The following is a 57,671-nucleotide window of genomic DNA, read 5'->3' on the forward strand; positions in this document are numbered from 1 at the left end:
CTATGTCACCGCGCTGCTCGACCGCGGTCGGGAGCGGGCTGCCGCTGAGCGCCTGGAGATCGCCTTTCAGGAGGCGGATGCCGAAGCCCTTCCCTTCGCCAGCGAGACTTTCGATGTCGCGCTATCGACCTTTGGTGTCATGTTCACCCCAGACCAGGAGAAGGCGGCTGCGGAACTCATCCGGGTGGTACGCCCGGGCGGGCGCGTGGGACTCGCCAATTGGACGCCGGAAGGCTTCATCGGCCAAGTCTTCAAGACGATCGGTCGCCACCTGCCACCGCCTGCAGGCGTGAAGTCTCCGGCGCTCTGGGGCACCGAGGCGCGGCTGGGCGAGCTGTTCCCGGGTCACGGGGTGTCAGCGACGAAGCAGATGTTCAACTTCCGCTACCGCTCTCCCGACCATCTGCTGGATGTGTTCCGGACGTACTATGGCCCGATGAACCGCGCCTTTGCAGCGCTCGACACCGCGGGCCAGTCATTGCTGGAGGAGGATATCCGCCACCTGCTCACGCGCATGAACCGCGGCCGCGCGGACACGCTGATCGTGCCGAGCGAGTACCTGGAAGTCGTGATCACCCGGCGCTGACGCCGGCGCGCGCGGCATGGCCGGTAGCGAGCAAGCTGTGCTCGCGCCGGCCAAGCTGACGGGGTGGATTTCATGGATCAGATACTGGAATTGGCGAGGCCGCCGCAGGGCCTTGCGAATAGCCCCGACAGCGCAGGCCTGCGCGCCGTCTGCGCGCAGGCCGATCGCGAAGAGAGGGGCACCTCGCAAAGGCGCCCTCCACATGCGGTGCTGTCTCGCGCCTTCGCTGCAGATCGAGACGGCGACCTAGGCCTGACCGCGAGGCAGGTCGAAGCGATCGGCATTCATGACTTTGACCCATGCCGCGGCGAAGTCTTGCACGAATTTGCTGCCCGCATCGTCCGCCGCGTACACTTCCGACAGCGCGCGCAGCTGAGAGTTGGAGCCGAAGACGAGGTCGGTGCGCGTGGCGGTCCACTTCGGCTTGCCGGTGTCGCGGCAGGTGCCCACGAAGACCTCGTCCGCGTGCCCGTCAGACAGCTTCCACGCGGTCCCCATGTCCAACAGGTTGACGAAAAAGTCGTTCGTGAGCTGGCCCGGCCGGTCGGTAAGAATGCCTTCCTTCCTGCCGCCGTGATTGGCGCCGAGAACCCGCAGGCCGCCGAGCAGAACCGCCATCTCCGGCGCGCTCAGGGTGAGGAGTTGAGCCCGGTCGATCAGGAGCTCCTCGGTGGGAACGTTGAACTCGACCTGAAGATAGTTGCGGAAACCATCGGCCCTGGGCTCCAAGGGCTTGAAGTTCTCCGGATCGGTGTGGTCGGCAGACGCGTCGGTGCGGCCGGCCGTGAAGGCCACGGCGACATTGTGGCCGGCATCCCTGGCCGCCTTTTCCACCGCAGCTGAGCCGCCGAGCACGATGAGGTCGGCGATCGACACCTTCTTGCCATCCGAAGCCGTGCTGTCGAACTTCGTCTTGATCCCTTCCAGCACCTGGAGCACGCGTGCGAGCCGCTCAGGCTCGTTGACCTCCCAGTCCTTTTGCGGCGCGAGCCGGATGCGAGCGCCATTGGCGCCGCCGCGATGGTCCGACCCGCGATAGGTCGACGCCGACGCCCAGGCAGTCGCGACCAGCTCGGAAACGGACAGGCCGGAACCGAGGATCATGCCCTTGAGCTTCGCGACATCGGCATCATCGATCGCAGCGTAGTCCGCCGCTGGAATCGGATCCTGCCAAATCAGATCCTCGGTCGGAACCTCGGGGCCGAGGTAACGCGATTTCGGACCCATGTCCCGATGACAGAGCTTGAACCAAGCGCGGGCGAAGGCATCGGCGAACTGCTCCGGATGTTCGCGGAACCGCTCCGATATCGTTCGATACGTCGGGTCCACTTTGAACGCCATGTCCGCGGTCGTCATCATCGTCGGCACGCGGCGATCGGGGCTATGGGCACCCGGCGCCAGGTCCTCCGGCGCTTGGTTCACAGGCTGCCATTGCTTGGCACCGGCGGGGCTCGTCACGAGCTCATAGTCATAGTCCAACAGCATGTGGAAGTAGGCATTGTCCCACTGCGTTGGGCTGGGGGTCCACGCGCCTTCCAGCCCGCTCGTGATGGTGTGGTCGCCGACGCCGCTCTCGTGCCCGCTCTGCCAGCCGAGGCCTTGCTGTGCGATGTCGGACCCCTCCGGTTCCGCACCGACCTTCGATGCATCGCCAGCGCCGTGGCATTTGCCGAAGGTATGGCCCCCGGCGGTCAGCGCGACGGTCTCCTCGTCGTTCATCCCCATCCGAGCAAAGGTCTCGCGGATATCGCGGGCAGATTGGGCCGGATCGGGCACGCCGGCCGGGCCCTGGGGGTTGACGTAGATCAGCCCCATCTGAATCGCCGCGAGTGGGCTCTCGAGCACTTTCTCTTCGGTGATGCGGGTGTCTCCCAGCCACTCCTCCTCGGTACCCCAGTAGATGTCCTTTTCAGGTTCGAAGACATCGACGCGCCCGCCCCCGAAGCCGAACACTGGCCCGCCCATGGACTCGATGGCGACGTTGCCGGCCAGGATCATCAGGTCGGCCCAGGAGAGTTTGTGGCCGTACTTCTTCTTGATGGGCCAGAGAAGGCGGCGCGCTTTATCGAGATTGGCGTTGTCAGGCCAGCTGTTGAGCGGAGCGAACCGCTGTGAGCCCGACGATGAACCACCGCGCCCGTCGCCCGTCCGGTAGGTGCCAGCGCTGTGCCAGGCCATTCGGATGAAGAAGGGGCCGTAGTGACCATAATCGGCTGGCCACCAAGGCTGGCTGTCGGTCATCAGCGCATGAAGATCATTCTTGACCGCGGTGAAGTCGAGCGACTGGAACTCCTTGGCGTAGTCGAAATTCCTGCCCATCGGATCCCCGGTGAGACCCTTCTGGTGAAGGATGTCGAGCGAAAGCTGATTTGGCCACCAGTCTCGGTTCGTCCGGCCCAGCAGAGACCGCATCGCGGCGGGGTTCTTCGCCGGACAGCTCAGCGGACCCCCGGTGTTCGTGTCCATGATCTTGGCCTCCCTGGTTGCTTTGAGGCCAGACTATCCGCGGCGTGTGAGCGGCAAAAAGCGAATCTTAGCGATCCGGCCGCGGCGTCGGGTCGGGGCTCAATCGAACAGACCCAGCCAGGATTTTTCCGCCGGCCGCGGCCATAGCCTTGACCATGGCCGTACCCGCCGTGGTCACGCCCTGTGGTTTACCAAGAGCGTCCCGACTGCGCGCGCCCGCTGAAGCTGATCCTGTCGCCTTGACTGTGATCGACATACCCGCCCGAAACACCAAGGCCGAGACAGCCAACCGGTGCGCTTGCCTCGTGCGCAACAATTGCCAGGTCACGCCGTTGTTCCAAAGCAAAGCAGGAGGATCCCCATGCAGAGGCGCGAGCTGATTAATACCGGGACCGACAAGCGCTACGTCCGCCGGGACCCTAAGGGGCAGTTCAAGGAATCCGACGATGTCGGCAAGTCGTTGTCGCAGGACGTGAAGAAGGCGGCGAAGACCAAGGTCAAGTCCGGTCAGGGTGACAAGGGCGATCATCGGCGGTGACGCCTGTCGGCGGGCAGGGTTCCCCCTCACCTCATGCAAGGGAACTTCAGCCGGCCGGCCTGCTCCGCTGCGGGCGGCACCGAGATGCGGATGTCGATGAACACGATGTCCGCGGCGCCTGCCTGCGCCCACGGGGCACACTCTCCGCACGCATAGCCGGCGGACCGCTCGGTTCGTCTCTTGGCACCAAGCCTGTGCTGGACATGCGGGCCTCGGTAGGTGGACGCGGCGCGGTCTGTCGATTGCAGACAAGTCTCTCGCCGCTTCGGTGCTCAGTCGCCCGCGAGATGCGCGACCGACCGGGACATCCGAAGGGGTGAGCCTGATTGCTCTCACGCCGGGCGGCACGCCACCTCCGGCCCCCGGCCGGTTGGGTGCAGCGCGTTTGGGCGGAACAAGGAACGCGTGTGCGTGCTCCTCCGCGCCATTCGCGGGCGCACGCTGCCTGCGTCATGTCGCAGGCAGCCGGACAGGTGAGGCCTCAAGTGACACGCTCGAGCCCCGCTGGCGGCGCGCCGAGCGAGAGCATCGAGCGCACGTCGAATGAAAATAGCAATGTTCTCGGGAGAGCCGTTTTGCTGACTGTCGACGCTCTCGATCGAAAGCACCTGGGAGAGGCTGCTGGCATCGTCGCGGTCGCTTCCGATAACGGGAATCATGACGAATTGCTGGTCTGGAGCGCGGTCACCCTGCGCGCGTCGCGTGACGCCACCGGCACTCCTCGTTCCCGGCCTCTCCTGCGCGTTCATGTGGCTTCTTTGAGCGCGAATGCCCTGCGCCCGCTGATTGACAAGATCGCCTGGCTGGGTGGCGCCGCTGGGATCACTGACATTCTCTGAGCAAGGCGCTGTCGCGCTGCTCAGGCTCCGGAGGAGACGTGCCGGCGTCCGCGCACCCTTCATCTACAGCGCTCGCATCTGGCCGTCTGCGCTCCACGATCCGTAGATGCACGAGCACCGGTAGGCGGCTGCAGGCCGTCCTCGTCGGTCGAAAATGGCGTACGCCTCAGCCGCGGCGCACCCCTTCTGCAGTCGCGTGCGACGAAGCGCGATGTTTACCGCCGGCTGCCCTTCGATCCGCCACGCTCCACCCCCGGCGGAACGCAGGCGACGCGACTGAAGCGAGCGTAGAAATTTGCGTCCACAACGGCGGCGTCCGGCGCCTCGCGCGACGACATGTTCAGCCTCACTCTATGCTCCCCCTCGACATCAATCCCGAGGCGGGCGAGCACGCAACCGACAGCCGCTCGTACGCGGCCGGAGACGGTGTGATCGGCCTCCTCGAATCGTTGGATGCTCTCCGCGGACACGCCGGCCATGGATGACAGGGCTTGCGGCGTCAGTCCCAGCAATGCTCGTGCCTGACGGCACTGCTCGGCCGAGATGTACTCGCCGAGTTTTGCACCGGGCCCGCGTATGGGTGGATCGTCCTGATCTGGCATACGCCTCTCAGAGAGCTCGCGACGGCGCGCGCGGTTGCGCCAAGGTTCGGCGCGATAATGCGCAGTCGCGGTTTCCAGACTCTTACCAAACGCTTGCATTTGCACGGCATTTCGGACCGGGGTAACGCCGCCGCGGGCTTCAGCATTTCGCAAGCTTCCGCCGGATAAAAGCAGCGATTGCTGCGGTTCGCACCGCCCTTGTAGAGGGGGGGGTTCATTGGTCGGTTTCCGGATGGTCGTTACTGACGTTGACACAGCCGTGACGCTTCGCGTCTGGGTAGAAGAAGATGGTGCGCAGGTCGGTGAAGTCTTCGCACCTTCCCAGGTCGTGCCAGGTGCCGTTGTCAAACTGACCGCGCCAGAGCCCATGCCGGCGAGCCGAGCAGCCCGGACCGCCTTCGAAGTCGCGGCATCGCGCGGGCTGGAGCTCGTCGTCGCCGACCCGGACGACATCTGGGACGGCATCCCGACCGCTCCATCCGACCGCGCTGATGAGCCCTCGCGTTGATCGCGGGCGCGGCGCAACGCACGACATCGATCGAGTGGCCAACCGCTCATGACAAGGCGTTCCGCACCTCCGACTGGCCCCGCGGGACCGCACGACTGCGGCGGTGGGCATCTACCGCAGACTGATCTGGTAGGAACCAGATCTCGGTGGTCACAGGCGTGCCCTGCCGGACAGGCTGCTGCAACGAGGTGAACCGGGTCTTCGCCGCCTATCCTGCATTGAGGGCACCCGAAAAGCTGCCGGCACACCTTCTCGCATTTGCGCATGACCCGTCGCGGCCCAGAGAGCCGGACGGGTGGCGCCGACACGCAGGCTTCGATTGGCGAGCGGGCAGACGGAGAGCGGCGTCCCGGCGGCCCCATCGGCGCGACCTGCATCCTGCTGCCTGGCCCGAACGGCACTCGTGTCCGTGACTTTACCGAGTTCCGCGCCCATTTCAGGCTGAAGCGCGAGGAGCGTCCCGTAGGCAGACCTGCGTGCGGATTCGCTCGTCGAAATGCCGGAGCCATGAGCGTGTCCGATCACCTGTCCCGAGGACGAGACGCTGAGCGGCCTCGGCTTCCGCCAGAGGTCCCCGCTCAGAGCGCGGGTCCCCACGTCGAGCTCAACGATGAAGGCGTCATCGTGCGCGCGCCGCCCGAGGCCCTCGATCGCGACGGCAATCACCTCACCAGGCTGCGCAGTCTGCATCCGGAACTTCGAAGTCTCGTGCGCGAACTCTCGACCGCGCTGGGCGAAGGCAACCGCCCCTACTCCGTCCTGGGAGAGCGCGCTGCTGCATACGCCGCACAGATGGACAGGAACCTCGGTGAGATCGATTTCGGGCGCCTGTACCTCGCCGGCGTGCGGCTGGAGAATGCAAGCCACGAGACACAGCGCCTGATCGCGGGCGGCGAGCTCCCGCACATGGATGCCTCGCTCGGCGAGAAGCTTGCATCGGTCATCGCGTTGCACGGCGTATTCATCCTAGGCACCGCCGAGGGCCTCTCCGCGAAGCTTGCCGAAGAGCGTTACCAGCGCCGGCCGGACGAGGAGCGGCAGTACCGCTCCACGGCAGTTGCACTCGCGAAGCAGCTGCAGAGTCGCCCGGACCTGGTCGAGCGCGATGTCGCGAGCGAGGTGATCCAATCGGCGTCTGAGATTGGGGCAGGCCGCATTGCCGAACGCAGCACCATCGCCGGTCACGCGACGCTCAGAAATGTCGTGATCAGCCTGGCGGCCGGTGCCATTGGAAGCGCAATTCTCAGCAACCCCGCGCTCCTGCTCGCCGCCGGCGGCGGCGTTGCGGCATGGTTCGGCGGCCTTGCCGTCAACGAGTCTCTCAAAAAGTCCGGGTTCTTCCGCGACCTCACGGATCGCGGTGGTTCGGCCATCGACGTGGCGACCCGATTTGCGCATGAGCGGACGGCGATGGCGTTCAAGGCAGGGCTGGACCGCCACGCGGCGTTCATCGCCAATCATGAGCAGGTCTTGACGCGCCTCTCCGCCTGGTGGGCGGACATGAAGTTCCTCAGCGGGATGCTCGACTGGTTTCGCGTTCATCGGTCCGCGCAGAGTGCGCGGACGGCCGCGGCTTCTGAGGGCAGCGATGCGTCCCGGATCTTTGGCTCACGGATGGTGATCGAGCTATCGCTGGGGCAGCTGGCCAACCATCTCCGTGACGCAGCGGAGGCGCGCCGGGAAGCACGCCTGCCCCTCGGCGTGCTTGACGAGCAGCTACAGTTCCCTCCCGGCGGGACGAAGGCGCTCTTGGCGCTGGGCGTGCCGTTCGAAGGGATGTCGGTCGAAGTGGTGGGCGGTGATACCGCCGCGATCCGCATTTTGGACCGCGGATAACAGAAGGCCGGTGCCAGATGTGAAGCGGGAGGCCACCCGCTTATGCTCAGCGCCGCTTCTGAGATCGCTCGCGACGTTGCCTGGCACGCCGTCGGGAGTGTCGGCAGCGCGAGGGCTCGGCTGTGCGACAGCACCGCCCTATGCCGTGGAGAGGTCGAGCGACACGGCCGCTCATGCGATCGGAAGCGGGTCCCGCGCCACCCGCGCTGGGCACGCTGAGACTCAGGGGAGGAGGTCAGAGGGAACCTTGCCACCGTTTTCGGCAAGCTTTCGCATGACCTGCCCGTGCAGCCAGAGGTTCATGCCGGCGCTGTCATTCGGATTGCCGGAGTAGTGCAATTCCTTCGCCAGCGTCTGGCGCGCCGCGAGACTGCTATCGAGCCCGAGCAGCTTCATCAGATCGACGATAGAGCGCCGCCAATCCAGGTTGCGCCCGTCTTTTGCGGCCATTCCAACGAGAGCCGCTTCAACGTCAATAGGTGCACCGGCCGCTGCCGCCGCGGCGGAGGGTGCGACGGGCGTCGTGTCGATAGGGGGAATCGGCGCCGGCGCCGCCGTTGCCCCGGCCGCGGCGGCACTCGAAGCGTTAGGGTCAGGAGCACCGGGGTGCGGCGCGGGCTCCGGTGACGGGTCCTGCCCGAATACCTTCGCCATGATCAATCGGAAGATGCTCATGCTGCGGCCCCGTCCGACGATATTTATGGTTCATGCTGGCCACCGGCTCGCCTGGGGCAGCGCGCCGCTCGGTCGCGGCGCGCCGGTCAGAGCTACCGCTTCAGCGCATCGCGCGCGTCTTCCCTGGTGTCGCCGATGCCCTTTTGGATCTTGCCCTCAGCCTTATCCATCTTTCCTTCGGCCTGCATCTTGTCGCTGCCGACGGCGCCGCCAACCCCGTCCTTCACCGCACCCTTCGCCTGTTTGGCTGCGCCCGTGACCTGGTCCTTGTTCATAACGACACTCCTTCTTGGCGTGCCGGTATTGGCCTGCCGTTGGGAGCAAAACATCCGGCCGCGTCGGTGGTTGCCCGCGGCGCGCAACAGCGGTGTCTGTCCACAACTACACCTCAAGGTATGCAGGCTGGTGATGCGCATCTGCTGCTAGCGTACTGCCCCCCCCCGCATCGCCCGGAAACCGGTGGAACGCGGTATACGTTCACTCACTGCTCGGCTGCCGCTTTCGGGAGCTGATCGCAGGGATTAGAAAACATATGTCGAGCTTTACATTGTCCGCGGCGGCAGCAGCGCTGGTCGGCGCCCTGACGATTGCAGGAAGCGCAGCCGCGCAGCAGGCAGCACCGCCGAATGTGGCGCCGCGCGACGCGCCTACTCAGACGCAAACCGGCACGACGGCGCCTGTGCCGCCCCCGGGGGGGCCAAGCGTGCCTCCGACGATTCAGGGCTTGGGGACTACTCAGCCGCCGTCGACGGGGAACACGACGCCAGGGAGCGCGCCGACCTCAGGCAGCCCGGCGGAGAGAGATACAAGCCAGTCCCCGAGCCAAACCACGCCGCGATAGCTGCCTCCATCGCCCCGAGCGCCAGGTGACCCGGTACACCGTGTCCGCGGCTCGGGTCTCGGGCTGCATCGCACAGGCTCCTGAGAGGACCCGTACCGCAGCCTGGGCCGTCTTCAAACAAGCGGCCGCCCGTGCGGGGTCGTGGGCGGCCCCGGTGCCCACGCGGGCCGCCCGCGGCGCATACGCCACGTCGGCCTAGAGGCACGGCTTGGCCGATCTAGCGATCCCGGAAGACACCAGTGGCTGGAAACGGGCGCGTATGTCCGTAAGGAGGGACGACCGGGTCGTGAGACCGAGATCGCCACGTCGTTCTATCGACGATAAATGCCAGACACGCCGGGACTTCAGCGCGGGTCGGACCGGTGAGCGTGTCGCGATTGGCGTCGCAGCGTGATGATGACGTAGGCCCTGCGAGGCGTGCGGATGCGTCAGCCGCGGCGTCGATCGCGGGCTGAGCACCGAGCCGGGCGAGGGCGGCGAAATCCTGGTGACCTTGGCGCGGGCGACCGGACCGAGATCGGCTTGGGATCGTCCAAAGGCACGCGGATTCGGCTCTCCGTTTCACTGCGCGCCGGCGGGTGACGCGGCGCCGCGAAACTTCGTCCCACCATCCCGCGCATCGCCGACGACACCGTGGAACCTTCGACGACTTGCGCGCGGAGGCGCCACGCCAATGCTCGAAAACCTGTCTCGCCGGCGAAGAGGTGCGGGTCGGGATGGTGTTGGGCCGCCAACCGCAAGCACGGGCCATCGGCCGCATCTCGCACGGGATCGAGGCGGATGTCCCGGATGACGCTGAATTGGCCGGGTGCCCGCGATCCCGAGCGTGTACGGTCTCCGACGTAACGAGTCGATGATTTTAGATTTCGGCGCGCGAACATTAGCCTCCCGACTCTACCTTTGGGAGTACCGAGGCATGCCTCTACCGTGCCGGATGTGATGAACTTGCTCACGGATCCGCAAACCCGGATGAGGAAGGCATATGTCGCAACGGCGCTCCGACTCAATTCCGCAACAACTTCGAGTACGACAGCATGCGGGACCGAATCGCGATCATGGGGGTGTTTGCGCATCACCGCTGGCGCTTTTACGCGCAGAAGACATCGATCGTGAATACGGGCTCGATGGTCCGGTCCGCCGCAGCCTTCGTGGCGGTCGACTAGGGCCGAAGCCTCGGACTAGCGGATGTTCGCCAGGTGCCCAGCCACGCTGAGATGCCGCCTCTGCTCGGCTTACCGCTGATCCGGGCCGGCAAGCCGAGCCGCATGAAACTGCCAAGCTCATGCTTCGTTGTTCGGCCGCTGCTGGGAGCAGCACCGACTTGGCCCGCCGCGCATGGTTCCCCGCGTGGCGGGCACCTTTTCGACACCTCAGACGGCTCACCGCATCCGCTCGAGCAAGCGCCAGCTGCCCGCGCGGAAAGCGACGGCCGTGACGATGGCTTTGATCGGCTTTGCCGCGGGGGCAGCACCCCGAGCAGCATCACCCCAACCGAGATCCGCCCACAACGAGTATGACGCTATCAACCCGGAGACGGTCTAATGGACGTTCGCCCTTTCCGCAGTGAAGCCGATTACGATTGGGCGCTGGCCGAGGTTAAGCAGGATTTCGACCGTGAGCCTGCGCCGGGGACGCCGGAGGCTGACCGGTTCGACGTGCTCTCCGCCCTGTTCCAAGCCTACGAGGCGAAGCGCTGGGTGATTGACGCCGCCGATCCCATTGACGCCGTGCGCGGCTACATGGAGCAGGCCGGCCGCTCAGAGAACGAGCTAGCCGCGCTATTCGGCTCCCGCTCGCGAGCGACCGAAGTATTGCATCGAAAGCGCCGGCTGACGCTGGATGAGGTTTTCAAACTCAACCGCGAGTGGCGCATCCCGGCTGACGTGCTAGTGCAGCCCTACCATCTGCTGGGCCCCAATGTCTGGATCTCGCCGGCAACCGCGCAAGACGATCAGCTTGTGGAGAGAGCCCAGTCGGAGCTGAGTGGCGGTCAGCCGGCGAAGAAAGCCGCTGTACCCAGGGAGTCCGCCAACGCTCCGTTGCGGCGCGGAAAAAAGCCGGCAACCGCAACCAAGCGCGGCGCGGTTCGCCAGGACTGATGCGCGTCCACGCTTCCGCGGCAGCGATGGCTTGCCTGCCGGGACGCCGTTCCTGGCCCCTTGAAGGTCAACACGGAAGTGGGTGCGCCGAACCTTTCTGTGCCGCCGCGGAGGCCGGGAGGCGCCGCTTCATAAGGCGGTGCGCCTGGCTGCGACACCGTCCGCCCAGTCGCAGCAGCCGTTCCTGATTGGGTCGCCACCGTCATCGGCGCCGCAATCGGAGGCGTCGCAATCCAATACTTCGCGGAACTTTACTCCAAGGAAATGCCGATCTGGCGGATCAGCGTGCCCCATTTGTCGATCTCGCTGCCGATGAAAGCCGCGTATTCCTGCGGCGAGCCGCCGGCCATGACGTAGCCGCTCGCGGCAAAGCGCTCTTGGATCTGCGGGGACGCCATGGCTTCCAGCGCGGCGCCGTTCAGGCGCGCTACGATCTCGGCTGGGAGGCCCGCGGGACCGGAAAGACCTAGCCAGCCGATCGCGGAGAAGCCAGGAAAGCCGGATTCAGCGATGGTCGGTGCGTCGGCATAGAGCGGACTGCGCTGCTCGCTTGTCACCGCCACGACGCGCAGCTTTCCCGCACGCACATGCGGCAGCGCGATGTCGACATTGATGATCGCGACCGGCACCTGCCCGGCGAGAAGGTCGGTTATGGCGGGCGCGGCGCCGCGATAGGGCACGTGCAGAAGCTCGATACCCGCAGCATGCTGCAGCATCGCCATGGCGAGGTGGCCGGAGGAGCCGGATCCGGGGCTCGCGAATGTCACTGAGCCTGGCGCTGCCTTCGCCATGGCGATGAAATCGGCAACGCTTCGCGCCGGGAAGTCCAGTCCCGCGACGATCGCGTTGGGCAGCGAGGCTAGGCGCACGACATGGGTGAAGCCGCTGCGCGAATCATAGGGCATCTGGCGGTAGAGCCCGTGATTCATCGCGTTCTGGCCGTTGCCGGACGCCAGCAGCGTATACCCGTCCGGCGCCGCGCGGTTGACCGAGGAGGCGCCGATATTGCCATTCGCTCCAGCCCGGTTGTCGATGACGAAAGGCTGGCCCAGGCTCCGGCTCAACGACTGCCCGAACATGCGGGTGATGACGTCGTTGCTCCCGCCGGGCGGGAAAGGAACGACGACAGTGACTGGGCGCTCAGGCCAGGTCACGGCAGAGGCTGGCCGGGGCAACCCGGATGCGGCGCCGGCCGTGAGCAAGGACAGTGTCGTGCGGCGCGTCAGCCTAGACATGAATGCTTGCCTCCCCTTGTTGTCGCTAAGGATCCGCGGCGCCAACTCGCCCCGATCCAGAGCGCCACGCGCTGTTTCCCACAAACTACGGCAGAATGGGTAAAGGCCACATCAGCCGTCCGGGCGGATGCAGGGTCTCGTTGATTTTCGGGTGGGATGAACCGCCGGCCCGCCAGCGCCGCACCTTGTCCGTCTGGTGGCCGGCAGGCCACCAAACCATAGCTTGCCCGGGTGAAGTCCTACCCGCAGCAGACATCCCTCTCGACAGCCGTTAGCTGGCCTGCAGTCTCGGGCGGATCTCCCCGGCGATGGTCCCCTCGCGCTGGAGGAGGACGTCTGATCGCTGGCGACTGCTAGCACGGCGCCTGGAAGAACTTCTCGACCGGCTTGTTCATCGCGGAGCAAATGCGACGCCTCGGCCGCCCCTGCTTTCAGCTCCGCGGCAATCGCGACGCCGATCGGCTCTACCCACTTAGCCCATCCTGCGAAGCCAGCGGCGGGCGATGGTGAAGGCCTCGGGGTTCAAGCCGAACCTGCTGTGCTCCTCGCCGCTTCAACGTGACCTTAGCCGCGGGTGGAGCGCCAAGGAGTGGCGCAATCGGCCGCATAGGCCAGCGCAGCGGCCCGCGTTGCGGCAACCTGCGCCGAGCGCGCAACGTTACCCCCGGCCATCTCCAAGGCTGTGCCGGTGCCGACGCTCGACCAACTCCTGGTGTTCTCCATCCTCGGCATCGCCCTCGCCCTCTTCGTCTGGGACAGGTTCCGCTACGACCTCGTCGCGCTGCTGGCGCTGGTGGCCGCACTCGCCTGCGGCGTCGTGCCGGTGGCGGATGCCTTCAAGGGCTTCAGCGACCAGGTCGTCGTCATCGTCGCCTCCGCGCTCGTCATCAGCGCCGGCATCGGGAAATCCGGGCTGATCGGCCGCGCCGTCCGCCATGCGGAACCCTGGCTCACCAGCACCGGCGCGCGGGTCGCGGCGCTGACCGCCGGCGTGACCGTGCTCTCGGCGCTGATGAAGAACATCGGCGCGCTGGCGATCTTCCTGCCCATGGCCGTCCAGGTCGCCCGCCGCAGCGATACGCCGGTCGCCGCGCTGCTCATGCCCATGGCCTTCGGCTCGCTGGTCGGCGGCCTCGTCACCCTGGTCGGCACCTCGCCCAATATCCTGGTCTCCCGCGTGCGGCAGGAGATCACCGGCGAACCCTTCGCGATGTTCGATTTCGCGCCGGTCGGCCTCGCCATCGCCGCCGCTGCTCTCCTGTTCCTCGCCTTCGGCTGGCGCCTGCTGCCGCGCGACCGGCAAGGCCAGCCGAGCGCCGCCGAAGCCTTCGAAGTCGGGCCCTACATGTCCGAAGCGCGGGTGCCCGAAGGCAGCCCGATGGCCGGCAAGACCGTGGCGGAGCTGGAAGCGCTGGCGGAAGGCGAGATCGTCGCCGTCGCGCTGCTGCGCGAAGGCGGGCGTCGCTACGCGCCGAGCGGGGCCTGGCGGCTCTTCGCGGGGGACACCCTCATCCTTCAAGGCGACCCGCATCGCCTGACCGATCTCGTCGCGGAAGCGAAGCTCGAACTGGCCGGCGCCAACCAAGGCCCGGCCAAGGACCTGCCGACCGAGGAGGTCGGCCTGGTCGAAGCGGTGGTGATGCCCGAATCCGCCCTGGTCGGCCGCACCGCCAGCGAGCTGCGCCTGCGCGAAGCGCATGGGCTGAACCTGCTGGCCGTGGCGCGGCGCGGGGAGAGGATCGGCGCCCGGCTGCGCCAGGTGCGCATCCGGGCGGGCGACGTGCTCGCGCTCCAAGGTCCGGCCGGGTCGATGACGGAAGCGCTGCGCGCGCTGGAATGCCTGCCGCTGGTCGATCGCGGCACCGGCCTCGGCCAGAAGCGGCGGGACATCCTGCCGCTGGTGCTGCTCGCGGCGACCATGGCGCTGGTCGGCTTCGGCATCCTGCCAGTCGCACCCGCCTTCTTCGGCGCCGCGGTGCTCACCGTGCTCTGCGGCGTGCTGACCCTCCAGGAAGCCTATGAGGCGATCGATGCCCCGATCCTGGTGCTGCTCGCCTGCCTGATCCCGGTCAGCGACGCGGTCGCCGGCACCGGCGGCGCGCAGCTCATCGCCGGCGGCCTGGCACAGGTGGCGGGCCAGCTTCCGGCAGCCGGCGCCCTGGCGCTGGTGATCGTCGTCGCCATGGCGCTGACGCCCTTCCTCAACAACGCCGCGACGGCGCTGATCATGGCGCCGATCGCCGCCGACCTCGCGGTGCGGATCGGGCTGAAGCCCGATCCCTTCCTGATGGCGGTCGCGATCGGCTGCGCCTGCGATTTCCTCACGCCGATCGGGCACCAGTGCAACACGCTGGTGCTGGGTCCCGGCGGCTACCGCTTCGGCGACTACTGGCGCCTCGGCCTGCCGCTCTCGGTCATCGTGGTCGCGGTCGCGACCCTCATGATCCCGATCGTCTGGCCGCTCCGCTAGCTGCTGCCGCCCTCGACGATGGCGCGGATTTGGAAGGCAGAACACTCATGCGGCCACTATGAAAAGTCGGCCGGGGCTTGGGCGCGCCCCGCTTCAGTCAGGAGGGGCGTCTGGCTCGACCCGCGCCCAGTCGGCTTGCGAGCACCGCGCCCGCGGGGCCGCTACCCACAGTGACGACGTCGAAAGTGCTGTTCAAAGTTGGCCCGGGGCCATGACAATCGTCCGCCTCTCGAGGTCACCAGCCTGAAATTCGCGGCGATCAAGCGTTGAAGGCACCGCGAAGGAACCGCGCGGTGCGATCGAGCGCGGCGCGGCTGCTTTCGAGATGTGCCACGTCGAGCTGGAAGACGTGATGCATGCCTTCCCAAACCTCGCAACGGACACGAACGCCGGCTTGCGCGGCGCGCTTGGCGAATTGCCGAGCGTCGTCGAGCAGGCGCTCGTCGGTCCCGACCTGGATCAGGAGCGGCGGCAATCCCCGGAACTCCCCGAAGAGCGGCGACGCAAGCGGATCGGTCGGGCCGACGTTCCCCAGGTACTTTCGAGCGCAATCCTGCAGGTAGTCATGGGTGATCAGCGGGTCTGTCACTGCCGAATCTGTCATTGACGCGCCCGTGAAGGCTAGGTCGGCCCAGGGCGAGAAAACCACCCCGGCGATCGGCGCCGGACCTACGGTGCGCCTGCCAAGTTCCGCGAGGGTGACCAGCGTCAGGCCGCCGCCCGCTGAATCGCCGACGACTGCGATCTGGTTGCAGCGCTGATTGACCAACCACCGCCACGCGGTGAGAGCGGCCACGGGCGCTGCCGGCAGCGACGCTTCCGGGGCCAGCGGATAGTCAATGGCGAGGGCCGGCACCTGTGTGCGGCTGACGATCTGACTGACGAAGCCGCGATAGGCCCGGGCAGACCCGAGCCCATATCCGCCGCCATGGATGTAGAGGATCGCCTGAGCCGGATGGGCGTGTGTGGGCCGCACCCACCATCCCCGGACGCCATCCTCCTCGACCGCATCGAGCGTCACCTCTGTCGCCAGAGGCGTTGCGGCGATGAACGCGTCGTAGATCACCCGAGGCTCTCCGCTCGCCGATTTCCAAAAGCTGGCAAAGCGTTCGCGCAGTGCGGCTTCGCGTGCGCGCTCATCGGCCGTGATCCTGATGACCTCGGTTTCGGCTGGGTCAGTGTTGAGGTCTTCGAAAAGCGACATGGCTGTTCTCCGCTCCGGGCCGCGCGATCAGGCGCGGTGCGTTCTTTGCCAGGGAGCTCGCACAGCCGTTTGGCAAGCTCCGCCTCGGCTCGGCGCTCGGACCGTGCGCGGCGAGACTTCCATGGCCCAGCGCTGCCTCAGCCGAAGCGGCGCTCCGCTTAGCCGGCCAGCGTTTGCCGAACCTCGCCCGCCGTTGACATCACCAGTGGCCATGCTTGGGGTCTGCAGCGCATGCGTGCGCGCCCCATCCTCCGGCCGTTCCTCGTGGGTAGCGCCGCTAGCGAGCGCCAGCCAGTACAGGTCGCTCGGCCTCAGGGCGACGCTATGGCCGAGCGTGTCGCGGTCCACGAAAGCGCCCTCCGAATCCTCGAATATCGCCGTGACGGCCGAGATGGAGGTGTGGAGATGCGGCTCGAAGAGCGGAGCTGTAATCACGCAGTGGTCCACCATCAACAACGGATGCGGCCTCCGCCGAAAATCGTCTCGGGGAAATCTCTTGCGGATAAGAACCACCGTGCTTTGCGCGGTGCGGGCGCACAATACGTCAAGCTCTGCATGGCGGAAGGCCTGATTTCCTCATCTCTACTGCCGCGTGCGTCGCTCGGAACCACGGGTGACGCCTCGCTTGCTGACAATGTATTGGCCGAGAGCAAAGCTCGAAAAGGTGGCAGTTCCCGGACGCAGCGTTCGGGCTGTTGGACAAGCTGCGAAGAGCCACCGACCGCGCAGGCCGTCCCGTGCGACTAAAGGCGGAGCTGGGGGCGAGCCGGCTGATAACTACATCAAGACGGTCTTCGGGAATTCCGCCGCCAGATGATCGAGGAAGGCGCGCACGGAGGGGAGCAGGCCCTGCCGGTAAGGAATGAGCGCGGTGAGCGTGGAATCGCCGGCGAGCCAGTCCGGGAGCACGCGCCGCAGGGCGCCAGACCTGACCGCCGCGCGGCAGATGTAGCCCGGCAGCGCGACCACCCCGAGGCCTTTGATCGCCGATTGCTGCAGTCCAATCATGTCGTCGCTGAGCAGCCTCGGGATAAGCGGCATAACGACTTCATCCCGCGCCTGGCGCGCGTGGCGAAGCCGCCAGACTGGAGCAATGCCGGTCCGCATCATGAAAAGCGAGGGATGGCTTTGCAGGTCCTGAGGACTCTCAGGCGTGCCGTGGGCTTCTAGATACGCCGATCCAGCGAAGAGATACCAAGGCGCTGGCGCCAGAGTCCGCTGGACGAGGTTCGAATCGGGGAGCGGATCCGAATGCGCGCGAACGGCAAGGTCGTAATTCTCGCCGACGATATCGACCGTGCGATCGGTCGCATGCGCGACGATGTTCACCTTCGGGTACTGGACGAGAAAATCGGCGATGATGTCGGACATAGCAAACTGCATCGTCGCTACGCCGGAGGTGCATCGCACCGTGCCGATCGGATCCGTTAGCCGGTGACGGATCGTCGTCTCCGCTCGCTCGGCCTCGCGCAGCATCGCCACGGCATGGCTATAGAAGTCTTCGCCTGCATCCGTCATCCCGAAGCGGCGTGATGTCCGGTTGAGCAGCCGGACGCCGAGGTTGTTCTCGAGCTCCTGGATGCGGTGGCTGAGCGTCGATTTCGAGATGCGCAGGCTGCGGCCCGCGGCCGTGAAACCTCCGCGGTCGACCACCTGCACGAAATAGAAGAAATCATTCAGATCCAGCATGCGCGATCCCATCGTCCAATCCGTCGGACGCTGAGTTGCCGTTTTGCGGGCTTTTTGCACCGGCAGTCCAGCGGCTAATCCTCCGTCGCGTCGAAGAACGGGCGCGCGCCGACCGCTCAAGTGGGAAGGGAACCGCGGAAAGAAGACGGTCAAGTCCGATCCGCCGGGGCCCTGGCGCGGCTGCTGAATACTTCTCCTCCCGCTCTTCTCGGCCGAACGCAATTCCATTCCACAGGAGGTCGCAATGGCCAACCGCGCCTATGAACCGCTCACCACTGCCAACACCGCGGTCGTTCTCGTCGACCATCAGATCGGCCTGATGACCGGGGTCCGGGACTATTCGACCGGAGAGCTGAAGCACAACGTGGTGGCGCTCGCCAAAGCGGCCAAAGCACTCGATCTGCCGATCGTCGTCACCACAACGGCGCGCGACAGCATGTGGGGCCCGACGTTCCCCGAGCTCGTCGACGCCCTCCCCGGCATCGAGATCATCGATCGTTCGACGGTGAACGCCTATGACGATGCGCGTGTCGCGAACGCTATCGAGGCGACCAGCCGCAAGAAGCTGATCTTCGCCGGCATCTCGCTCGAGGTCTGCGCCGCCTTCCCAGCCATGACCGCCGCGGCACGTGGGCTAGACGCGTATGTGGCAGTCGACGCATCGGGCACATTCAGCGAGACCAAGCGCCAGGTCGGGCTGCTGCGTATGCAGCAGGCCGGCGTCATCCTGTCCGACTACGCGACACTGATGGTCGAAATGCTCAAGGACAACGGGCGGCCGGAGGCCGGCGCCGTTTACGACGCGCTTGACATGCCCTGGGCCACGCTCGTCGGCCAGATCGCCAGGGCGCACGGCAAGTAAGCGGCCATTGATCGGCTCGGCCCTGCGGCCGGAGGGCCGAGCTGAGTGACCTTTCGTCTCTGGCTGGATGACAATGCGGCAGAGTGCGCGCAGGTGCTTCGTCCGTGAAGGGGTGACCATGCTTAAAGCCAGGGGACTGCAAGCTTTGCCACGCGTGCCGGCATCCTTCTTCGCGATGGTGCTCGGGCTCGCCGGGCTCGCCAGCGACTGGCGGGGGGCGCACGAAGTCTGGGCGCTCCCGGCGGCAATTGGGGAAGCGCTTTACGCCGTCGCGTTTCTCACCTGGCTCGCCGTCGCAATTCTTTATGCGCTCAAATGGGCTGCCGTTCCGGCGCTGGCAAAGGAGGAGGCCGGACACGCCGTCCAATGCTGCTTCATTGGCCTGGGCGGCGTCGCGACGCTGCTCATAGCCCAGGGAGCGCTGCCATATTCCCGCACGGCCGCCGTCGCGCTGTTCCTGCTCGGCGCCGGATTTACGGTTGCTTTCGGCCTGTGGCGCACGGGCATCCTTTGGCGCGGTGATCGTGATCCAGCCAGCAATACCCCCGTTCTGTATCTGCCGACGGTCGCTGGCGGGTTCGTGACGGGCACCGTAGCCACCGCACTCGGCTGGCGGCATTGGGGGGAGCTGGCGTTTGGGGCGGGCTTCTTCGCCTGGCTGGCGATCGAATCCGTCTTGCTGCACCGGCTCTACACGGCATCGCCCTTGGCACCGCCGCTCCGGCCCACGCTGGGCATTCAGCTCGCACCGCCTGCGGTCGGCGCGGTGTGCTACGTTTCGATCAGCGGCGGCCCTGCCGATGTGTTTGCGCACATGCTCATCGGCTACGCGCTGCTTCAGGGGCTGCTGCTGGCGCGCATGGGCCGCTGGATCGCCGAGCAGCCTTTCGGGCCATCCTATTGGGCCTTCACCTTCGGCGCGACGGCACTGGCCGGCGCGGCGATTCGGCTGTCGACCGACAGCCAGGCGAATGCGCTTGCGTCTATCGCCCCCTCTCTGTTCGCTCTCGCGAACCTCATCGTTCTCGGCGTCGCCGCGGGCACCATACGGCTCCTCCTGCTGGGTAGGCTGCTGCCGCCGGCGCCATCGGCCGACCCTGGAGCCGCAGCATCCCCCTGACTTCAAGGTAAGCCAGACCATACAGTCGCGGGCCTGACCAAGGCCGACCTGGTCACGGTTTGGCTGCGCCCTGGGCAGCGCCAGACCTCCTCCTGGATCTCCTGGCAGAGGCGCTGCTGATCGGCGAGTCAGGTGCCTCGAACCAGGCGTTGCGCACCGTCTGCAGCCGCGCGGTTTTCCCAGCCGCTTCAGCTCGCCTGGCCGTTGCGGCGCATCGGCTGGTGAAAGCGCACGCGCAGCTGGTGGACGCTGGATGGACGGCCGAAGCGGCGTGCTGGGCCCATGCCGTCGCAAGGCTTTCCAGCTCACCGAAGTCGCGCGGGCAGGCCGCTCAGGAGGCGGTGACCGACCTGTAGCGGCGGGTGCTGGTGCGCCAGGGGAGACTTGGCAGGCTGAAAGGACCCCTGCCGGTCAGGTGCAGAGGCTCATAGCCGCTTGCATGACGGCGGCGACTGCATAGGGCTGACGAGCAGGGGCAGCAGCGAGGCCGGCTTTTCAGACTCTGCGTCAGGCCTGCACACGTTGCCCTACGCTCATGCTTATCAGCCGGATTTTTTCTGAGGACCCTTCAATTCAGTGGTACGGACGGCATTCGACCGTCCGAAAGTAGTAGGGAATTGCGATGGCAACCAGTGCGGCGCCCGCAGACATTGTGACGTACGAACTTGCAGCAGACATTCGGAATTTTCTGCGGAGTCGCCCCACGCCCATAGAAGCCGAAGTGGGATTGGCCGACATTCTCCGCCATCTCGCCTCCCATCGTTTCTCCGCTGTCTTAAACAGTGACATTGCCGCTGCGATTTGCTTCGGAGAGGACGCGGGATGGTGGGAGATCATTGTGGCCGAGCGCTGCCTCGTATGGACTGCATTGGGCGCACGCGACGACGCCTAGTGGCCGTCCTCGGAATCGCCCGCGGGCACCCGATCGCGCGAGCGCCTTTCAGGCGGCCAGTAGCGGTGCCGCGAGCGTCCGCGGGCCATGCCCCTGTAAGGGAGATGCCTGAAAGCTGTGGGCACGCGTCGAACGCCGGGTAGGCGCTTGGCCGTCGGGCTCTTGCCGCCCAAGCGAAAAGTCAAGTACGGCGGCGCCATCCCGGCGGCAAGCCCTTGCGGTTTGTATACGAGGGACCATGTCTGGACACAGACTAGAAGTACGAACTGTCAGGGGTTGAGTTGCACGGAGAAGCTGCGCTTCGCGAGTGCCGTGCCTTTCTCCACCGTCTTCGAAAGCGAACAACTGAATCTCGCGCCTTCGACACAGAGCTTCTGTCGACAGCGGCGGAACGCCTCGCTACCTCGTGGCATCTTCTGCACACGACGCGTCCGGTGTCCCCTGCTGATCCATGGCTCCAGCACAACCCTCTCCGCACAGCGCAAGCCATGCTCCTTGGCGCGCTGCTGCGGACAGCAGAGGGTGCTGGCGGGACGCCTGAGGAAGGCCGCTGGGAAATGCAAGCGGTGCCTTCCAGACCTTCCACAGTAGGCATAGACGCGGACGCTGCGCAGATGCGGCTTTAGGCCGGGCTCATGGGAGGTGCAGCGGTATTGCGTCGGGGTGTGCGGGAAGTCCGGCCGTCGTGGTGCGCGGCCAAGTCCGCGGCAATCCCGGCGTCGGTGGGACGGATGCGGCGCATCGGTGCGTTCCACCACCAGCCCTGGAGAACGCCTTGATTGATGCCCGCCATCACCTCCGGGCCGGAGAATTCCGGCAGCCCCCTCAGGACGTCGTCGAGCTCCACATTCTCGCCCGGGACCGCTCCAACGGTTCCCAGATGATTCCGAATTCGGATTGCCACGTCCGACGCCGAGTTGCGGGATGCCACAGGTAAGCCCTGCATGACACGTTCCTCTGGCGGAAGCTGAACGAGCTGCCCTTGCTGGCGAGGTGCCATCTTCCGCGTGTTTCGCCGCGCAACCAACGGTCGCGCGACCAGCAAGTTGCGTCGGCGTCGGCGACTGCGCTCGGATTGAAGCATGCGGGCGGAGGGACGGCGTTTCGGCACGAGCAACTTGGCCGGCGAGTATGCGGTCGTCTCCCCGTGCGCGCCGACGTGGCTATTTGGGGTCGCACAAAAGCTCGTTGAGACGTTTGGCACCGCGTTTCGAGATGCGGTGGACGGCGCTTCTCGCCCCGCCATTTTACTGAGGGATGCGATAGTCGGCTCGGGCAATGGTGCGCCGCCCTGGCGCTGCAGCGCGGGGTGCGGTGGTCGGATCTGAGAGGATCATCGGGCGCCGGCGATGCGGATTTGCTCGGAACGGAGCGCCCTGAGGCCGCCCGCGGCTTGGTGGTCATTTTGCAATCTCGGCGCAGGCCCGAATGGCGCGCTCCTCACGCGCTGCCGGAGCTGGCGGCGCGGCCCGGCGCGCACAAGGCGCTCCCCCGATAATCCACCGTTTGTTTGGTGTCGCGCCAGAAGCAGTTCCAGGATATCGGCGCCGGTCACGCATGTGGGCGGCCGGGCATAGATTAGGCGCGCATGCCGCAGTCATCGGTTCCACATAGCCCCCGAGCGCGAGCGCAGCGCATCAGTGCGAGGGGCGTGACGTGACACCGCGCGCCGCGAGCGCCATGCGCAGGCAGGCCATGCCGCAGACATGTTCGGCCCAGCGCGCTTAATCCGCCGGCGTCGCACCACCTGCCTCCGCAACGCCGGATCGGCGGCGCCGGTGACGAAGGCGCCGACCAGCTCCGGGCTTCCGGTTGCGCGAAACAGGGCGGCGACGGGCTTATCGCCCTGGCAGGCTACGGTCGGCACGGCAGCGGGTGAGCGGTAGCGACTCGCCGGCCAGGATTCGGGTGACGCGGCGGGTGACGCGGTCGGCCTCCAGGGTCACGCAGGCGCAGCCGTAGCCGTATGATCCGTTGGTGGCGACCCAGCCCGCCGCCGTCATGTCGCGCATGCCCTCCATGCCTTCCGGGGGCTCCATGCCCTGGCTCAAAAGCACCCATTGGCCGTCACGGTCGGTCAGCCAGTGGTTGCCGGGGGTCGGATTGTCGTACCAGCCGCAGCGCCGCTCGGCGGCCTCCGCTGCTGCGGTCAGCAGGAGCAGGGGCAGGGTGAGCCGCAGGGCATGGATCACGATGGTCGCTCCTCAGGATCGGCCTATAGCATCGCCATATCGCCGAGGTGGCGCAGCGTACCGGCATCGGCGGCGCGCATAACGAATCCCATGGTTCCGCCGAAGCACTCGGGGGGGCATCGCTTCAGCGGCAGGCACGCGCCCGGGAGAATAGCGCGTGGCTTGCGGCAGGTGTGGAAAGTCGGCGTGACAACCTTGACCGATCCCGGGCCGGGCAGAGGCGAGTGGCGCTGCGATGATCGAGAAACATCGCAGAGCAGTCTCTCCGGCTCAGTGGTCTTCCGCGCCGCGCGATTGGATCAGAGCTGATCGCCGGAGGCGAAATCGCCCGCGCCGTGAATCTGGCCGCCAACGCAAAGCACTGGAGCGTCGTGGCGCCGGAGGCGGAGCCGTTTCCGCCAACCTAGCGCGGCCTCGAGGACCGTCCGGCGCCCTCGTTCCCCCGCAAGCAGTTCTTGCCGGCGCCGGCGGCCGGCGGATTCAGGAAGCGCTCGTCTGTCGAGCTGCCGCTTCGGTCCCGGCAGGTCCGGGCGATGGGTGACAGGACCGCCGACCCCGATGGGCATGCCCGCTGCCTTCATCGGCAGCTTCGGCACAGCCAACTCTGGCTGGCCGATGAGCTGGGCCCTGCTGCATCGCACGAACCCGCAGCCGGTGGTCGCCGCGGCGACGATACTCATCGGCATCGCGAATGAGACCACTGACCGGGTGGGCGCGTGGCGGTGGCAAGCGCCGCGCCGCTATGCCGCACGGAGCTAGCGTGTCCCAGACGACAGGGGATGACGTCGGATCGCACCTCCCAAACCGGATTGCAGTCATCGCTCTGGCCGGCCTCGGGCGCGCGCGCGGCAACCTCCCGACGCCCCCGGTGTTCCTGGGCTGCCCAATGCGAGCCCGCCCCCATGCAGCTCTTCAAGTGTCAGAACTGCGCTCAGGTGCTCTATTTCGAGAACACCCGCTGCGAGAGATGCGCGTGCGCGCTCGGCTATCTGCCCGAGCGCGGCGCGCTGAGCGCCGTCGAGCCTGACGGCGAGACCTGGCGGGCCATGGCCGATCCGGGTGCCTCCTACCGCTTTTGCGTCAATTGGGAGAAGCGCGCCTGCAACTGGATGGTCGAGGCGGGCGCGATCGAGTGCCTCTGCCTTGCTTGCCGGCATAATCGGGTGATCCCCGACCTTTCCGATCCCGAGCGCCTCGCCCTCTGGCGGAAGGTGGAGGAGGCGAAGCGTCGGCTGTTCTATTCCCTGCTCAAGCTACGACTTCCGACGCCATCGCCCGACAGCGGTGATGCAGAGCCTCTTGTCTTTGACATTCTGGCGGACCCGCCCGATCGCAGTGCGCCCAAAGTGATGACGGGGCACGACAATGGGGTGATCACCTTCTCACTGACGGAGGCCGGCGACGCCGAGCGGGAACGAGTCCGAACGGCGATGGGAGAGCCATACCGGACCCTGCTCGGCCATTTCCGCCATGAGGTTGGCCATTACTACTGGGATCGGCTGATCCGCGATCGAGGTCGGCTCGATGAGTTTCGACATCTGTTCGGCGACGAGCGAGCAGACTACGGCGAGGCGCTTCAGCGCCACCACCAGACGGGGCCGACGGCGGACTGGCAGGATCGGTTCGTCAGCGCCTATGCGACGATGCATCCGTGGGAGGACTGGGCGGAGAGCTGGGCGCACTACCTGCACATCGTCGATACGCTGGAGATGGCCGGCGCCTTCGGAGTGCGGATCAGCCCGGAGGTCGCCGAAGCGCCTGCGATGGAGACGGAGGTCGACTTTGATCCGCACCGGGCGCGCGGCTTTCAGACATTGATCGATGCCTGGCTGCCGCTGACATATGCGGTGAACTGCCTGAACCGTTCCATGGGGCAGCCGGACCTTTATCCGTTCGTGCTTCCTCCAGCGGCGATAGCAAAGCTCGAATACATTCACACCGTGGTCCGCGAGCAGCGATGAGCGTGGCCAGAGGCACCCGTCCGGGCACAGCCGTCGGGGCGACGGCGCCGGCATGTTTGTCGCCCGCGTCGGGGACACGTGTCCTGAGGTTCCCCAGGCCTGCACTGGTGGTCGCCCCTTCATGTCGGAGCTCGATGCAATGAATGTCACACCCGTGCTGAAGCAGGCTGTCCGCGAGGGCAGCCCGCATCCCCTGGGCGCCACGTGGGATGGCGGGGGAACGAACTTCGCCTTGTTCTCGGCCAATGCCACAAAGGTGGAAGTCTGCCTGTTCGACGGCGGCGGGAAGACCGAGATCGGGCGCTTCACCCTGCCGGAGTATACGGACGAGGTGTTCCACGGCTATGTGCCGGAAGTCGGCCCTGGCGCTTACTACGGCTTCCGCGTCCACGGACCCTATGAGCCGGACCAGGGCCATCGCTTCAATCCGAACAAGCTGCTGCTCGATCCCTACGCCCGCGCCCACGCCGGTGGGATCACGTGGGATCCGGCTGTCTTCGGTTATACGATCGGCGCAGAGGGCGACGACCTCAGCTTCGACGAGCGTGACAGCGCACCTTTCATGCCGAAGTGCGTCGTGGTCGACCCGGAATTCGACTGGAAGGGAGAGCCCAGCCGGGCCGCCATTCCCTGGCCACGCACGGTCTTCTATGAGACCCACGTCAAGGGCTTCACCAAGCTGCATCCTGGGGTGCCGGAGCCACTGCGCGGCACCTATGCGGGCCTCGGCACCAAGGCTGTGATCGACCACATCAAGTCGATCGGTGTCACCTCGGTGGAGCTGCTGCCGATCCACACCTTCCTCGATGATGACTACCTGCTCGAGAAGGGCCTCCGCAATTACTGGGGGTACAATTCCATCGGCTTCTTCGCCCCCGATCCCCGCTACGCGGCTGACGTGCCGAACAGCCTGCGGGAGTTCAAGGAGATGGTGGCGCGCTTCCACGATGCCGGGCTCGAGGTGATCCTCGACGTGGTGTACAACCACACGGCCGAGGGCAACGAGCGCGGCGCCACGCTCAGCTTCAAGGGCATCGACAACGCCAGCTACTACCGCCTGCTGCCGGAGCAGAAGCGCTACTACATCAACGACACCGGCACCGGAAACACGGTGAACCTCTCCCACCCGCGCGTCATACAGATGGTGACCGACAGCCTGCGTTACTGGGTGAGCGAGATGCATGTCGATGGCTTCCGCTTCGACCTCGGCACCATTCTGGCGCGCGAGCCGGACGGCTTTGACACGCAGTCCGGCTTCCTCAAGGCCTGCCAGCAGGATCCGCTGCTGCGGATCGTGAAGCTGGTGGCGGAGCCATGGGATTGCGGACCGGGCGGCTACCAGGTGGGCGGATTTCCCCCGGGCTGGGCGGAGTGGAATGACACCTTCCGGGATACGACGCGGGCCTTTTGGAAAGGCGATGCACTGCCGTCCGAGCTGGCGCCGCGGCTCACCGGCTCGGGCGACAAGTTCAACCATCGTGGCCGCAAGCCCTGGGCGAGCGTGAACTTCATCACGGCGCATGACGGCTTCACGCTGAATGACACCGTCACCTACAACGACAAGCACAACGAGGCCAATGGCGAGGGCAACAAGGACGGCCATTCCGACAACCGGTCCTGGAATTGCGGGTTCGAGGGTCCGACCGACGACCCCACGATCAACGCACTTCGCGAGCGGCAGATCCGCAACATGCTCTCGACTCTGCTTTTGGCCCAGGGCACGCCGATGTTGCTGGCTGGCGATGAATTTGGCCGCACGCAGAACGGCAACAACAACGCCTATTGCCAGGACAACGAGATCAGCTGGTTCAACTGGGACATTGGCGCGAAGGGCCAGGCGCTGATCCGCTTCGTGCAGAAGCTTACCGCACTGCGTCAGGAATATGCCGTGCTCCGCCGGTCGCGCTTCTTCACCGGCGAGCACAATGCCGACCTCGATGTGAAAGACGTCACCTGGATGAGCGCCGACGGCACCGAGCTGTCGCAGGATGCATGGAACGATGGGGCGATGCGCTGCTTCGGCATGATGGTGGATGGCCGGGCTCAGGCGACCGGGATCGTCCGCCGTGGGATGGATGCGACGCTGCTGCTGGTGGTGAACGCCCATCATGATGGGGTCGAGGTAAAGCTGCCGCCCTCCCCCGGCGGTACAGGCTGGGTGCTCCGGCTCGATACCAATGACCCAGCAGCGGATGGCGCAGCATTCGAGTTCGGCGGCTCCTATGTGGCGACCGGGCGGTCGCTGTTGCTCTTCGCCCTCACTCCGGGCAGCAGCTGACCCGCGCGCCTGCGGGCGCGCCCTCGCCTCCGACTTCGGCTTGCCAGGAATGTGCCGCTGCCGGCCGCGCTTCGCGGTGGTCGGTTCCTGGCGCTCCGCAGGGCGCTCAAGATGTGCCCTGCGGACATTGGCCGAAGGAGCTCGGGGCATTCCGCCTCTGGTGTGGGCCGCGCCATGGTGCGACATGCGGTGGCGCGCCTTATTGCTTGCGCGCTATGTGGCCGACGAGACTGTGGTCAGCCCTTATCGCTATACGGTGAGCAACTTGAGCAATACAGCCCCTCACCTCCCTGTTCTTCCGATTGACCTCGGAAAATACTGAGGACGACGTGCAACGTCCTGCGCCGCCGGCTGTTTGGCGTCTGCCTCCCAGCTCCACAGGTCTCCCGTGCCACCTTCCGCTGACTCCACCGCTAACTCGGGCGTCGACCACCACAGAGCTGCTGAGGCATGGCCGGCCGGGCTGGAGGAGATTGCGAAGGCCGCGCTGCCAGAGTTTTTGCTGCGTCAGCGCTGGTACCCGGCCAAGGACGCTGGGCACCCGGCGGTCACCCTCTCGGCCCTCATCCCCTTCGCGGTTCCCGGTGATGTCCCGGCTGCCATCGCCGTCTGGCGCGCGACCCCGCCCGATCGGGAGCCGATCGCGCTGTTCGTGCCACTCGCCGTGGTGTCGGCGGATGATGCTGCGTCGACGCAGGTGATCGCCCGCGTGCCGGCCGACGGTGGGCAGATCGCCGGCGAGCTGCGGCTGGTTGAAGCCTTTTCCGTGGATGCATTTGTCCGTGCGTGGATCGAGGCAGGGCTAAGCGGCAGCGGGGATGCCGCCGGCCCGGTACGGCTGCGCGCCGGGCGAACGGAGCGTCTCGCGCGCGCCCGACTGGATGCGCCGGGCGGCTGGGCCGTTCGCCGCGGGAGCGCGGAGCAATCGAACACCTCGATCCGGATCGGTGAGACTGCGATCCTGAAGGTGATTCGCAAGCTGGAGCAAGGCGTTCATCCGGAGTTGGAGGTCGGACGCTTTCTCACCACAGAGGCCGGATTTTCCGCCACACCGGACACGCTCGGCTGGGTGGAGCTTGACGGCTCCGCCGGCGCCGGGCCCCTCACCCTGTCGGTCCTGCAGTCCTTTGTTCCCAATGAGGGCGATGGCTGGGCCTGGCTCGTCGAGCGCCTTGGCCGCGCGATGGCCATGGATGGTGATGGCGGAGGCATGCTGCGGGAGGCGACCGCGTGGCTTGAGCGGCTTGGCCGGAGGACGGCCGAGATGCACCGCGCGTTCTGCGTTGAGACCACTGACCCGGCCTTTCAGCCGGAGCCGGTGCAAGCGGCGGACGTCGGCGGCTGGATCGCGGCCGCGGCGGCGATGGCCGGTCGTGCCCTCGACGGCCTCGCCGCGGGAAGGTCGCAGCTCGCTGGAGAGGTGCGGCACCTCGCCGACGCTCTGCTGGGGCGCCGAGATGAGGTCCTGGAGCGCTTGCACGCAACGCTGCGTGACGTGCCGGCATTTTCGAAGACGCGGCATCACGGGGACTACCACCTTGGTCAGGTCCTGGTCACCGACGGCGACGCCGTGATCGTCGACTTCGAGGGGGAGCCGCTGCGGCCCTTGGCGGAGCGGCGCGCCAAGCACGCCGCGTTGCGCGACGTGTCCGGCATGCTGCGCTCCATCGCCTACGCCGCCGCGGCGGCTGGTCGCGCATTGCCGGCGCATCAGCGCGTGGCAGCTGAGTCGCGTCTCGCGGCCTGGGAGGCTGCGGCGGTGCGAGCGTATCTCGAGGCATACCTCGCGGTGGCGCGCAGCGCTGCCAGTTGTCCCGACGACCGCGCGCAGGCCGAACGAGTGGTTCGCTTTTTCATGCTGGAGAAGGCGCTTTATGAGATTGCCTACGAGCTTGCCAACCGGCCGGACTGGGTCGGCATCCCGCTGCGCGGCGTTCTCGCCTTGCTCGATGGCGACACGGTGGTGATGACGACACGTGCGCACCGCATGCCCTTCGGCGCCGAGATCCTGCCGGACGGATGCGTGCGGTTCCGGCTCTGGGCACCACCTCATGCAGAGATCGGCCTGGAGCTCGACGGCGCGGATCCGGTGCGCATGCAGCCAGCCGGCGAAGGCTGGCACGAGCTGGTGACGAGGCAGGCGCGCGCGGGCACGCGCTACCGGTTTGTTTTGCCGGGCGGGCTGCGCGTCCCTGATCCCGCCTCGCGTTATCAGCCGGAAGATGTGCATGGCCCCAGTGAGGTGGTGGATCCGGCCACGCACGTCTGGCGCGACACGAGCTGGACGGGGAGACCGTGGGAAGAGGCGGTCGTCTACGAGCTGCATGTCGGCGCCTTCACCGCAGAGGGGACCTTTGCCGCGGTCATCAGCAAACTCGATCATCTGGTCGCGCTCGGCGTCACCGCCATTCAGCTGATGCCGGTCTCCGATTTTCCAGGACGGCGGAACTGGGGCTACGACGGCGTGCTCCCCTATGCGCCGGATGGAAGCTATGGGCGGCCGGACGACCTCAAGGCGCTGGTTGGAGCCGCTCATGCCCGCGGTCTGATGGTCTTGCTCGACGTCGTCTACAACCACTTCGGACCAGAGGGCGCCTACCTTCACGCGATCGCGCCGCAGAGTTTCACCGATCGGCACAAGACCCCCTGGGGGGCCGCGATCAACACGGACGCCGTCGGCGCCGGCCCGGTCCGGGAGTATCTCGTCCACAATGCGCTTTACTGGATCGAGGAGTTCCATCTCGACGGTCTACGGCTGGATGCGGTGCATGCCATCCTCGATGATGGCCCGAAGCACCTGCTGGAGGAATTGGCAGAGCGCGTTCGGGCATCCGCACCTGGGCGGCAGGTTCATCTGATCCTGGAAAATGAGGAGAACGAGGCGCATCGCCTGGTCCGCGCGTATGGTCATCCGCGGTGGTATACTGCGCAGTGGAACGACGATGTTCACCACGTGCTGCACACCGCAGCGAGTGGCGAAACGCAGGGCTACTATGCCGACTATCACGGCGATACGGAGAAGCTCGGCCGGGCGCTCGGTGAGGGATTTGCCTTTCAGGGCGAGCTGATGCCGTTCCGGGGCCATCCGCGCGGAGAACCGAGTGCCCATCTTCCGCCAAGTGCCTTCGTCGCCTTCATCCAAAACCACGACCAGGTCGGCAATCGCGCCTTCGGCGACCGGCTGACCGCCTTCGCGGCGGCGGAGGCGGTGCGGGCAGTCGCAGCGGTGTACCTGCTGCTGCCGCAAGTCCCGATGCTGTTCATGGGTGAGGAATGGGCTGCGGCACAGCCCTTCCCATTCTTCTGCGACTTCGGACCGGACTTGGCCGAGGCCGTTCGCAAAGGGCGGCGCGAAGAATTCGCGCGGTTCCCGGAGTTCCATGACCCCGCGACCCGAGAGCACATCCCGGATCCGACCGCACCGGAAACGTTCGTCGCAGCCAAGCTCCGCTGGGACGACATCCAGCAACCTGGGCATGGTGACTGGCTCGCCTGGTACCGCGCAATACTCGCCATGCGGCAAGCGGAGCTTGTCCCGCTCATCGCGCGTATCGGCTGCGGCGGCCGCCACGAGGTGGTTGGCGATTCAGCGGTCGTCCTGCGTTGGCCGCTGAATGATGGTGCCTCGGCGCTGGTGCTTGCTGCCAACCTGTCGAACATGTCGGTGCAAGGCTTCCCCCCGGCCGCCGGCCACATCCTTTGGTGCGAGGGCAAGGTGGCCGAAGGCGGCGCATTCGGTCCTTGGACTGTTCGCTGGTCCGTCGAGGGAGTTCCGGCGGAATGAGCGGGGAGAGGTCGGCCAGTCCGGCTTTGGAGCGACTTGCTGATCGCATGGGCATTGAGCTCGAGTTTCGCGACGCCCGCGGCGCGATTGTCCGCGCCAGTCGAGAGACGCAGCGCCGCCTCCTGGCAGCGATGGGCGTGGATGCGGCCGATGAGGGGGCCGCGACGGCCGCGCTCGAGGTCCTGGACCGTGCGGAATGGGAGCGCCCGCTCCCACCGGTCGTTGTGCTGCGTTCGCAGGACGATCCGCCGTCCGTCGAATTGACGTTGGCCGCGGGGACCGGGGAGATCTCCTGGCACGTACAGCTGGAGGATGTTGGCGAGCGGTCAGGCAGGGCCGAATTCGCAAAGCTGGCCCTGGTGTCCCAGTTCAGCCTTGGCGGCAAGGACGTGCAGCGCCGTCGGTTGGTGCTGGAACCCGCCCTCCCCTGCGGCTACCACACGCTGACGGTGATGCCGGGCGCGGCAACGACCGGTCTGATCGTGACGCCGGGCCGATGCTGGCTGCCGCCCGGGTTGGCCCAGGGCCGACGGATCTGGGGCATTTCCGCGCAACTGTATCTGCTCCGCTCGGCCACCGATTGGGGGATCGGAGACTTCAGCGACCTGCGCAGCCTGGTGGCGCTGGCGTCGAGCCATGGGGCCGGCGTGATCGGGCTGAACCCGCTCCACGCCATGTTCCCCGACGACCCCGAGCATGCCAGTCCGTACTCGCCCGCCAGCCGCCTTCTGCTGAACGTCCTCAATATCGACGTACCGGCGCTTTCGAAGCTGATCGGCTGTGAAAAGGCGCGCGCGCTGACCACCTCAGGCGCCTTCCAGGCGCGCGTCGAGAGGTGCCGCGCCAGCGAGTTGGTGGACTATGCCGAGGTTACGTCGCTCAAGTGGAGCGCGCTGGAGGCGATGTTCGAGGCCTGGCGCCAGGCGCCTGATCAGGCCGGCACAGCAGCCTTCGAGACGTTCCGGCGAGAGCGCGGCGCGGTGTTGGAACGGCACTGCCTTTTTCTGGCGCTGCGGGAACACTTTGTTGGGCAGGATCCCGCCGCTGCCGATTGGCGCCGCTGGCCGGAGCAGTACCGCGATCCGACATCGCCTGCCGTGACTGAGTTCGCGGCGCGACATCAGCGACGCCTGGATTTCCTCGCTTGGATGCAATGGGCGGCCGATACCCAGCTCGGCGCGGCCGCGGCGGCCGCGGCCGAAGGCGGCATGATGGTCGGCCTCTATCGAGACCTCGCGGTTGGCGCTGACCGCGGCGGCGCCGAGACCTGGGTCAATGCAGCCGCCGTCGTCTCCGGCGCGCAGGTAGGGGCACCGCCCGACATCTACAACCCGGCCGGCCAGGACTGGGGGCTGCCTCCGTTCCACCCGCGCGCGCTTCGTGAGGAGGGCTATCGCAGCTTCATCGAGCTCGTGCGGTCCAACATGCGCCACGCCGGCGGCTTGCGCATCGATCATGTCATGGCCCTGCAGCATCTCTACTGGATCCCGCGCGGGGAGAAGCCGACGGCCGGTGCTTATGTCCGCTACCCGCTCGATGACTTGGTCGGGATCCTCGCGCTGGAGAGCCAGCGGCAGCGGTGCCTGGTCGTCGGAGAGGATCTCGGGACTGTGCCAGACGGCTTCCGCGAGCGCATGGCGGCCGCCAACGTCTTGTCCTACCGGGTGCTGTTCTTTGAGCAAGACCGCGAGACCGGGGCCTTCCTTCCGCCGGACGCCTACCCAGCACTGGCCCTGGCCGTCGCGGGCAGTCACGACCTGCCCACCCTTCGGGGTTGGTGGGAAGCACGGGACATCGCGCTGAAGGAGCGGCTCGGCTTGTACCCGGATTCAGGAGAAGCCACCCGGCAGCGCGAGGACAGGGATCGCGATCGCACGCACCTCGTCAAGGCATTGCGCCGTGCGGGCTTGCTGCCCGAGGGTGCGGAGCCGGATGTCCCTGCCCTGGCCCGCGCGGCCCATGCCTACCTTGCACGCAGCTCTTCGATGCTCGCCCTGGCACAGCTCGACGACCTCACGGATGAGGTCGATCAGGTGAACGTGCCATCCACCTCGGAGGAGCATCCCAACTGGCGACGGCGGCTTTCTCTGACGCTGGAGGAACTGCCGACGCGATCTCCTTTCATCGAGATCGCCGCGATCTTACGAGCGGAGCGTGGCACCGCACATCCCGAGGAAGCGATCGACCATGGCTGAGGCCGGCGTACCACCGGTGCCGGGCGCGACGTACCGGCTGCAATTCCACAAGGGGTTCGGCTTCCGCGACGCCGCCGCACTCGCACCCTATCTCGCGCGGCTCGGGGTGAGCCACGTCTATGCCTCCCCTTATTTGGCAGCCCGGCCTGGCAGCACCCACGGCTACGATATCGTCGACCATGGAAGGCTGAACCCGGAGCTCGGCGCCGAGACGGACTTTCGCGCCATGGTCGCGGCCTTCCGGGAGAACGGGCTCGGCCAGGTGCTCGACTTCGTGCCGAACCATATGGGCGTTGGTGGAGCGGACAATCCGTGGTGGCTGGACGTGCTCGAATGGGGACCGGATTCGGCGTACGCGGGATGGTTCGACATCGACTGGCAGTCCGACCGGCGCTATTTGCGTGGAAAGGTGCTGATCCCTTTCCTCGGGGACCAATACGGCGCTGTGCTGCAGGCTGGGCAGCTCGCCTTGCGTTTCGACCCGGAGGCTGGCGGCTTCGCGATCTGGGCCTATGGCACGCACAAGCTGCCGATCTGCCCGCTTCATTATCAACGCGTGCTGGGCGATCTGCATCCGGACCTGGAGAGGCTCGGCGACACCTTTTCCGGCCTGCCGCACTGGCGCCCACGCATCGCACAGCACGCGCGCGAGCTGCAGTCTCATCTTGTTGGACTCGCGCGTGACCGTGAGGACGTCCGCGATGCGGTGGAGGCGGCTGTCGCGCGACTGAATGGTGAGCCGGGAAAGGGCGAGACCTGGCGCGAGCTGGACTCTCTGATCCAGGACCAGCATTGGCGCGCTGCGCATTTTCGGGTCGCCGCCGACGACATCAATTACCGCCGGTTCTTCAATATCAACGAGCTCGCCGGCTTGCGGATGGAGCTCCCGGAGCTGTTCGACCGCGCGCACCAGCTGGTCTTCTCGCTGATGCAGGAGGGCGCCCTGGATGGCTTGCGCATCGACCATGTCGATGGGCTGCTCGACCCGAAGGGATACCTGCTGCGCCTGCGGGAGCAGGCACCGCGGCCCTTCTATTTGGTCGTCGAGAAGATCCTGTCGCGGCATGAGGGCCTGCGGGACGACTGGCCGGTCCAGGGCACGACCGGCTATGAATTTGCCAACCTTCTTCTGGGGCTGTTGGTTGACCCCGCTGGAGAGCCCGGCTTCACCCGCACCTACGCCGAATTCACGCGTCGCCACCAGGACTTCGCGCATGGCGTGCGCGACAGCAAGCTGCGCATTATGCGGAGCGAGATGGCGAGCGAGCTGAACACGCTGGCTGGCGAAGCTGCGGAGGTGGCGCGGCAGAACCCATCCACGGCGGATTTCACACACAACATTCTGCAGCAGGGGCTGAAGGAGATTGTCGCCTGCTTTCCCGTCTATCGAACCTACGTGGATCTACTGGGCGCACCGACGGAGGATGACCGGCGGGATATCGATTGGGCAGTAGCGCAGGCACGACGCAACCGAGCTGATCTGGACCCGAGCGTCTTCGATTTCCTGCACCGCCTCCTGACGACCGATCTGGTCGCGCAGCCCCGCAGCGGCTTCAGCCGCCACGCCGTGACCCGCTTCGCCATGCGCCTCCAGCAGTATAGCGGGCCGGTGATGGCCAAAGGTCTCGAGGATACAGCGTTTTACCGATACAATCGCTTCGTTGCCTTGAACGAGGTCGGCGGCCACCCCGATCATTTCGCCGTACCGATCGCAGCGTTCCATGCTGCAAATGCCGAGCGCGCCAGACGCTGGCCACACGCGATGCTGACCACCTCCACACACGACACGAAGCGGGGCGAGGACACGCGAGCGCGGTTGGCGGTGCTGTCGGAGTTGCCGGACGAGTGGGCCCGGCAAGTCGATCACTGGAGCCGCATCTTGCGGGCGCGCTGTGGCGACGTGGAGGGTGATGCGCCACCAGACCGCGACGATGAGTACCTCTTTTACCAGCTCCTCATTGGCGCCTGGCCGATGGAACTGACAGGGATCGCAAGGCTCGACCCCCAGGCGGTCGGCGCGTTCTCGGAGCGCCTGCAAGGTGCGATGGTGAAGTCCCTGCGCGAAGCAAAGCGACACTCCACCTGGGCGACGCCGAACCGAGCCTACGAGGCCTCGACCATGAGCTTCGTTCGCGCTGCACTGGACACAGCCGGAGGTAACGCGTTCTTCGGCCAGTTTCTTCCCTTCCAGAAGCGCGTGGCTCGGCTCGGCGTTCGCAACAGCCTGGTACAAACGGTGCTGAAGCTGACCGTGCCGGGCATGCCGGACACCTACCAGGGTGCGGAGCTGTGGGACTTCAATCTCGTCGATCCAGATAATCGCCGGCCCGTCGACTATGCCGTGCGGGAGCACCTGCTGACCGAGGTCACCGCAGCGCTGCAAGCCGACCCAGGGCCAACAGCTCGCGCCATGATGGAGAACTGGCGCGACGGCCGCATCAAGCTCGCCGTGACCAGTGCCTTGCTCGCCTACAGGCGCGCGCACCCCGGCTTATTCGCGAATGGGTCGTACGAGCCGCTCGCGGCGATCGGCCCCAAAGCGGATCACCTCTGTGCCTTCACGCGCAGGCATGAGGGTGACGCTCTTCTTGTGGTGGCGGCGCGCTTCCCAGCCCAGCATGACGCCAATCCGACGTGGGAGGGCACTGCGATCGCCTGGCCGTCTGTTGCTGATACTGGCGCGGGCTGGGTGGATCTGCTGAGCAAGAAGGTCGTTTGGCGTCTGGCCGAAACCTTCAGCCCGGACGCGCTACTCTCAGATCTTCCAGTCGCGGTCCTTGTCCCGAACGACGCGGCTCGTTCGTGATCCTCGCGCGGCGCGCCACTCTCTCAGTGCGCCTGCGTTTCCCGCTCCTACATGGGACACGGTCGGAGACTCGATCCAGAGGTGCTGACCGCGTCCCGCCGCAATGGCCCCGGGCCGTGGGCTGCTCGCGCCCGGCCGCGGGGTCGGCCAGGCTGGATCAATCGGCCAAAACCATCGGCGACCGGAGGTCGAAATCGGCGCCGGATGGGCGCCTCGGCATTCCGCGGTTGGTCTTCTCCTCAGCGGGGTGCCGCGGTCATCATCGTTCCAGGCATCCCGCTGGTCCCGACCCGGACATCATCATCGAACCCAGGGTGCCTCATCCTCATCGAGCGGCTCCGGCGGCGCCTCGGGCTCGTGCCTCCTCGCTCCATCGTTCGTCTGGGCGCGTGGCTTCCGCGGCGAAGCGCTTTGGTCTGATCGCACGGCCGCTGGGGATCGCCCGGCCATGATGCGCTTCCGATACTCCGAAAGAACGAAGATCTGGGCCATGGATCTCCTCGTGTTGAGCCGGCCGCTCAGGGCAGTTGCCAGTTGCGAACGTGGCGGCACCCGAGTGGTTGCGGGTCGACTCGCGGCGGCCGCCAGCGGAAAGCGCCCGCGGCGAGGCAGGCACCGGGCGCGCTCGCTCGATCACCGCCGCGCCCTCGGACCATCCTGGCAACCGGGCGATCGGCTGTCGGGCAGGCCCGCGCGATGTTGGCGTCGCTCCGCCTCTTCTCCCCGGCTCCTTGATGGGCAGGATCCGACGACCGGCCACAACGGCGCGACAGAGGCGGCTTCACCGGAAGCCCGGCTTCAGCACCGTACCGCGCAAGCTGGGCAGCCTCAGAAGGCCGGAGACCAGGTGCTCCGGGCCCGATCCGACGCTGCCGGCGCCCGCCGCGCTCAGCTGCGGGATGTGTGGCGGCGGGGGCGAGCCGCAACTGTCCACCCATGCTCCACGTTTCCGTGGGCGTTCCAAGATGGATGAAGCGGCCCATGGGTAAGGTTCTGCTGCTCCTGCTTCTCCCATTCCTCGTCGCCTGTGCCGACAGGGGCACGGAGTTCGACGCGCGGATGGCGAACTACGTCGGCCGGTCAGAGGGTGAGCTGGTCGCGGGCCTCGGTGTTCCGCATCGGGCGCAGGAAGTCGAGGGACGCCGCTTTCTGGATTATGAGCTGGACAGTACAAGCGGGCCCTCGATAACCCCCTCCCTCGGCTTTGGATTGGGCTTCGGCAGCGGGTTTGCCATCGGCATCGGAAGCGGGGTCATCTTTGGGCACCGGGCCGCGGATTGCAGCGTGACCTTCGAATTGCAGCAGGGCCGGGTGCAGTCCTTTGCTCGTCGCGGGAGCGGCTGCGCCTAGCCCAAACCGGCTTGAACGGCCTGACCCGGCTGGTCATCGCGCCGCTCCCGATTCGGGGGAAAGTCAGGCGAGGGCAAGCGCTCGGTGGCGAACCGCGCCGCGTTGCTTATCGCGCCTCGCTCGGGATGGCAGCGCTGGCACGACGCTGATCAAACCACACCCTTCCCTCGTTGCCGCAGGAGGGGATCGGCCTCAGGGCGGGATAGCGTCGGTCGATGCCGCCCCAGGCTTGCCGCGGGCAGACCTTCTGACGGGCAGACCTTCTGAAGTGCTGGCGGTTTCAAAGCCGGTGAATGCGTCTTCCTTCACTCCCTTCCAGGCTCTCGATGAGCTCCCGAATTTCCGCAGCCTCGGCACTCGGCTCGTCGGGCGATGTCACGTCGGCTTCGAGCACAGCCGCAAGATGGCGCGCGACAAGCAGCAGCAGGGTCCGTTCTTTCTCGGTCATGGCCGCCTCCACCAATCGCCCAGGAAAAAGCTCTCGGCTGCCCGCGGTTTCGCGCCCACCAGTCACCTTGCCGACATGGCGCGCGCCTAGCACCACCTTCGAATGGAAGCCCTTGCGCCTGTACTCCGGTGCGGTGGAGACGCGGTGGAGGAGGCTGGCAATTGTCGCCGGCGCTGGCACGACCGGCCTCATGAGCGCGGGCCTCACCGGGATCCAACCCGCATGGAGGCAGCCAGCTCTCGCCACTGCGCGGGCCAGTCCGATCTGCCTGCGGCTTTCATCGCCTGCGCATGACCCTCGAGTGCTGCGGCGCTGACCGCCCGGCTAGGCTGATGTCGGTCATCCGAAGCCCCGCAGGTGGCGACCGGCGCTCTCAGCCTGGCCGCTGCGTCGGCTTCGTCGACATGCGGGCGCGCGGTACCAGGCTGACCTACGCCTGGGTACGCTGATTGTCCTACTCGCCCGGCGACTGCGACGCTCCCCCGGCCTGACCCGCAGAGGAACACGCGCTTGCTTGGCTGGTGATGCGGGTACCGGGAAGCCGGGCTACGTCGTCGCGTCCCGGCGATGCGAAGGCATGCCGCCCCGCGCGCCCAGCGCGGAGGCGCATGCCCACCCCGCCCAACGCTCTCCCGGCTTTCGGTACGTCAGGGGGGCGCAGCAAACTGCACTAACCCGGCGTCCCGAGTAGTCGTTGGAATTGGCGGCAGACGGCGCCGTAGCACTCGCAAGCCGCGGCCTCGAGTCCCTCGCGATCCGTAATGGCGATATGCCCATGCCCGTAGCGGATGAGCCCGGCCCTTTGGAACATCCGAGCCGCGACGGTAACGCCGGGGCGATGGACGCAGAGCATCATCGCCAGGAACTCCTGCGTCATCGGGAAGTCATCGCTGCCTGCCCTGTCATGCGCCATCAGCAGCCACCGCGCCAAGCGCTGATCCAACGCATGATTGCCGTTGCAGGCCGCCGTCTGTGTCACCTGCTGCTGGAAGGCGAGGGCGTAGCGGAGCAGAATGCGCCGCATCGCTTCGCTCTGCTCCAAGGCGCGCTGGAAAGCGCCAGAGCTCAGCCGCAGCATGGTGCCCTTTGCCTGAATCATCGCCTCGACTGTGCTGACTTCGCCGCCGAGCAGAAGTTCAAGGCCGACCATTCCCTCCGAGCCGATGATGCCGACCTCAGCTGACCGCCCCTCGGCGAGTATGGCGACCATCGAGACCCACCCAGATTCCGGAAAGTAGGCAGCCGTGATCCGCTTGTCCGGCGCGATGAGAACCTTGCGGATCTCGCAGTCGAGCGGCTCCAGTTCCGGCCAGATTCGAGCGAGATCCTCGGCCGGCAGAGATGCGAGCAGCCGGTTGCGTGGCGCTGGAATAGCGGATTGCTGCGGCATGGACGGGCTCCAAGCGGCCGGTGGCGGCGGGAGCACACGTCTCTCTCGGCCGCCCGCGCCGAAGGATCTTTGCGGACGGTCTGCAAGAAATTGGAGCGCTCCACCTCCCATACAACCGCTGCTCACTCCGCCATCGATCGGGAGCACATCAAGTTCCCGCCCGCTCCGTATGGGACCCGACCGATTCCCACCGCGGTGGCTGTTACAACACCCCCCGAGGAGCGCGAGGAGTGCAGGTGTGTCATCAACAATGACGATGCGGCCCGGGCGAGCTGATGACGAGACAACTGGTGTCGGCCGCGGAGATCCGTTGGTGCGATCTCCGTCACAACTCGCTGCGGAGAACCGTGCTCTCAAGGCTGAGGTCGATCATCTGCGGCGGGTGCTGGACAGCGCAACCGATTACGCGATCGTCGTGCTCGATCTCAAGGGGCGGATCACCGGTTGGAACGCCGGCGCCCGCGCAATCTTCGGCTACGGGCACACCGAGGTCCTGGGCCGGTCTGGCGATATCTTCCTGACTGCTGAGGACCGCAGCGCGGGCGTGTTCGTGGCCGAGTTGTGCCGCGCCATGGAGAAGGGCCGCGCCGCGAACGAGCGCTGGCACATCCGGCGCGATGGCAGCCGGTTCTGGGCCAGCGGGCAGGTGACGCCGCTGCTGGACTCGGACACGAGCCCGCAGGGCTTTCTGATCATCTTACGCGACAACACGACGGTCCGAGCGGATGAGGAGCGCAGGGCATTCCTGATGGCCGAGATGGGCCATCGTGTGCGCAACGTCCTGGCCACGGTGCAAGCGGTCGCTGCCCAGACCCTTGGCAACGCCGATGTGTCCGGTGCGGTGCAGGACACGCTTGAGAAGCGCCTGTGCGCGATGGCGCGTTCGCACGATATGCTCGTTCGTGGCGGCTGGGACGGTGCGCCGCTGCCGGAGATCGTACAAGGCGCCCTGTCACCTTACGGCGGCTCCGGGCACGTGGAGGCGAGCGGTCCTCCAGTGCATCTTGCCGCAGGCATGGTCGAGATCCTCAGCCTTGCCCTGCACGAACTGGCCACCAACGCCGCCAAGCACGGTGCCTTGTCGGCACCGGAGGGAAGCGTGTCGGTGTGCTGGACCCTGCGTCGAACCGGCCGTGACACGCGGCTGGTGGAAATCGACTGGCTCGAACGCGGCGGGCCGCCAGTTGTGCGACCCGCACGCCGCGGCTTCGGGATGCAGCTGCTGCAACACGCCCTCGGCCAGGGTTTTGGCGGCACGGTCGAGCTCGATTTCTGCCGCGACGGCCTGAGGTGCCGCATCTGCCTTCCGGTGGGCACCGAGGAGGAGACCGGTTCGTCGGCCGCGCAGCGGACTGGGCCGGCCGGCCTGCATCCGCGAACGCCCCATGCCGCGCGCCCCAATGATCGTCCGTGGGACCCGACGCCTTCGCCCAGCGACTGATTGGGGGGGGGCCGGAGGCCAATTCTCACGGTTTGGCCCGCCTCAGCCGGGAGACGAGCAGGCGGAGGGCACGCGAGTGAGCGCGATTGAGCTCTGCCCTGCCGGTGGCCCGACGACGACAGCCGTTTCCGCGCTCCCCTTAACCGGGGCCGGGAAACCTGCGCCAGCTGCCGTCTGTTGAATGCGCGTGGAGCGCGACATGATGCTTCGTGCCGCGGCGCGTGGTGTATCGGTCCTTCGAGCCTGCTCACGGCCTGCGCGAGAGTATTTCCGCCCGATCGATGGCCTGCGCCGGGCGCCCCGCTCGCCAGCCATGCGGCCCATCGGGCCGATTCCCAATCACCCCGGCGGACGCAATCACCGGCGCCGCAGGCCGTTGGCTTCAATCCTACCTAGACTGACGGGATCCGAGCGCTTGACCCGGAACAGCAGCGCTCCGCGTGCAGACGAAGACGGCGCCTTCCTCGGCGCCTGCGAGCGCTGGGTCGCTGTACTACATTGAACAGATGACGCGCCATCTGGCCGCTTATCTCCTGCTGTACGGCGCCCTGTACTGCGGCTGGGGCGTGCTGAGCCCATTCCTGCCCGCGGTTCTCGCATGGCAAGGGGCGTCCCCCGGCGAGATCGGCTTATTGCTCGCTGCGGGTATGGTGGCGCGGCTTGCGTCGATACCAGCCGCCGGTCTGGTCGCCGACCGCCACAACGCAACTCGGCAGGTGCTGGCAGGTCTGCTCGCGGCTGCGGCGATGCTCGGCATCGGCTTTGTCTTCGCCCAAGGCGCTGGGGCGCTTCTCCTTGTTACGATTCTGCACGCGATGGCCACCGGGCCGCTGGGGCCCTTGCCAGACGCGCTCGCCGTATCGGCCGCTCGAGAGGGCGTGCGGAGGAGCTTCGACTATGGCTGGGTCCGCGGTGCGGGCGCGCTGAGCTTTGTCGCGGGCAATGTGCTGGCCGGGCTGGCAGTGACCGAAGCGGGATTTCCGCACATCGTGCTCTGGATCAACGCGGGGCTTTTTGCCGTCACCGCAGGTGTCGTTTTCCTGCTTCCCCATACGGACGGCGGTGACCGCTCGCCTCAAGACAGGGCGCCGGCGACTGCGTCGGGGACGGCCATTGTCGCACGTCTGGGCGCGCTTCTGGGCCTGCCGAGCTTCCGATGGCTGCTCATTGCCGCCGGCCTGATCTCGTGCAGCCATGCCTTCTATGCTGGATTCGCGACGCTACGATGGCAGGCTGCCGGCATCGCGCCGGGAACCATCGGCTTCCTCTGGGCGATTGCCGTCGGTTCTGAAGTGCTGGTGTTTCTCGTCATCGGCCGACGGCTCCTCACCCTGCTTGGGCCTGCCGGCGTGACGGCGCTAGCGGCAGGCGCCGGTGTGCTCCGGTGGACGATCATGGCAGTGACAACCTGGCAGCCGGCGATGATGCTCGTGCAGCCGCTGCACGGCCTTACCTTCGCGGCGCAGCACCTCGCGGCCATGGCGATCATCGCCCGGGTCGTGCCCAGCCACCTCGCCGCGACCGCCCAAACCCTCTATGCCGCGCTGGGCGTTGGCGTCCTGAGCGCAGCGGTCACTCTTGCCTCCGGAGCACTCTATGAACGCTATGGCGGGCAAGGCTTTTGGCCAATGGCAGTGCTTTGCGCAGCCGCGGTCCCCGCTGCCTTCGTGTTGCGGACGGGTCTGCGCAGACACGGAGCCACTAACCCATCGCTGTGAGTCCGGAAGCGGGCGTCGGGCGGTCCACCGGCTGGAGCGGTCAGCACCCGGCCATCTGCCGTCCGATCCATTGCCCGATGATGCGAGCCGCGACGCCTGCCGGCGGCCTGGACGTCGAGACCGATCCCGGCCGGTGGGCCCACTCGGCCCGAAGCGCCGCCGATGCGACCGATCACGGCATCCTCGTGCTCGCGGTGCGTTGTCGCGGGCCACTCGTCTGGGCGGCGACCAACCCGCATCCGATGCGAGCCGAGCTGCTCCGGTGGTGAGCACAAGTGGCGGCGAAGCTTCAGCGTCGGCGGCCATTTTGAGCGCGCGCCCAACTCTCATGCGAGAGTGGCGCCTGGCCGGTCGGAATGACTCCGCGCCCTGGTCACTCGCTCAACCTCGTTCGCAGCTTACCCAATAAACAGTGGCCTCGCGAGCGCCCCCGCCCTGGCGATATCGGACGCCGGCGATGGCCTCCGGAGAAGGCGCGGCGCCGGTAGATCACGTGAGCGCTCTGCATTCGAGCGCGCCGCGCACCTCACCAAGCTTGCTTGCTAGTGATCGCTCCACGGGCAACAAGGGTCGGCGATGACACGTTCTCCGATCGGCTTCGGGCATCCCGCCCTGCCGCTGGGAAGACCACCATGAGAGACGCAATCCAGGAGATCCTCGTCGAGGAGCTGCGCGACGCCTATAGCGCTGAAAAGCAGGCGCTCCGCTTCATGCAGAAGGTCAGCAAGAAGATCAGCACGCCGGCCTTGGCGGAAGGTACACGGATGCATATCGAGCAGACGCAGAGCCAGATCGAGCGCCTCGAACAAGCCCTCGAAGCCCTCGACGAGAGGCCTGGCCGCAAGGTGTGCGAAGCGATGCGTGGCCTGATCGAGGAGGCCCAGCACACCGTGGACGAGCAGGACAAAGGTCCGCTCATGGATCTCGTGCTCGTCGCAGGCATGCAGAAGATCGAGCACTACGAGATCTCAGCCTACGGAACGGGCGTGGCCCTGGCCACGGCGCTCGGTCAAACAGAGGTTGCGGACCTCCTGTCGCAGACGCTCGAGGAAGAGAAGCTCATGGATTCGGAGCTGACCGAAGTCACGCAGGAGGCGATCATGCCTGAGGCGATGTCGGACGGGGACGAAGACGAGGAAGGCGAAGACACCGCCGAAGATGCCGAGGTCGAAGCCGAGCCCCAAGACGCTGGCAAGAGCGGAAGCGGAAAGCGCGGCGGCGCCTCTCGCGAGAAAGGCCGCGCCGGCAAACGCTAGGTGCTGATCCTGCGGCCGCCGAAGCTCTCCGCGCGAAGCCATCGGCTTTCGTGCGGCGGGCTCGGCGTAGGGTCGCGTGCGGGCGACTCATCCAAATCGCCGCGGCCGACCCCTGGCGATCTGCTTCCGGAGCCACCGTGACGCCAACCTATGACTTCGACGGCGGCCTGGAATGGTGGCGCCATGCGGCCATCTACCAGGTCCTGCCCAGCTCGTTCCAGGACTCGAACGGCGACGGGATTGGCGACCTGCCCGGCATCCTGTCCCGGCTGGATCACATCGCGGCGCTTGGCGTCACCGCGATCTGGCTGTCGCCGATCTATCCTTCGCCCATGCGCGACGGCGGCTACGACATCTCCGACTTCATCGGTGTCGATCCGTCCTTCGGAACGCTGCAGGATTTCGACCGCCTGCTCGCTGCCCTGCATGCGCGCGGCATCAAGCTGATCCTGGACTTCGTGCCCAACCACAGCTCCGACCGTCATCCCTGGTTCATCGAAAGCCGCGCCTCGCGCGGCAGCCAGAAGAGGGACTGGTACGTCTGGGCGGATCCCCGCCCGGATGGAGCGCCGCCGAACAACTGGCTGAGCCGCTTCGGCGGCAGCGCCTGGGAGTTCGATGCCGGAACCCACCAATACTATTACCACGCCTTCCTGAAGGAACAGCCGGATCTCAACTGGCGCAACCCGGCGCTGCGGGAGGCGATGGCAGAGGTGCTGCGATTCTGGATGCGCCGCGGCGTCGATGGGTTCCGGGTCGATGCCAGCGGCGTGCTGATCGAGGATGCGCTGCTTCGGGACGATCCGCCGAACCCGACCGCGAGTGAGCGGACGCCGCCACCGGAGCGGCAGAAGCGCGTCTTCACGGATTCCCGGCCGGAGGCGATCGCCTGCCTGGCCGGGTTGCGCGCCGTGACGGAGGACTTCCCGGATCGCCTGCTGGCCGGCGAAGCCGATACCACCACCGATCGGGCGGCACGCTTCTACGGCACACCGGACCGGCCTTGCCTGCAGCTACCGCTGAATTTCGGCCTGCTCGACACGCCATGGAACGCACGCTCCGTGGCCGCCGCCATGGACCAGTACCTGAACATGGTCCCGAGCCACGGCTGGCCCTGCTGGGCGCTCGGCGGGCATGACAAGATCCGGGTTGCGGAGCGTGTGGGATCCGCGCAGGCCCGTGTGGCCGTCATGCTGCACATGACCTTGCCGGGGACCGTCTTCTTCTACGCCGGTGACGAAATTGGCATGCACCAGATGCCGGTGCCGCCCGAGCGCATCCGCGACCCTTTCGAGAAGCTCGTCCCCGGCTATGGGTTAGGCCGCGACCCCGAGCGCACGCCCATGCGGTGGTGCCCCGAGCCCAAGGCGGGCTTCACGACCGGCGAGCCCTGGCTGCCGATCGGGCCGGAGGTCGGCGCGCTGAATGTCGCAACCCAAGCCGAGGATCCACGCTCCATGCTCGCGCTCTACCGCCACCTGATCGCGCTTCGTCGGGAACAGCCGGCATTGCGGGGCGCGCGCCTGGAGCCGCTGCGCGGTGAAGACGAGGTGGTCGCGTTCCGGCGTGAGTCGGAGGGCGGCGCTGTCCTGGTCGCACTGAACCTTGGCGGCTCCAGGCAGAGCTTCGCGTTTGCCGGGGAGAGCCGCGTGCTGCTGTCGACGCGGCTCGATCGCGTTGATGAGCGCAGCTCCGGCAGGATGGAGCTGCGCCCTGACGAGGGGGTTGTGCTCGGACTGGATTGAGGCCGCCGGGTCCGAGCCGCGCTCAGCGCGGCATCAGTTGCAGCACGAGCCCCTCGCGCGGGCGCAGTTGCAGCACCTCCCCTGTGCTTTCCCTGATCCGGTCAAGCCCCGTCGAGAGCAGCAGATCTGCGCCGGCGGCATCAGGCGGGAGGGCCAGGCGCTTCACGGTCTGCCCGAAATTCAGCGCCACCAACAGATCCCTCTGCTGGCCGCAGCTTCTGCGAAAGGCGAAGATATCATCCTCCGTGCGCAGCGGCAGGTATCGCCCGCGATGGAGGGCGGGATATGCGCGCCGAAGCGCGATCAATTGGCGGCACAGGGTCAGGATTGAGTTCGGATCCGCCGCCAATGCCGCGACATTGCGTGTCGCGTGATCGGGGTTGAGAGGCAGCCAGGGCTTGCCCAAGGTGAAGCCTGCGTTCTCCGACTCATCCCAGGGCATCGGCGTGCGCGCAGGGTCCCGGCCGAGGCCCAGGCCGGGCTCGTTCTTCTCCCAGGGATCCTGCACCTGCTCCGGCGCGATCGGCACATTTTCGAGCCCCAGCTCGTCCCCGTAGTAGAGCGTCGGCGTGCCGCGCAGCGTCAGCAGCAGCATCGCCGCGACGCGCGCCTGCGCGGCGCCCACACGTGTGGCGATGCGTTTCTGGTCGTGATTCCCGAGGACCCAGTTCGGCCAGCCCCCCTGCGGCAGCGCGGCTTCATAGTCATCGACGATGCGGGCGATGTCGCGCGCGTTCCAGGCAGCGAAGATGAGTTGGAAGTTGAAAGGGAGATGGGCGCCCGCCATGTCGCGGCCGTAATAGGCCACCAGCCGCTCGATCGGCAGATAGATCTCGCCGATCAGCACACGGCTGGAATAGCGGTCCAGGACCGCCCGCATTTCCGCAACCACGGAATGGATCTCGGGGCGGTCGCAGGAATATCGCTGCAGCAGCCGGTCTATGCCCGCGTGCCCCGGTAGCCAGGCGGGATTGGGCGGGTTGTCACGGAACTGGTCGTCCTTAATCAGGTGCCAGAGGACGTCGACGCGGAAGCCGTCCACGCCCCGATCCAGCCAGAAGCGAAGCGCGTCATACATCGCTTCGCGGACCGCCGGGTTGCGCCAGTTCAGGTCCGGCTGCTCCTTCAGGAACGCGTGGTAGTAGTACTGACCGGTTGCGGGGTCATACTCCCAGGCGCTGCCGCCAAAATTCGCCAGCCAGTTGTTCGGCGGTCCACCATCCAGCGCCGGATCGCGCCAGATGTACCAGTCCCGCTTCGCATTGTGGCGCGAGCTCCGGCTCTCCATGAACCAGGGATGGTGGTCGGACGTGTGGTTCGGCACGAAGTCCAGGATTACCTTCAGCCCGCGGCCATGCGCGTCGGCCAGCAGATGGTCGAAATCCTCCATTCGGCCGAAGATCGGATCCACCCCGCGGTAATCCGTGATGTCGTAGCCGAAATCCGCCATCGGCGAAGGGTAGATCGGCGAGATCCACAGCGCATCGACGCCGAGCCAGCAGAGATGGTCGAGCCGCTGCCGGATCCCTTTGAGGTCGCCGACGCCATCCCCATCACTGTCCTGAAAGGAACGGGGATAAACCTGATAGATCGTGCCGTGCTGCCACCACGCGGTGTCACTCATCGGACGCTCCCTGAAGGCCCGGCATCCGAACGCGCGGATGCCGCGGAGGCTTCCTCTTCTGCGTCAAAGTCCCTTGCCTGGATGCTGCTGGCGCCAGCCTAGGCCGGGATGCGTGCGACGCAGCGGTACTCGGGAACAAGTGGACTCGCGCGGTCAAGCTCCGCCGCCAATTGTGGTCGCGGCTGCGACCGCATCTCTAAACTCGGCGCACCCTCCTCATACGCGATAGGAAGCCAGGCTTTCCCACTACTTGGGCAGGCAGCAACACCGAGGTGAAGCGACGAAAAACGTCTACGGGGCGGGACGCCGGTTATTGGCGCCCGCATCACGCGAAGGTGGTGCAGCGCCCGGCCGACCCTGCGCATTTTCCCAGTGAGTTCAACGCGGAGGACGACTTGCAGCATGACGCGCACAGCAAAAGACCCGGAGAATAGCGGGCTCTCGTTTGATTTTCATAATGAACTTGTCGCTAACCTTCCCCGCCTCAAAGTTCAAGCGATCGCACTGACAAGGAACCGCGCCGACGCAGATGACTTGGTCCAGGCGGCGGTCACAAACGCGCTCGCGCATCAGCACACCTTCCAGCCGGGCACGCACTTCTCCGCATGGATATACCGGATCCTCCGCAACCGGTTTCTTTCCGATCGTCGGGCTTACCGCGAGACAGTGGAGCTCGAAGATGCCCCCGGCTCAGCCTTGGCGAGAGCTGCGAGCCAAGAAGAGAGCTTCGCCTGTTCGGAACTGCGTCGACAGCTCGCCAGGCTACCAGCCGACCAACGGGCGGCGCTCGTTATGGTGGGAGTGCAGGGCATGTCCTACGCCGAGATCGCCGAGGCGACTGGTTGCGCGGAAGGAACCGTGAAATGTCGGGTATTCCGGGCGCGCCGGCAGTTGGAGGTCTGGATGCTTGGCAAAGAGGAGTGCCGCCGATCTGCCGTCAGAAATCCTCGCCATCGCCCAGGGGAGGCCGTTCTGGAGGAGCGTACCTAGGCGCGCGTCGGGCGCCTCCGCAGCCGCCGGCTGCCGAAGCCGACTGGAATGCCGCCACGCGTCGGATGCGCCCCGCTGCGCGGAGGCGTGCTGGCCCGCTTGCAGAGGCCCCGCTGCGCGCCTGCCCGGGTCGTGCTGGGCACCGGGAGCTGCCGCTCCTCCGGGCTGCCACACGACAGCGCAGGACCGGCTTCGCTGCCCGGTGCGCCGACGCTGAACGGCACGAGTGCCGCTGTGCATCGGCGTGGGCCGGCCGCCCGCTGACGCCCGATGTCGGCGCGTGCTGTCAGAAGGCGCGGTGCTTCCTCCTGACCGTGCCGCAGTGCGGGCCAGCGTCCGCGCTGGGAGAACAGCTCCTGCTGGCAGCCGCGCGCGCCTCGGGGCGCCCGCGCCCGCCCGCTGGCGTGCGGCATTAAGCCAATTCGCCTAGGGGCCCTGGGAGGCGGTAACTTTGACCCGATCCTCTTCGGCAGATGCCATGGAAAGAACCGCCTGCAAGCCGAAGACGCCAGCGGCGAGACTGGCGCAAACCAGCAACGTTGGCAGGAAGTCGCGCATCGTTCTCTCTCTTGGCCCGGGGGGAGGCGCGAGGGAAACGAACCAAAGACTGCGAGGTTTCGGATGGCGGATCACCCATTGTGCTGCATTGCGGTCCTGCAGTCGTTTTCGATGCGTCTGGGCTCAGGTGACCGTCGGCTCGCAACCCGCGCGTGCAACCTCGTACGCATGCCACGACAGCGGCCGCGCGTTAGCGGTCGGAAAAGCAAACCGAACACTGCCGGCGTGGCTCAGCCCCGGCCAAGCAGGACCGCGGCTCTCACCGAGGTCTGGAACTGGCCCAGCATTCGCCGGCAGCTCGGGCTCTCTCGCGAGTGCCCGATGGCGATCGTTCGATCACCGGCGGCGTTTCCGAAATCTGCGCGCAGGGAGCTCCCCCTCAACCCACGGCGGCGGCACGCACAGGGCACGAACAAGGGTCGCTACCACCGCCCGTCTGTGCGGCAGGTGGGCCCTGCGGCTATGCGGGGCCAGCCTCGCGGCTCATGGCCGGCACTGCATTTATCCGTGTCATCGATGTTGGTACTGTGGGCAGAATCGAACCACGAGGCTTCCTGTGTCACAGACGGCCAAGACGGCCTATGCCGTCGAGACGATCCCGAACGCCAAGGTCAAAAATTCCCTATGGCAAAAACGCGAGCCTTGCTCGGCATGAGCCGTGCGTTCTCTGCGGATCCGCATCTCGGATGTTCGCAAACGGCGACAACAGAGCCGTGGATTGCGAGGGTTGCGGCCGATATTTAATCGCCACCTCCGCAAGCGACATGGTGGACGAGCGCCGTGCCGAGGGCACATGGACGAAGCCCGACAGTGCGTTCGTTAGCGGGTTCATCCGCTACCATCGGGCGGCTGGCCAGGATGCCGACTGGGTTTTGGTGACGATAGCTACTTTTGAGCACCTTCGAGTGCCGCGCGCCGCGGCGACAGTTCACCCAGCCATCGGCCGACCTGGTTCCCGCGGCACCTCGCTTTCGAATTAGCGCCGGCGCCGAGCAGTGGGGTTGGCCGCGCACGTGAGGAGGGGACCGGCCGCCAAGAATGGCACGCCCGAGAGATGCCGGCTTCAGGGGGTCAGTTATATCCGGCTATGCTCGTCGACTGTCGGCGCTAGCGTGTTGTATTGACGCTGCTACCGCGACGGGATTGGCCGCCCACGCCCGAAGACCTTTGACTCGCCGCCCAGGCCCCCGTGCCCGATGGGCAATAAGTTCGGTACTTATCCGGAGCGATCAGTTGCGCCAGACTACGTCCGCGCAAGGCGCATACCGGCAACTCGCGGGGATCCGATGCAATCACTCATCGCAGTTTGCGCTGCCAGCTTCGTCCTGTTTTCGGTGGCAGCGCGTGCGCAGGACCCAGCCTGCCAACACCTGCGGTCGACGCTCGGCATCTATGAGACAGCAGATCCGCGCGAGAGAATCCTGGAGATTTACGACGGGAACGCAGCGCAGGTACGGAATCTCGTGATGGGATTCGGCAACCCGCCTGCGCCCGATGGTAGCCTGTACGGCATGGTCGTCGGCGTGCGCTCTGTCGAGTGCCCTGCAGGCCAGAGCTCCTTTCGCACTGACGTTGCGCGCTTTGTTCTCGACCAAGGCGGCCAAGTGCGCCGGCTGCCGGGCCTACAGCTCCCTCAGGACGCGCGCCTGGTCGCCGTCAACGGACCGGAAAGCACTTCGGCGTGGCGCATCGTTCCGGGCTTTATGTCAGGTCGCGCCAATGTCGCGATGGCGTACTTTGTCCAACAAGGAGCTGCCAACGAAGCGCTCCTCGGGTTCGTGAACAACGATCCCCAGAGTGCCGTGACTTGCGACCGATTTTCAGAAGGCATCCAGCCAGTTCCTTGTCAGCATAAATGGCAGGATCACGCAGTGATCCTGACTCCGCATCTCGCTGATTGTCTGAGCAGGGGCGGACCGCCTTTAGCCCGATGCTGCGGAGAGCTGGCGTAGGAACCCGAAACAGGGTTGGGGATTCGGCGTTAGGCGAGAGGCCGCCGCATGGCCACTCCGAAGATGCTCGATCGCCGTTCGGACGAGGCCCATGCCACGGACTACGATCTCGCCCTTACGAACCCATCTGCGCCTGCTGGATGCAGCTGATAGGGGCTGCGACTGCGGCACTAGCGGCATGTCGTCCTGCGCCTGGATCCGATCGCAATCCCGATTTTGCCAGGCGCGGTCATGAGCAATATCGCGCGTGCCGGCGCTGGCTGCCGAAAAGCTCTCTGCAAGGACCTGCAGAGCCTCGCCTCGACAATCCAGCCCGCCTCGCATCATGGGCTTTGCCGTGGCCGCTGCGATGACTCGTTGCGGGCGGCCGCCGTCCACCCGCCGTCCACCTTGCGCGGCGGTCGCTGTCCCGCCGCTTGGTGAGATCTGCGCAGACGAACGCCTGAACTTGACGTCGCCCGAGCGCGGGACTCTCGACGGAAATCGCCTGGCTCTGCTCTGCCCAGACGGCGGCCGCTTGGAAGCCATCGCGAGACCAACGTTTTTGGGTGAGCCCTGCTGCCCTGCTGCTGCTCGACCGTGGGTCAGCGCTTGATGCTCGCCGCCAGCGCGGCGAGTGTCTCATTCAGTTGCGCGACGTTGATCGGCTTTGCCACCACCGGCACGTGCCGGAAAGTGTCCGGCAGAGCTTCCGGGCCGTAACCGGTGACGAAGGCGAATGGGATGTGCCGTTGCGCAAGAGAGGCGGCAACATCATCGACGCGATGGCCGCCAAGGTTAGCGTCAACGAGGGCCGCGTCGATCTCCTCACTGCCGATCAGAGCGATAGCCGCAGCAGCTGTCGCAGCCGGGCCAATGACGATGCAGCCAAGCCCGCTGAGTCGCGCCTCGAGATCCATTGCAATCACCAGCTCGTCGTCGACGACGAGAATGCGCCTGCCTTCCAGATTCGGAACCGTGTGCGGCGGGGCTGCCAAGCGCCTGCCGTTCGAGGGCGGAAGCCGGAGCGCCGGCGGTGACGGGTCATCCCGCAGCTGCAGCTGGAGATCGCAGGCGAGACCGCCGGGGCGGAACTCGATGGTGGCGCGGCCGCCAAACGCCTGTGTTGTCCGCTCGATGAGCGTCGTGCCGAAGCCGCGTGCCTGCGGGGGTCGCATATTGGGCACGCCGCTTTCACGCCAGTGGATGACGACCTCACGCTCCCTATCGGGCATGTGGGCCCAGGTAATATTCAGCCGTCCGTTGGGAGTCGACAGCGCACCATATTTCCGCGCGTTGGTGGCGAGCTCGTGCAGTACCAGCCCGATCTGGACCACCGCCTGCGGGTCAAGGTCAACCCGGGGACCGTCCGCATAAATGCGCGCACCCCCAGCGAGTATGACCTGCTCGTGGACCAAATCCGCGAGCGTCGTCCCGCGCATTTGGCCCAACATTAGAAGATCGTGGGCGCGTGCGAGCGCTTCGACCCGACCGGTGAAGCTTTCGGCGAATTCCTCGGGCGAGGACGTCTTCAACAGCGATTGGCTGGCAAGCGCCGTCACGATTGCCAGAGTGTTCTTCACCCGGTGATTGAGTTCATCGAACAGGAGCCGCTGCAGCGCCTCACTGCGTTTGCGCTCCGTAACATCGCGGGCGACCTTCGAAGCACCCACAATTCGCCCGTGGCGGTCGCGCAGCGGCGAGACCGTCAGTGAGATGTCGACGCGCTGGCCGCCCTTCGTCATACGGACCGTGTCGTAATGCGATATGCGCTCGCCCCGCTTCAGCTTCGCCAGGATCTGCTGTTCCTCCGAATGTAATTCGGGTGGAATGATTTTCAGGATCGACTGGCCAACCATCTCCTCGGGCTCATAACCGAAGACCCTGGTCGCCGCAGCGTTCCAGGAGGTGATGACACCGTCCAAGTTCTTGCTGATGATGACGTCATCGGAGGACGCCACGATGGCTGCCAGCCGAGCAGCCTCGATATCGCCCTGTCCCGAGTGGGGGACGTCGATCAGCAGGTTGACAGTACCGATCACTCGGCCGTTTTCGTCGCGCAGCAAGCTCGGGTGCGGCACTGCGGAGAAGCGCGAACCATCCCTCCGCTGCGCATAAAGCTCAACCGTCGGCGGCAGCTCCCCATCCCGCAACAGGCGAGCGGTCGGCCACTCCTCCGGGGCGAGCGGAACGCCATTCGGCATGAAGAGGCGCATAGGGCCGGCTGAGAGGGGCTCGCCGCAAGGCGGCCGGCACTGCCAAAGCTCCGCCGCAGCGTCATTGTAGAATGCGAGGCGATTCTCCGAATCAGTCATGTATGCGGGGACAGAGAGAGCTGCGAGCAAATCGGTGCCCGGGATCATCGGATGCATTCTTCCCGCCCTTGCCGGGTTGGCGCAGACAACGCGTTCTGCGGCCGCCGCTCGCACGCTGTGCCCGAGCAAGTGTGCGCTGCCCCGACAAGCAATTTGCGTTGTCGCGTCATACGCCTTCGGGCCGCCGCATCTGTAACCGACGTGGAGTGCAGGCGCCGCCGCCAGCTGTCCCAGAGGGGCGCGCGACCACCGAACCGCAGGCGGAGCACGCCCTCGTCGTTACAGCACTGAAGTTGTTGCGCGGGACGAAGACGAACAAACGGTCATTACCTTCATTCTGCACTCGGCAGCGGACGATCCTGAGCGGGGGCCCAGAGCCCAGCGTGGCCGATGACCTAATATTCCTACCAATGATACGATCCAAGGAGCGGGCACCGAACCGAAGGGGCAAATGTCGGGCACGGGTTACTCACCCGGTGTGGTTCTGCAGGAACGGCAATTTCGCTCGGGAGTTGCCCTACTCAAACCCTGCTCTGCCTGGACGCACCAGCACGGCGCCCTGCGGTCCGGAGGAGACGAGATTTCAGAGTGGAGTTTGGGGCCGGTGCCGGGCGCCGTCCGGAGACGTTTGTGCCGGCGGCGTCGCCGGGCCCTCTGCCGGCTTTGCGGACCCAAGGCCTGTACCCGGACGTCGTCAAGGCCCAAGCGGTCGCGATGGGGCTCCCCTCACCGCCCAAGGACCGGCGGCGCGCCGGCGTCACCTCCGGTTTTGCGTGGGCACGTGGTGAACTGTCAGCTGCGGCGTGTCCCCTCTCTCCCAGGCGTTTGCGCCGCGAGCAGGCGTGGGGACAGGGATGTCGGCCCTGGCACGCCGGTTATCCGACGTGGAGACACGAAGGTTCCGGTCGCGCTCCGCGATCAGCGCCGGGTCTAGCTGCCCATCGCGTGTGTAGCCCATCATCAGTTGGGGAATGCCGAACGGCAGAGTGTCACCTCTGTCGATCTGCCACGTGTGCCACGTTTTGCCGTAGGTGGTCGCAAGTGACCGCATCGCCACGGTTTCGACCGCATCAGGAATGCCTGGCATTGCGAGCAGACCGGAGGTCGTCTCATAAGCGTGGCTGTGCCAGAGCTGCCTCTCGTCGTCAGGGAGCTGCTCAAATAGACGTTCCGAGATGATGTATTCAATGCCAATCAAGCGCGCTTGCTCGTTGTTTGCGTCGAAAATTATGCATTGATGAAAGTCTTCAGTGAGGTGAGTACAGAAGTGATGTGCTTCTACAGGCCTACCCATGTCGTCCGCATAGAAGTGGAAGCCGTTAAGGTACAAATTCATAGCGTTCAAGGGCGCCTTGCCTTGGAGAAAGGCCGCACCGGCCTCGAGCGCTCTGCTTCGCGCCGACTGCGGATCTCCAGCCGCAGCCGGCCCGGCGGGATGAGGGTGTGGCTGTGGCGCTTGCGCATGAGCGGCACCGCATGCACAGACCGTCGCCGCAGTTGTCAGCAGAAGCGACGTACCCAAGCTGCGCCGGTGCAACTTCGACTGAAGCCGGTTCATCTCAATACTCCATGCGGGCGACGTGCTGACCCGGGGGTGTTCTGGTCGGCGTGAGACCACGTCGCTTCAGACGGCAATGCCGACAGGAGGCCTGAGGTTGCGGTCGGGTCGGCGCGTCGGCCAGGACTCGAGCAGTACTCGCCTTCCCTCAAAACGACCTACCATCAGCTGCTGCTTGCGACCAGGCGGGAGCCATATTGCTGGTCAGGAGCCGGCGCCGCGCAACTCTCTCGGCGAGCGGTAATCCGGTTGGCTGACAGGCAGCCGCCGCGCGCCTCAGTGGGCTGGGTGCCGCCGTTTAGCTCCGTTCGCAGGCGACCACGCGAGGCGCCCTAGAGACGCTGCATCGCGCGCGGTGCTGCGCTGAAGCTTCCTATCCCCGGGGTGCGCCAGAGCGCGCGAAGTTCCACTTCGGCCGGAGCGGATTGATCCATGTTAAAGCGCGGCGCTTCGGTGTGGGAAATCATCCGAGAATGCGCGGCCTCAACGTCGCTGCTGAATTGTATCCAGGAGGAGGATACGCTGTCAGCGGTTGCTTCAACCCGCATGGGTGGGTGAGTCGATATGGCCTTCGATGATGACCCGCGCGGCAGACTTTCGCTCGGTGGGTTGAAACGCTCCAGACGTCGCCGGCCTGGCCCCCAGGTCGCGCTGCCGATTGATGACGATGCAGAAGCCCGTCGCGGCGCTCCCTGGGAACGGCGCGAGGACGAGGACAGGCCGCTACCACACGGGAGCGCGGTGGATGAAGACCACGATCTATAGGTGATCGCGCAACCGGCCCGGCCGACGCAGGCGTCTGCCGTCGGCGACCTCAATCCCGGAGGTGGAATGCCGGCAGTGCCCGAACCTCTTCCCGGCTCATTTGGAGCTGAAAGCGTCGCTGTGTGCCATCGTACCGCAGCTGTGAGAAGGGTACCGCCACGTGCTTCTCGGTGAAGCCGAGCCGTCCCTCCAGCTCGATGACCGCGGTTTCCACCCGGCCTTCGGCGTCGAGGATCAAGTCCTCGATTTCACCGATCTCGACATTGTCGGAGCTGTAGACGTCGCGCTCCAGCAGCGCTTTGACACGCCGCTGATCCGCCACTGGTGAGGCCGGGCTCGCCGTTCTGGCCGCAGTCGATTGCGCAAGTGCTGCCGGGACCGCGGCAGTGACGATGACGGTGCAGGCGAGCCCACCGGCCAGGATTTCTCGGCGCGTGCGCATGGAGGAACCACTCCCATTCTGATGCACAATCTGCCCGGCCACTGGCGGCCGGGCGCTGTCGAGACCGTCGTCTGGCGACCGAAGAGAAGCTCTAAGCCGCTTTGCGGTTCACTTTGCTCTCGGCGATTGCTGTGAGCTTCTTGTCGGTTGCCTTCTCCTCGTCGAGATTGGCCGCAAGCAGGCCGGCGCAGTCCTCTCGTCCCAGCTGCTTAGCGAATGCGACCAAGGTGCCGTAGCGCGTAATTTCGTAGTGCTCGACGGCCTGGGCGGCCGCGAGCATTGCGGCGTCACAGACTTCCGGATCGTCGGTATCGCCCATGATTTCACTGGCCTCGTCGAGGATGCCGTCCATGGCTGCACACGTCGTGCCCTTGATCTCTTGACCGTGCTGTTTGAACACTTGCTCCAGCCGCCCGATTTGATTCTGTGTCTCCGTGAGATGGTGCTGGAAGGCGGCCTTGAGCTCCGGATCAGTCGCCTTTTCGCTCATATCGGGCAGGTTTTTCGCGATCTGTTTTTCGGCATAGTAGATGTCCTGAAGCATGTGGACGAACAGATCATCGAAGGTCTTGATCGGCTTTGAGAAGAGACCCATTGCGTTGTCCTCCTGCGGTCGCGTGCGTGCGTGGGCGTGCCCCGCCGGCACTTGACCAGCGCCGGAGGTGGAGCTGCGGCGAGAACGCGCGTCGCGGCCGCCAAGTTGCTGGCGCGTGAGACCCGGGAATGATGCCAGTCTTTGCCGCGGCTGCCGGAGGGAACGCCCGGGGCGAGGCGCCGCGTCAGAGCTGGAGCGCGTTGCGCGCGGCGCGACGGCCCGAGAGGAAGCGGTCCAGAGGCCGGCCTCCCGCGATCGAGGCGCGCCGGAGTAACCACCGGTCTGCCCTTGGCAAGGCCCTCCATGGCCGGCGCAGCACGGCATCCCGCGGATCGGGCCGCCAGATGATCGGATCCGCGCCGAGCAGGCCGCCCGCTTCCTGCATCGCCCCGTCCAGGTTCTCCCAAAGATAGGGATGCGCGGGGGTAAAGCCGCACACCCGGAGGAGGTGTCCCCTAACCTCCCAGCCGAACAGGATTTCCCGAAGAGAGGGCAGGCGCATCTCGCCTTCCTCCGGGCCGCATTCCACTGCCAGGCCGGTGCAGCCTTGCAACGCCGCCGCCATGGCCTGGAGCTTCGGCGGCTCAAGACCTGGGAACTGCCAGGCTCCCACCGTCAAACCCATTGGTGCTGCTCCCCGGGGATGCCCGTTTCGGCGCTTTGCCGCCGGCCGCGGCACCGGCGGCGACGGATCCGCCGACGATACTAATCTCCGCGCCGGCCTTCAGCCCGAGATGAAGCAGCATGGGTGTCCGCGACCAGGCGGGCACGACAATCCCAGCCTGTTGCAGGACGCGCCGCGCGGTCGTGGTGCAGTTGGGGCCAAGATGCCCCCAGCTCTGCGTGCCAGCCTCCATCAGCATCCGGCGGGCAGCATCGGCGCCTGTCGCCTGCCCAGGCGTGACGGCGAGCTCCGTCACCACATACTTCGCACCCGGCGCGCCCGACATATACCGCACGCCGCCGAGTGGCCGACCGGCGAAGTGGAACCAGGCGGTCGTGCCTCCCTGGCGGATGCCGATCGCATTGTGCCCCATCTCCAGAGCGCTGCGATGCATGTATGCGACCGCGACACGCTCGGAGGCATGCCCGGCACCGGCGATCGCGATGCGGCGCGCGACCCCCATGGCGATGCTCGGTCCAACACCGGCCGCGAGATCGGCACCGACGCCGATGTAGCGTGCGGTGTCGTCGCCCGCGCCGAAGCCGCGCGCGACCGCCTCCGTTCCTTGCTGGGTGAAGCCGGACTTCACCTCGCCGGAAGTGACGCTGCGGAAGCCAGCGACCACAGTATCCGCGCCATGGGCGATGAGGATAACACCGCCCACTTGCGTGACGCCGGTGGGTGCGGCGACGCCACCGGCGCCGAGTGCGATCTCCAGCCCGCCGCCAACATCTGCAGGACCCCGGTGACGACGCTGCCGAAGGAGCCACCCGACGGCTGGGATATGTCGCTCATGATCGACTCCTGCGACCGTGTTGAGTCCGATCGTGTGCGCAGGATGACGAAGCCCGGGACACTGCCGCTGTTCCGCTGGTGACAGCATCGACAGTGGCGGCTGAAAGCGGGCGGATGTCACGCAGTCTGCGCGCCGTGACGAAGCCTCCACCTTCGGGCCGCGACCACTGGGGTCGCGCAGCGCACCCGGCATCGTGTCGCTACCCTCGGGCGCTCGGCAGTCGTTTCATTCGTCCGAGCGATCTGCCGGCGGCGCGCGGAAGCTTGCAACGTGGGCTTGCCGAGGGCGCCGCACCCGCGGCGAACGACATGTTCCAGCCCAATTCAGGCGATCGCGCCGCTACCGTCCTCGGCGAGGAAGAATCAGAGTCGGACGCGGTCGTGGCGCGCGGCGCGCGGTGCGGCCGT

At 66.4% G+C, this 57,671-nt stretch carries 41 protein-coding genes (1 of these 41 cut by a window edge); 22 read left to right on the top strand and 19 right to left on the bottom strand.

The window, feature by feature from the left end:
- Window positions 1–586: the 3' portion of a class I SAM-dependent methyltransferase gene (locus GXW71_RS10360; protein ID WP_211852415.1), read on the top strand. 257 nt of this gene lie to the left of the window's left edge; only the last 586 of its 843 coding nucleotides appear in the window; its start codon lies off the left edge, out of view; its stop codon occupies window positions 584–586.
- Between the two features lie 246 nt (window positions 587–832).
- Here the strand turns inward: GXW71_RS10360 and katG are convergent, their stop codons facing one another.
- The gene (katG, locus tag GXW71_RS10365; RefSeq protein ID WP_211852416.1) at window positions 833–3,052 is read right to left on the bottom strand and encodes a catalase/peroxidase HPI; all 2,220 of its coding nucleotides are present in this window, start codon (window positions 3,050–3,052) and stop codon (window positions 833–835) included.
- A 361-nt stretch (window positions 3,053–3,413) separates the two neighbouring features.
- Between katG and GXW71_RS10370 the strand changes: the two genes are divergently transcribed.
- Window positions 3,414–3,590 carry a hypothetical protein gene (locus tag GXW71_RS10370; RefSeq protein WP_211852417.1) on the top strand — a complete coding sequence of 59 codons (177 nt, stop codon included), beginning with the start codon at window positions 3,414–3,416 and terminating at the stop codon, window positions 3,588–3,590.
- 575 nt (window positions 3,591–4,165) lie between these two features.
- Entirely contained in the window at window positions 4,166–4,429 is a 264-nt protein-coding gene (locus tag GXW71_RS10375; protein ID WP_211852418.1) for a hypothetical protein, read from the top strand.
- A gap of 215 nt (window positions 4,430–4,644) precedes the next feature.
- Here GXW71_RS10375 and GXW71_RS10380 read toward each other — a convergent pair whose 3' ends face one another.
- Window positions 4,645–5,031, bottom strand: coding sequence for a helix-turn-helix domain-containing protein (locus GXW71_RS10380; protein WP_211852419.1), 387 nt, complete (start codon window positions 5,029–5,031; stop codon window positions 4,645–4,647).
- 259 nt (window positions 5,032–5,290) lie between these two features.
- Between GXW71_RS10380 and GXW71_RS10385 the strand changes: the two genes are divergently transcribed.
- Together GXW71_RS10385 and GXW71_RS10390 are read left to right on the top strand one after the other, a co-directional pair.
- Window positions 5,291–5,539: a hypothetical protein gene (locus GXW71_RS10385; protein ID WP_211852420.1), complete on the top strand. Its 249-nt coding sequence runs from the start codon at window positions 5,291–5,293 to the stop codon at window positions 5,537–5,539.
- A gap of 624 nt (window positions 5,540–6,163) precedes the next feature.
- Window positions 6,164–7,375 (top strand): hypothetical protein, encoded by a 1,212-nt coding sequence (locus GXW71_RS10390; protein ID WP_211852421.1) that lies wholly within the window; start codon window positions 6,164–6,166, stop codon window positions 7,373–7,375.
- Window positions 7,376–7,597: 222 nt separating this feature from the next.
- Here the strand turns inward: GXW71_RS10390 and GXW71_RS10395 are convergent, their stop codons facing one another.
- Window positions 7,598–8,050 (bottom strand): DUF3597 domain-containing protein, encoded by a 453-nt coding sequence (locus GXW71_RS10395; RefSeq protein ID WP_211852422.1) that lies wholly within the window; start codon window positions 8,048–8,050, stop codon window positions 7,598–7,600.
- A 92-nt stretch (window positions 8,051–8,142) separates the two neighbouring features.
- Window positions 8,143–8,325, bottom strand: a complete 183-nt coding sequence (locus GXW71_RS10400; protein ID WP_211852423.1) for a CsbD family protein — start codon at window positions 8,323–8,325, stop codon at window positions 8,143–8,145.
- 2,107 nt (window positions 8,326–10,432) lie between these two features.
- Here GXW71_RS10400 and GXW71_RS10405 point away from each other — a divergent pair.
- Window positions 10,433–10,990, top strand: coding sequence for a helix-turn-helix domain-containing protein (locus GXW71_RS10405; protein ID WP_211852424.1), 558 nt, complete (start codon window positions 10,433–10,435; stop codon window positions 10,988–10,990).
- A 251-nt stretch (window positions 10,991–11,241) separates the two neighbouring features.
- On the opposite strand, the gene GXW71_RS10410 is transcribed toward GXW71_RS10405, so the two are convergent.
- Window positions 11,242–12,270: a Bug family tripartite tricarboxylate transporter substrate binding protein gene (locus GXW71_RS10410; RefSeq protein ID WP_211852425.1), complete on the bottom strand. Its 1,029-nt coding sequence runs from the start codon at window positions 12,268–12,270 to the stop codon at window positions 11,242–11,244.
- Window positions 12,271–12,913: 643 nt separating this feature from the next.
- On the opposite strand from GXW71_RS10410, the gene GXW71_RS10415 reads away from it, so the two are divergent.
- Complete coding sequence (locus tag GXW71_RS10415) at window positions 12,914–14,695, top strand: SLC13 family permease (RefSeq protein WP_211852426.1); 1,782 nt, start codon at window positions 12,914–12,916, stop codon at window positions 14,693–14,695.
- Between the two features lie 259 nt (window positions 14,696–14,954).
- Here GXW71_RS10415 and GXW71_RS10420 read toward each other — a convergent pair whose 3' ends face one another.
- The 3 genes from GXW71_RS10420 to GXW71_RS10430 form a co-directional block, all read right to left on the bottom strand.
- Entirely contained in the window at window positions 14,955–15,899 is a 945-nt protein-coding gene (locus GXW71_RS10420) for an alpha/beta hydrolase (RefSeq protein ID WP_211852427.1), read from the bottom strand.
- Window positions 15,900–15,926: 27 nt separating this feature from the next.
- Entirely contained in the window at window positions 15,927–16,349 is a 423-nt protein-coding gene (locus GXW71_RS35420; RefSeq protein WP_367617283.1) for a pirin family protein, read from the bottom strand.
- A 327-nt stretch (window positions 16,350–16,676) separates the two neighbouring features.
- Complete coding sequence (locus GXW71_RS10430; RefSeq protein ID WP_211852429.1) at window positions 16,677–17,588, bottom strand: LysR substrate-binding domain-containing protein; 912 nt, start codon at window positions 17,586–17,588, stop codon at window positions 16,677–16,679.
- A 244-nt stretch (window positions 17,589–17,832) separates the two neighbouring features.
- Between GXW71_RS10430 and GXW71_RS10435 the strand changes: the two genes are divergently transcribed.
- Together GXW71_RS10435 and tehA are read left to right on the top strand one after the other, a co-directional pair.
- Window positions 17,833–18,450 (top strand): isochorismatase family protein, encoded by a 618-nt coding sequence (locus tag GXW71_RS10435; protein ID WP_211852430.1) that lies wholly within the window; start codon window positions 17,833–17,835, stop codon window positions 18,448–18,450.
- Between the two features lie 118 nt (window positions 18,451–18,568).
- On the top strand, window positions 18,569–19,570 hold the full coding sequence (tehA, locus tag GXW71_RS10440) for a dicarboxylate transporter/tellurite-resistance protein TehA (RefSeq protein ID WP_211852431.1): 1,002 nt from the start codon (window positions 18,569–18,571) through the stop codon (window positions 19,568–19,570).
- 1,514 nt (window positions 19,571–21,084) lie between these two features.
- On the opposite strand, the gene GXW71_RS10445 is transcribed toward tehA, so the two are convergent.
- Together GXW71_RS10445 and GXW71_RS10450 are read right to left on the bottom strand one after the other, a co-directional pair.
- Window positions 21,085–21,309, bottom strand: a complete 225-nt coding sequence (locus GXW71_RS10445) for a hypothetical protein (protein ID WP_211852432.1) — start codon at window positions 21,307–21,309, stop codon at window positions 21,085–21,087.
- A gap of 991 nt (window positions 21,310–22,300) precedes the next feature.
- Entirely contained in the window at window positions 22,301–22,654 is a 354-nt protein-coding gene (locus GXW71_RS10450; protein WP_211852433.1) for a DUF4087 domain-containing protein, read from the bottom strand.
- A gap of 558 nt (window positions 22,655–23,212) precedes the next feature.
- Here GXW71_RS10450 and GXW71_RS10455 point away from each other — a divergent pair.
- The 7 genes from GXW71_RS10455 to GXW71_RS10485 all read left to right on the top strand — a co-directional run bounded on the left by GXW71_RS10455 (window position 23,213) and on the right by GXW71_RS10485 (window position 37,028).
- Window positions 23,213–23,413, top strand: coding sequence for a hypothetical protein (locus GXW71_RS10455; protein WP_211852434.1), 201 nt, complete (start codon window positions 23,213–23,215; stop codon window positions 23,411–23,413).
- Between the two features lie 143 nt (window positions 23,414–23,556).
- Window positions 23,557–24,615 carry a zinc-binding metallopeptidase family protein gene (locus tag GXW71_RS10460; protein ID WP_211852435.1) on the top strand — a complete coding sequence of 353 codons (1,059 nt, stop codon included), beginning with the start codon at window positions 23,557–23,559 and terminating at the stop codon, window positions 24,613–24,615.
- Window positions 24,616–24,754: 139 nt separating this feature from the next.
- On the top strand, window positions 24,755–26,893 hold the full coding sequence (gene glgX / locus GXW71_RS10465) for a glycogen debranching protein GlgX (protein ID WP_211852436.1): 2,139 nt from the start codon (window positions 24,755–24,757) through the stop codon (window positions 26,891–26,893).
- A gap of 388 nt (window positions 26,894–27,281) precedes the next feature.
- Window positions 27,282–30,677 carry a malto-oligosyltrehalose trehalohydrolase gene (gene treZ, locus GXW71_RS10470; RefSeq protein ID WP_211852437.1) on the top strand — a complete coding sequence of 1,132 codons (3,396 nt, stop codon included), beginning with the start codon at window positions 27,282–27,284 and terminating at the stop codon, window positions 30,675–30,677.
- 47 nt (window positions 30,678–30,724) lie between these two features.
- Entirely contained in the window at window positions 30,725–32,872 is a 2,148-nt protein-coding gene (gene malQ / locus GXW71_RS10475; RefSeq protein WP_211852438.1) for a 4-alpha-glucanotransferase, read from the top strand.
- Window positions 32,865–35,678 carry a malto-oligosyltrehalose synthase gene (treY, locus tag GXW71_RS10480; RefSeq protein ID WP_211852439.1) on the top strand — a complete coding sequence of 938 codons (2,814 nt, stop codon included), beginning with the start codon at window positions 32,865–32,867 and terminating at the stop codon, window positions 35,676–35,678. The genes malQ and treY overlap by 8 nt, the downstream gene beginning before the upstream one ends.
- A gap of 981 nt (window positions 35,679–36,659) precedes the next feature.
- A complete protein-coding gene (locus tag GXW71_RS10485) occupies window positions 36,660–37,028 on the top strand; it encodes a hypothetical protein (protein WP_211852440.1) in 369 nt (122 codons plus the stop codon).
- Window positions 37,029–37,308: 280 nt separating this feature from the next.
- Here GXW71_RS10485 and GXW71_RS10490 read toward each other — a convergent pair whose 3' ends face one another.
- Both GXW71_RS10490 and GXW71_RS10495 read right to left on the bottom strand, forming a co-directional pair.
- Window positions 37,309–37,668 (bottom strand): hypothetical protein, encoded by a 360-nt coding sequence (locus tag GXW71_RS10490; RefSeq protein WP_211852441.1) that lies wholly within the window; start codon window positions 37,666–37,668, stop codon window positions 37,309–37,311.
- A 478-nt stretch (window positions 37,669–38,146) separates the two neighbouring features.
- Complete coding sequence (locus GXW71_RS10495) at window positions 38,147–38,866, bottom strand: Crp/Fnr family transcriptional regulator (RefSeq protein ID WP_211852442.1); 720 nt, start codon at window positions 38,864–38,866, stop codon at window positions 38,147–38,149.
- 250 nt (window positions 38,867–39,116) lie between these two features.
- Between GXW71_RS10495 and GXW71_RS10500 the strand changes: the two genes are divergently transcribed.
- From GXW71_RS10500 to GXW71_RS10515, 4 genes are all read left to right on the top strand, one after another.
- Window positions 39,117–40,307, top strand: coding sequence for an HWE histidine kinase domain-containing protein (locus GXW71_RS10500; RefSeq protein ID WP_246526443.1), 1,191 nt, complete (start codon window positions 39,117–39,119; stop codon window positions 40,305–40,307).
- Window positions 40,308–40,747: 440 nt separating this feature from the next.
- Window positions 40,748–42,025, top strand: coding sequence for an MFS transporter (locus GXW71_RS10505; protein WP_211852443.1), 1,278 nt, complete (start codon window positions 40,748–40,750; stop codon window positions 42,023–42,025).
- A 632-nt stretch (window positions 42,026–42,657) separates the two neighbouring features.
- On the top strand, window positions 42,658–43,281 hold the full coding sequence (locus GXW71_RS10510) for a YciE/YciF ferroxidase family protein (protein ID WP_211852444.1): 624 nt from the start codon (window positions 42,658–42,660) through the stop codon (window positions 43,279–43,281).
- A 137-nt stretch (window positions 43,282–43,418) separates the two neighbouring features.
- Window positions 43,419–45,026, top strand: a complete 1,608-nt coding sequence (locus GXW71_RS10515) for an alpha-amylase family glycosyl hydrolase (RefSeq protein ID WP_367617281.1) — start codon at window positions 43,419–43,421, stop codon at window positions 45,024–45,026.
- 22 nt (window positions 45,027–45,048) lie between these two features.
- Here the strand turns inward: GXW71_RS10515 and GXW71_RS10520 are convergent, their stop codons facing one another.
- A complete protein-coding gene (locus GXW71_RS10520) occupies window positions 45,049–46,650 on the bottom strand; it encodes an alpha-amylase family glycosyl hydrolase (RefSeq protein ID WP_211852445.1) in 1,602 nt (533 codons plus the stop codon).
- Window positions 46,651–47,052: 402 nt separating this feature from the next.
- Between GXW71_RS10520 and GXW71_RS10525 the strand changes: the two genes are divergently transcribed.
- Together GXW71_RS10525 and GXW71_RS10530 are read left to right on the top strand one after the other, a co-directional pair.
- Window positions 47,053–47,640, top strand: coding sequence for a sigma-70 family RNA polymerase sigma factor (locus GXW71_RS10525; RefSeq protein ID WP_211852446.1), 588 nt, complete (start codon window positions 47,053–47,055; stop codon window positions 47,638–47,640).
- Between the two features lie 1,844 nt (window positions 47,641–49,484).
- Window positions 49,485–50,150, top strand: a complete 666-nt coding sequence (locus GXW71_RS10530) for a hypothetical protein (protein ID WP_211852447.1) — start codon at window positions 49,485–49,487, stop codon at window positions 50,148–50,150.
- A gap of 584 nt (window positions 50,151–50,734) precedes the next feature.
- Here GXW71_RS10530 and GXW71_RS10535 read toward each other — a convergent pair.
- The 6 genes from GXW71_RS10535 to GXW71_RS10560 form a co-directional block, all read right to left on the bottom strand.
- Window positions 50,735–52,492, bottom strand: coding sequence for a PAS domain S-box protein (locus GXW71_RS10535; RefSeq protein WP_211852448.1), 1,758 nt, complete (start codon window positions 52,490–52,492; stop codon window positions 50,735–50,737).
- Window positions 52,493–53,201: 709 nt separating this feature from the next.
- The gene (locus tag GXW71_RS10540) at window positions 53,202–54,002 is read right to left on the bottom strand and encodes an OBAP family protein (protein WP_246526444.1); all 801 of its coding nucleotides are present in this window, start codon (window positions 54,000–54,002) and stop codon (window positions 53,202–53,204) included.
- Between the two features lie 814 nt (window positions 54,003–54,816).
- A complete protein-coding gene (locus GXW71_RS10545) occupies window positions 54,817–55,209 on the bottom strand; it encodes a PRC-barrel domain-containing protein (protein WP_211852449.1) in 393 nt (130 codons plus the stop codon).
- Between the two features lie 91 nt (window positions 55,210–55,300).
- Entirely contained in the window at window positions 55,301–55,804 is a 504-nt protein-coding gene (locus GXW71_RS10550) for a YciE/YciF ferroxidase family protein (RefSeq protein ID WP_211852450.1), read from the bottom strand.
- A 184-nt stretch (window positions 55,805–55,988) separates the two neighbouring features.
- Window positions 55,989–56,369: a hypothetical protein gene (locus tag GXW71_RS10555; RefSeq protein ID WP_211852451.1), complete on the bottom strand. Its 381-nt coding sequence runs from the start codon at window positions 56,367–56,369 to the stop codon at window positions 55,989–55,991.
- A gap of 19 nt (window positions 56,370–56,388) precedes the next feature.
- A complete protein-coding gene (locus GXW71_RS10560; RefSeq protein ID WP_211852452.1) occupies window positions 56,389–57,456 on the bottom strand; it encodes a DUF4225 domain-containing protein in 1,068 nt (355 codons plus the stop codon).
- Window positions 57,457–57,671: the final 215 nt, after the last annotated feature.

The organism is Plastoroseomonas hellenica (assembly GCF_018129085.1).
Taxonomy (GTDB): domain Bacteria; phylum Pseudomonadota; class Alphaproteobacteria; order Acetobacterales; family Acetobacteraceae; genus Plastoroseomonas; species Plastoroseomonas hellenica.

What these genes read in the sequence shown, in the direction of transcription:
- katG (WP_211852416.1), bottom strand. Translation starts at nt 3,052, where the DNA reads ATGGACACGAACACCGGGGGTCCGCTGAGCTGTCCGGCGAAGAACCCC.
- GXW71_RS10370 (WP_211852417.1), top strand. Translation starts at nt 3,414, where the DNA reads ATGCAGAGGCGCGAGCTGATTAATACCGGGACCGACAAGCGCTACGTC.
- GXW71_RS10380 (WP_211852419.1), bottom strand. Translation starts at nt 5,031, where the DNA reads ATGCCAGATCAGGACGATCCACCCATACGCGGGCCCGGTGCAAAACTC.
- GXW71_RS10395 (WP_211852422.1), bottom strand. Translation starts at nt 8,050, where the DNA reads ATGAGCATCTTCCGATTGATCATGGCGAAGGTATTCGGGCAGGACCCG.
- GXW71_RS10400 (WP_211852423.1), bottom strand. Translation starts at nt 8,325, where the DNA reads ATGAACAAGGACCAGGTCACGGGCGCAGCCAAACAGGCGAAGGGTGCG.
- GXW71_RS10405 (WP_211852424.1), top strand. Translation starts at nt 10,433, where the DNA reads ATGGACGTTCGCCCTTTCCGCAGTGAAGCCGATTACGATTGGGCGCTG.
- GXW71_RS10420 (WP_211852427.1), bottom strand. Translation starts at nt 15,899, where the DNA reads ATGTCGCTTTTCGAAGACCTCAACACTGACCCAGCCGAAACCGAGGTC.
- GXW71_RS35420 (WP_367617283.1), bottom strand. Translation starts at nt 16,349, where the DNA reads ATGGTGGACCACTGCGTGATTACAGCTCCGCTCTTCGAGCCGCATCTC.
- GXW71_RS10430 (WP_211852429.1), bottom strand. Translation starts at nt 17,588, where the DNA reads ATGCTGGATCTGAATGATTTCTTCTATTTCGTGCAGGTGGTCGACCGC.
- GXW71_RS10435 (WP_211852430.1), top strand. Translation starts at nt 17,833, where the DNA reads ATGGCCAACCGCGCCTATGAACCGCTCACCACTGCCAACACCGCGGTC.
- tehA (WP_211852431.1), top strand. Translation starts at nt 18,569, where the DNA reads ATGCTTAAAGCCAGGGGACTGCAAGCTTTGCCACGCGTGCCGGCATCC.
- GXW71_RS10455 (WP_211852434.1), top strand. Translation starts at nt 23,213, where the DNA reads ATGGGCATGCCCGCTGCCTTCATCGGCAGCTTCGGCACAGCCAACTCT.
- GXW71_RS10460 (WP_211852435.1), top strand. Translation starts at nt 23,557, where the DNA reads ATGCAGCTCTTCAAGTGTCAGAACTGCGCTCAGGTGCTCTATTTCGAG.
- glgX (WP_211852436.1), top strand. Translation starts at nt 24,755, where the DNA reads ATGAATGTCACACCCGTGCTGAAGCAGGCTGTCCGCGAGGGCAGCCCG.
- malQ (WP_211852438.1), top strand. Translation starts at nt 30,725, where the DNA reads ATGGGCATTGAGCTCGAGTTTCGCGACGCCCGCGGCGCGATTGTCCGC.
- treY (WP_211852439.1), top strand. Translation starts at nt 32,865, where the DNA reads ATGGCTGAGGCCGGCGTACCACCGGTGCCGGGCGCGACGTACCGGCTG.
- GXW71_RS10485 (WP_211852440.1), top strand. Translation starts at nt 36,660, where the DNA reads ATGGGTAAGGTTCTGCTGCTCCTGCTTCTCCCATTCCTCGTCGCCTGT.
- GXW71_RS10490 (WP_211852441.1), bottom strand. Translation starts at nt 37,668, where the DNA reads ATGAGGCCGGTCGTGCCAGCGCCGGCGACAATTGCCAGCCTCCTCCAC.
- GXW71_RS10495 (WP_211852442.1), bottom strand. Translation starts at nt 38,866, where the DNA reads ATGCCGCAGCAATCCGCTATTCCAGCGCCACGCAACCGGCTGCTCGCA.
- GXW71_RS10500 (WP_246526443.1), top strand. Translation starts at nt 39,117, where the DNA reads ATGACGATGCGGCCCGGGCGAGCTGATGACGAGACAACTGGTGTCGGC.
- GXW71_RS10510 (WP_211852444.1), top strand. Translation starts at nt 42,658, where the DNA reads ATGAGAGACGCAATCCAGGAGATCCTCGTCGAGGAGCTGCGCGACGCC.
- GXW71_RS10520 (WP_211852445.1), bottom strand. Translation starts at nt 46,650, where the DNA reads ATGAGTGACACCGCGTGGTGGCAGCACGGCACGATCTATCAGGTTTAT.
- GXW71_RS10525 (WP_211852446.1), top strand. Translation starts at nt 47,053, where the DNA reads ATGACGCGCACAGCAAAAGACCCGGAGAATAGCGGGCTCTCGTTTGAT.
- GXW71_RS10530 (WP_211852447.1), top strand. Translation starts at nt 49,485, where the DNA reads ATGCAATCACTCATCGCAGTTTGCGCTGCCAGCTTCGTCCTGTTTTCG.
- GXW71_RS10535 (WP_211852448.1), bottom strand. Translation starts at nt 52,492, where the DNA reads ATGATCCCGGGCACCGATTTGCTCGCAGCTCTCTCTGTCCCCGCATAC.
- GXW71_RS10540 (WP_246526444.1), bottom strand. Translation starts at nt 54,002, where the DNA reads ATGAACCGGCTTCAGTCGAAGTTGCACCGGCGCAGCTTGGGTACGTCG.
- GXW71_RS10545 (WP_211852449.1), bottom strand. Translation starts at nt 55,209, where the DNA reads ATGCGCACGCGCCGAGAAATCCTGGCCGGTGGGCTCGCCTGCACCGTC.
- GXW71_RS10550 (WP_211852450.1), bottom strand. Translation starts at nt 55,804, where the DNA reads ATGGGTCTCTTCTCAAAGCCGATCAAGACCTTCGATGATCTGTTCGTC.
- GXW71_RS10555 (WP_211852451.1), bottom strand. Translation starts at nt 56,369, where the DNA reads ATGGCGGCGGCGTTGCAAGGCTGCACCGGCCTGGCAGTGGAATGCGGC.
- GXW71_RS10560 (WP_211852452.1), bottom strand. Translation starts at nt 57,456, where the DNA reads ATGCCGGGTGCGCTGCGCGACCCCAGTGGTCGCGGCCCGAAGGTGGAG.